This is a genomic window from Sphaerisporangium rufum (assembly GCF_016863395.1).
In the GTDB taxonomy this organism is placed as follows: domain Bacteria; phylum Actinomycetota; class Actinomycetes; order Streptosporangiales; family Streptosporangiaceae; genus Sphaerisporangium; species Sphaerisporangium rufum.
This window is the reverse complement of record NZ_BOOU01000044.1, coordinates 114,560-170,436: the sequence shown is the minus strand read 5'-3', so window position 1 is coordinate 170,436 and position 55,877 is coordinate 114,560. Positions and strand designations below refer to the sequence as shown.

Annotated in this window: 54 protein-coding genes and 2 pseudogenes (2 of these 56 running past the window's edge); 22 read left to right on the top strand and 34 right to left on the bottom strand. The window is 72.3% G+C overall.

The genetic code is table 11. From position 1 onward, the window contains the following. On the top strand, nucleotides 1-686 hold the 3' end of the coding sequence (gene xynC, locus Sru01_RS15315) for a glucuronoarabinoxylan endo-1,4-beta-xylanase XynC (protein WP_275412174.1). The gene continues 1,015 nt to the left of window position 1, outside the view; 686 of the gene's 1,701 nt are visible here — the last part of the coding sequence; its start codon lies beyond the left edge, outside the window; its stop codon occupies nucleotides 684-686. Nucleotides 687-836: 150 nt separating this feature from the next. Here xynC and Sru01_RS15305 read toward each other — a convergent pair whose 3' ends face one another. Next, nucleotides 837-1,385, bottom strand: a complete 549-nt coding sequence (locus Sru01_RS15305; protein WP_203985185.1) for a GNAT family N-acetyltransferase — start codon at nucleotides 1,383-1,385, stop codon at nucleotides 837-839. A gap of 61 nt (nucleotides 1,386-1,446) precedes the next feature. Continuing rightward, nucleotides 1,447-2,346, bottom strand: coding sequence for an alpha/beta fold hydrolase (locus tag Sru01_RS15300; protein ID WP_203985183.1), 900 nt, complete (start codon nucleotides 2,344-2,346; stop codon nucleotides 1,447-1,449). An 84-nt stretch (nucleotides 2,347-2,430) separates the two neighbouring features. Here Sru01_RS15300 and Sru01_RS15295 point away from each other — a divergent pair, with 84 nt between their 5' ends. After that, nucleotides 2,431-3,009 (top strand): CGNR zinc finger domain-containing protein, encoded by a 579-nt coding sequence (locus Sru01_RS15295; protein WP_203985182.1) that lies wholly within the window; start codon nucleotides 2,431-2,433, stop codon nucleotides 3,007-3,009. Nucleotides 3,010-3,042: 33 nt separating this feature from the next. On the opposite strand, the gene Sru01_RS15290 is transcribed toward Sru01_RS15295, so the two are convergent. From Sru01_RS15290 to Sru01_RS15240, 11 genes are all read right to left on the bottom strand, one after another. Continuing rightward, on the bottom strand, nucleotides 3,043-3,963 hold the full coding sequence (locus Sru01_RS15290; RefSeq protein ID WP_203985181.1) for an NADP-dependent oxidoreductase: 921 nt from the start codon (nucleotides 3,961-3,963) through the stop codon (nucleotides 3,043-3,045). A gap of 41 nt (nucleotides 3,964-4,004) precedes the next feature. Continuing rightward, nucleotides 4,005-4,643 (bottom strand): HD domain-containing protein, encoded by a 639-nt coding sequence (locus tag Sru01_RS15285; protein ID WP_203985180.1) that lies wholly within the window; start codon nucleotides 4,641-4,643, stop codon nucleotides 4,005-4,007. 411 nt (nucleotides 4,644-5,054) lie between these two features. Then, nucleotides 5,055-5,507, bottom strand: a complete 453-nt coding sequence (locus Sru01_RS15280; protein ID WP_239137442.1) for a peptidase inhibitor family I36 protein — start codon at nucleotides 5,505-5,507, stop codon at nucleotides 5,055-5,057. A 42-nt stretch (nucleotides 5,508-5,549) separates the two neighbouring features. Continuing rightward, nucleotides 5,550-6,452, bottom strand: coding sequence for a hypothetical protein (locus Sru01_RS15275; RefSeq protein WP_203985179.1), 903 nt, complete (start codon nucleotides 6,450-6,452; stop codon nucleotides 5,550-5,552). A 335-nt stretch (nucleotides 6,453-6,787) separates the two neighbouring features. After that, nucleotides 6,788-7,426 (bottom strand): response regulator, encoded by a 639-nt coding sequence (locus tag Sru01_RS15270; protein ID WP_203985178.1) that lies wholly within the window; start codon nucleotides 7,424-7,426, stop codon nucleotides 6,788-6,790. Continuing rightward, on the bottom strand, nucleotides 7,423-8,667 hold the full coding sequence (locus tag Sru01_RS15265; protein ID WP_203985177.1) for a sensor histidine kinase: 1,245 nt from the start codon (nucleotides 8,665-8,667) through the stop codon (nucleotides 7,423-7,425). The genes Sru01_RS15270 and Sru01_RS15265 overlap by 4 nt, the downstream gene beginning before the upstream one ends. Beyond that, nucleotides 8,625-9,473 carry an ABC transporter permease gene (locus tag Sru01_RS15260; RefSeq protein WP_203985176.1) on the bottom strand — a complete coding sequence of 283 codons (849 nt, stop codon included), beginning with the start codon at nucleotides 9,471-9,473 and terminating at the stop codon, nucleotides 8,625-8,627. The genes Sru01_RS15265 and Sru01_RS15260 overlap by 43 nt, the downstream gene beginning before the upstream one ends. After that, nucleotides 9,466-10,317, bottom strand: a complete 852-nt coding sequence (locus tag Sru01_RS15255; protein ID WP_203985174.1) for an ABC transporter ATP-binding protein — start codon at nucleotides 10,315-10,317, stop codon at nucleotides 9,466-9,468. Before Sru01_RS15255 ends, Sru01_RS15260 begins: the two co-directional genes overlap by 8 nt. Nucleotides 10,318-10,423: 106 nt before the next feature. Continuing rightward, complete coding sequence (locus Sru01_RS15250; protein WP_239137441.1) at nucleotides 10,424-11,863, bottom strand: RNB domain-containing ribonuclease; 1,440 nt, start codon at nucleotides 11,861-11,863, stop codon at nucleotides 10,424-10,426. 14 nt (nucleotides 11,864-11,877) lie between these two features. Continuing rightward, nucleotides 11,878-12,786: a 5'-3' exonuclease gene (locus Sru01_RS15245; protein ID WP_203985172.1), complete on the bottom strand. Its 909-nt coding sequence runs from the start codon at nucleotides 12,784-12,786 to the stop codon at nucleotides 11,878-11,880. A 4-nt stretch (nucleotides 12,787-12,790) separates the two neighbouring features. Beyond that, nucleotides 12,791-13,690: a PP2C family protein-serine/threonine phosphatase gene (locus tag Sru01_RS15240; RefSeq protein ID WP_203985171.1), complete on the bottom strand. Its 900-nt coding sequence runs from the start codon at nucleotides 13,688-13,690 to the stop codon at nucleotides 12,791-12,793. 187 nt (nucleotides 13,691-13,877) lie between these two features. On the opposite strand from Sru01_RS15240, the gene Sru01_RS15235 reads away from it, so the two are divergent. From Sru01_RS15235 to Sru01_RS15225, 3 genes are all read left to right on the top strand, one after another. Beyond that, nucleotides 13,878-14,993, top strand: coding sequence for a M24 family metallopeptidase (locus Sru01_RS15235; protein WP_239137440.1), 1,116 nt, complete (start codon nucleotides 13,878-13,880; stop codon nucleotides 14,991-14,993). A 34-nt stretch (nucleotides 14,994-15,027) separates the two neighbouring features. After that, nucleotides 15,028-16,188, top strand: coding sequence for an acyl-CoA dehydrogenase family protein (locus Sru01_RS15230; RefSeq protein WP_203985170.1), 1,161 nt, complete (start codon nucleotides 15,028-15,030; stop codon nucleotides 16,186-16,188). Nucleotides 16,189-16,367: 179 nt separating this feature from the next. Then, nucleotides 16,368-17,378 carry a hypothetical protein gene (locus tag Sru01_RS15225; RefSeq protein ID WP_203985169.1) on the top strand — a complete coding sequence of 337 codons (1,011 nt, stop codon included), beginning with the start codon at nucleotides 16,368-16,370 and terminating at the stop codon, nucleotides 17,376-17,378. A 41-nt stretch (nucleotides 17,379-17,419) separates the two neighbouring features. On the opposite strand, the gene Sru01_RS15220 is transcribed toward Sru01_RS15225, so the two are convergent. Continuing rightward, the gene (locus tag Sru01_RS15220) at nucleotides 17,420-18,151 is read right to left on the bottom strand and encodes a hypothetical protein (protein ID WP_203985168.1); all 732 of its coding nucleotides are present in this window, start codon (nucleotides 18,149-18,151) and stop codon (nucleotides 17,420-17,422) included. 156 nt (nucleotides 18,152-18,307) lie between these two features. Here Sru01_RS15220 and Sru01_RS15215 point away from each other — a divergent pair, with 156 nt between their 5' ends. The 6 genes from Sru01_RS15215 to Sru01_RS15190 all read left to right on the top strand — a co-directional run bounded on the left by Sru01_RS15215 (nucleotide 18,308) and on the right by Sru01_RS15190 (nucleotide 25,981). Next, nucleotides 18,308-18,985: a hypothetical protein gene (locus Sru01_RS15215; protein WP_203985167.1), complete on the top strand. Its 678-nt coding sequence runs from the start codon at nucleotides 18,308-18,310 to the stop codon at nucleotides 18,983-18,985. Between the two features lie 207 nt (nucleotides 18,986-19,192). Next, nucleotides 19,193-19,645 (top strand): Lrp/AsnC family transcriptional regulator, encoded by a 453-nt coding sequence (locus tag Sru01_RS15210; RefSeq protein ID WP_203985166.1) that lies wholly within the window; start codon nucleotides 19,193-19,195, stop codon nucleotides 19,643-19,645. 154 nt (nucleotides 19,646-19,799) lie between these two features. Next, nucleotides 19,800-22,187 carry a HelD family protein gene (locus Sru01_RS15205; protein WP_507763314.1) on the top strand — a complete coding sequence of 796 codons (2,388 nt, stop codon included), beginning with the start codon at nucleotides 19,800-19,802 and terminating at the stop codon, nucleotides 22,185-22,187. Nucleotides 22,188-22,803: 616 nt separating this feature from the next. Next, nucleotides 22,804-24,456: an apolipoprotein N-acyltransferase gene (gene lnt / locus Sru01_RS15200; protein WP_203985162.1), complete on the top strand. Its 1,653-nt coding sequence runs from the start codon at nucleotides 22,804-22,806 to the stop codon at nucleotides 24,454-24,456. Beyond that, nucleotides 24,456-25,199 carry a polyprenol monophosphomannose synthase gene (locus Sru01_RS15195; protein WP_203985160.1) on the top strand — a complete coding sequence of 248 codons (744 nt, stop codon included), beginning with the start codon at nucleotides 24,456-24,458 and terminating at the stop codon, nucleotides 25,197-25,199. The genes lnt and Sru01_RS15195 overlap by 1 nt, the downstream gene beginning before the upstream one ends. Nucleotides 25,200-25,429: 230 nt before the next feature. Next, nucleotides 25,430-25,981, top strand: a complete 552-nt coding sequence (locus tag Sru01_RS15190) for an FxsA family protein (protein ID WP_239137438.1) — start codon at nucleotides 25,430-25,432, stop codon at nucleotides 25,979-25,981. 63 nt (nucleotides 25,982-26,044) lie between these two features. Here Sru01_RS15190 and Sru01_RS15185 read toward each other — a convergent pair whose 3' ends face one another. The 3 genes from Sru01_RS15185 to Sru01_RS15175 all read right to left on the bottom strand — a co-directional run bounded on the left by Sru01_RS15185 (nucleotide 26,045) and on the right by Sru01_RS15175 (nucleotide 28,804). Continuing rightward, a complete protein-coding gene (locus tag Sru01_RS15185; RefSeq protein WP_203985157.1) occupies nucleotides 26,045-27,088 on the bottom strand; it encodes an AraC-like ligand-binding domain-containing protein in 1,044 nt (347 codons plus the stop codon). 190 nt (nucleotides 27,089-27,278) lie between these two features. Next, entirely contained in the window at nucleotides 27,279-27,938 is a 660-nt protein-coding gene (locus tag Sru01_RS15180) for a TetR/AcrR family transcriptional regulator (protein ID WP_275412173.1), read from the bottom strand. Beyond that, on the bottom strand, nucleotides 27,935-28,804 hold the full coding sequence (locus Sru01_RS15175; protein WP_203985153.1) for a class I SAM-dependent methyltransferase: 870 nt from the start codon (nucleotides 28,802-28,804) through the stop codon (nucleotides 27,935-27,937). Before Sru01_RS15175 ends, Sru01_RS15180 begins: the two co-directional genes overlap by 4 nt. Nucleotides 28,805-29,102: 298 nt before the next feature. Between Sru01_RS15175 and Sru01_RS15170 the strand changes: the two genes are divergently transcribed. Both Sru01_RS15170 and Sru01_RS15165 read left to right on the top strand, forming a co-directional pair. Then, complete coding sequence (locus Sru01_RS15170) at nucleotides 29,103-29,558, top strand: hypothetical protein (protein WP_203985151.1); 456 nt, start codon at nucleotides 29,103-29,105, stop codon at nucleotides 29,556-29,558. Between the two features lie 38 nt (nucleotides 29,559-29,596). After that, entirely contained in the window at nucleotides 29,597-30,004 is a 408-nt protein-coding gene (locus Sru01_RS15165) for a hypothetical protein (RefSeq protein ID WP_203985148.1), read from the top strand. A 163-nt stretch (nucleotides 30,005-30,167) separates the two neighbouring features. On the opposite strand, the gene tsaA is transcribed toward Sru01_RS15165, so the two are convergent. The 9 genes from tsaA to Sru01_RS15120 form a co-directional block, all read right to left on the bottom strand. Beyond that, complete coding sequence (gene tsaA, locus Sru01_RS15160; protein WP_203985146.1) at nucleotides 30,168-30,572, bottom strand: tRNA (N6-threonylcarbamoyladenosine(37)-N6)-methyltransferase TrmO; 405 nt, start codon at nucleotides 30,570-30,572, stop codon at nucleotides 30,168-30,170. A 196-nt stretch (nucleotides 30,573-30,768) separates the two neighbouring features. Further along, complete coding sequence (locus tag Sru01_RS15155; protein WP_203985145.1) at nucleotides 30,769-31,113, bottom strand: RNA polymerase-binding protein RbpA; 345 nt, start codon at nucleotides 31,111-31,113, stop codon at nucleotides 30,769-30,771. Nucleotides 31,114-31,311: 198 nt separating this feature from the next. Beyond that, a complete protein-coding gene (locus Sru01_RS15150) occupies nucleotides 31,312-32,658 on the bottom strand; it encodes an MFS transporter (RefSeq protein WP_203985144.1) in 1,347 nt (448 codons plus the stop codon). Between the two features lie 61 nt (nucleotides 32,659-32,719). Further along, nucleotides 32,720-33,526 (bottom strand): glycerophosphodiester phosphodiesterase family protein, encoded by an 807-nt coding sequence (locus Sru01_RS15145; RefSeq protein ID WP_239137437.1) that lies wholly within the window; start codon nucleotides 33,524-33,526, stop codon nucleotides 32,720-32,722. 149 nt (nucleotides 33,527-33,675) lie between these two features. Then, the gene (locus Sru01_RS15140; RefSeq protein WP_203985142.1) at nucleotides 33,676-34,272 is read right to left on the bottom strand and encodes an RNA methyltransferase; all 597 of its coding nucleotides are present in this window, start codon (nucleotides 34,270-34,272) and stop codon (nucleotides 33,676-33,678) included. After that, nucleotides 34,269-34,847 carry a class I SAM-dependent methyltransferase gene (locus Sru01_RS15135; RefSeq protein ID WP_203985288.1) on the bottom strand — a complete coding sequence of 193 codons (579 nt, stop codon included), beginning with the start codon at nucleotides 34,845-34,847 and terminating at the stop codon, nucleotides 34,269-34,271. Before Sru01_RS15135 ends, Sru01_RS15140 begins: the two co-directional genes overlap by 4 nt. A 132-nt stretch (nucleotides 34,848-34,979) precedes the next feature. Next, nucleotides 34,980-35,927: a VWA domain-containing protein gene (locus tag Sru01_RS15130; RefSeq protein WP_203985141.1), complete on the bottom strand. Its 948-nt coding sequence runs from the start codon at nucleotides 35,925-35,927 to the stop codon at nucleotides 34,980-34,982. Continuing rightward, nucleotides 35,924-36,913, bottom strand: a complete 990-nt coding sequence (locus tag Sru01_RS15125) for a DUF58 domain-containing protein (RefSeq protein WP_203985139.1) — start codon at nucleotides 36,911-36,913, stop codon at nucleotides 35,924-35,926. The genes Sru01_RS15130 and Sru01_RS15125 overlap by 4 nt, the downstream gene beginning before the upstream one ends. Next, nucleotides 36,910-37,938, bottom strand: coding sequence for an AAA family ATPase (locus Sru01_RS15120; RefSeq protein ID WP_203985137.1), 1,029 nt, complete (start codon nucleotides 37,936-37,938; stop codon nucleotides 36,910-36,912). The genes Sru01_RS15125 and Sru01_RS15120 overlap by 4 nt, the downstream gene beginning before the upstream one ends. Before the next feature lie 94 nt (nucleotides 37,939-38,032). On the opposite strand from Sru01_RS15120, the gene Sru01_RS15115 reads away from it, so the two are divergent. Both Sru01_RS15115 and Sru01_RS15110 read left to right on the top strand, forming a co-directional pair. After that, the gene (locus tag Sru01_RS15115) at nucleotides 38,033-38,791 is read left to right on the top strand and encodes a hypothetical protein (protein ID WP_239137436.1); all 759 of its coding nucleotides are present in this window, start codon (nucleotides 38,033-38,035) and stop codon (nucleotides 38,789-38,791) included. 194 nt (nucleotides 38,792-38,985) lie between these two features. After that, complete coding sequence (locus tag Sru01_RS15110; protein ID WP_203985136.1) at nucleotides 38,986-40,047, top strand: helix-turn-helix transcriptional regulator; 1,062 nt, start codon at nucleotides 38,986-38,988, stop codon at nucleotides 40,045-40,047. Between the two features lie 175 nt (nucleotides 40,048-40,222). On the opposite strand, the gene Sru01_RS15105 is transcribed toward Sru01_RS15110, so the two are convergent. Beyond that, nucleotides 40,223-40,717 (bottom strand): universal stress protein, encoded by a 495-nt coding sequence (locus Sru01_RS15105; protein ID WP_203985134.1) that lies wholly within the window; start codon nucleotides 40,715-40,717, stop codon nucleotides 40,223-40,225. A 285-nt stretch (nucleotides 40,718-41,002) separates the two neighbouring features. On the opposite strand from Sru01_RS15105, the gene Sru01_RS15100 reads away from it, so the two are divergent. Both Sru01_RS15100 and Sru01_RS15095 read left to right on the top strand, forming a co-directional pair. Further along, the gene (locus tag Sru01_RS15100) at nucleotides 41,003-41,773 is read left to right on the top strand and encodes an L-2-amino-thiazoline-4-carboxylic acid hydrolase (RefSeq protein WP_203985132.1); all 771 of its coding nucleotides are present in this window, start codon (nucleotides 41,003-41,005) and stop codon (nucleotides 41,771-41,773) included. A gap of 78 nt (nucleotides 41,774-41,851) precedes the next feature. Beyond that, on the top strand, nucleotides 41,852-42,265 hold the full coding sequence (locus Sru01_RS15095) for a hypothetical protein (protein ID WP_203985316.1): 414 nt from the start codon (nucleotides 41,852-41,854) through the stop codon (nucleotides 42,263-42,265). Here Sru01_RS15095 and Sru01_RS15090 read toward each other — a convergent pair. Then, nucleotides 42,187-42,836, bottom strand: a pseudogene (locus tag Sru01_RS15090) (IS5 family transposase); the annotation flags it as partial. The gene Sru01_RS15095 and the pseudogene Sru01_RS15090 sit on opposite strands and share 79 nt — an antisense overlap. Nucleotides 42,837-43,775: 939 nt before the next feature. After that, a pseudogene (locus tag Sru01_RS15085) lies at nucleotides 43,776-44,538 on the bottom strand (transposase family protein). Between the two features lie 201 nt (nucleotides 44,539-44,739). On the opposite strand from Sru01_RS15085, the gene Sru01_RS15080 reads away from it, so the two are divergent. From Sru01_RS15080 to Sru01_RS15070, 4 genes are all read left to right on the top strand, one after another. Beyond that, nucleotides 44,740-45,735 (top strand): LysR family transcriptional regulator, encoded by a 996-nt coding sequence (locus tag Sru01_RS15080; RefSeq protein ID WP_307812029.1) that lies wholly within the window; start codon nucleotides 44,740-44,742, stop codon nucleotides 45,733-45,735. A 495-nt stretch (nucleotides 45,736-46,230) separates the two neighbouring features. Continuing rightward, entirely contained in the window at nucleotides 46,231-47,286 is a 1,056-nt protein-coding gene (locus Sru01_RS15075; RefSeq protein WP_203985128.1) for a winged helix-turn-helix domain-containing protein, read from the top strand. A 1,039-nt stretch (nucleotides 47,287-48,325) separates the two neighbouring features. Next, nucleotides 48,326-48,448 carry a hypothetical protein gene (locus tag Sru01_RS36225; RefSeq protein ID WP_275412172.1) on the top strand — a complete coding sequence of 41 codons (123 nt, stop codon included), beginning with the start codon at nucleotides 48,326-48,328 and terminating at the stop codon, nucleotides 48,446-48,448. 267 nt (nucleotides 48,449-48,715) lie between these two features. Next, a complete protein-coding gene (locus tag Sru01_RS15070; RefSeq protein WP_203985126.1) occupies nucleotides 48,716-49,306 on the top strand; it encodes a hypothetical protein in 591 nt (196 codons plus the stop codon). A 467-nt stretch (nucleotides 49,307-49,773) separates the two neighbouring features. Here Sru01_RS15070 and Sru01_RS15065 read toward each other — a convergent pair whose 3' ends face one another. After that, nucleotides 49,774-50,691 carry a tetratricopeptide repeat protein gene (locus tag Sru01_RS15065; protein ID WP_203985124.1) on the bottom strand — a complete coding sequence of 306 codons (918 nt, stop codon included), beginning with the start codon at nucleotides 50,689-50,691 and terminating at the stop codon, nucleotides 49,774-49,776. Between the two features lie 1,400 nt (nucleotides 50,692-52,091). On the opposite strand from Sru01_RS15065, the gene Sru01_RS15060 reads away from it, so the two are divergent. Further along, nucleotides 52,092-52,301, top strand: a complete 210-nt coding sequence (locus tag Sru01_RS15060; RefSeq protein ID WP_203985123.1) for a hypothetical protein — start codon at nucleotides 52,092-52,094, stop codon at nucleotides 52,299-52,301. A 353-nt stretch (nucleotides 52,302-52,654) separates the two neighbouring features. Here the strand turns inward: Sru01_RS15060 and Sru01_RS15055 are convergent, their stop codons facing one another. The 4 genes from Sru01_RS15055 to Sru01_RS15040 all read right to left on the bottom strand — a co-directional run. Next, nucleotides 52,655-53,332, bottom strand: a complete 678-nt coding sequence (locus Sru01_RS15055; protein ID WP_203985122.1) for a DUF6461 domain-containing protein — start codon at nucleotides 53,330-53,332, stop codon at nucleotides 52,655-52,657. A 606-nt stretch (nucleotides 53,333-53,938) separates the two neighbouring features. Next, nucleotides 53,939-54,211: a hypothetical protein gene (locus Sru01_RS35630; protein WP_239137435.1), complete on the bottom strand. Its 273-nt coding sequence runs from the start codon at nucleotides 54,209-54,211 to the stop codon at nucleotides 53,939-53,941. Nucleotides 54,212-54,563: 352 nt separating this feature from the next. Continuing rightward, entirely contained in the window at nucleotides 54,564-55,103 is a 540-nt protein-coding gene (gene soxR, locus Sru01_RS15045; RefSeq protein WP_203985120.1) for a redox-sensitive transcriptional activator SoxR, read from the bottom strand. A gap of 55 nt (nucleotides 55,104-55,158) precedes the next feature. After that, on the bottom strand, nucleotides 55,159-55,877 hold the final stretch of the coding sequence (locus tag Sru01_RS15040) for an MFS transporter (protein WP_239137434.1). It continues 721 nt past the right edge of the window; only the last 719 of its 1,440 coding nucleotides appear in the window; the start codon falls outside the window, past its right edge — the gene reads right to left on this strand; it ends in the stop codon at nucleotides 55,159-55,161.

Here is a 55,877-nt window from a genome sequence, read left to right as displayed (position 1 = left end):
TCCGCCCCGGCTACGTGCGGATCGGCGCGACGGCGACCCCGGCGTCCAACGTCTTCGTCTCGGCGTACAAGAGCGGCAGCACGATCGTCATCGTCGCCATCAACAAGAACACCTCCGCGGTGAGCCAGCAGTTCACCGTGTCCAACACCACGGCCAACAGTGCCTCCTCCTGGGTGACCGACGCGAGCAGGACCGTCGCGCCGCAGGGCGCGGTCGCCGTCTCGGGCGGCTCCCTCACCGCCTCGCTGCCCGCCCGGAGCGTGACGACCTTCGTCCTCACCACCGGTTCGATGCCGTCGCCGAGCCCGACGCCGACCGTCACCCCAACGGTCACCCCGTCGCCCACTCCGACGCCCACCGGCGGCACCGGCGCGGCCCGGGTCGCCTACACGATGAACTCGTGGAACACCGGCTTCACGGCCAGTATCAGCATCACCAACACCGGGACCTCGACGATCAACGGCTGGACGCTGGCCTTCACCCTGCCCTCCGGCCAGTCGATCACCTCCGGCTGGAACGCCACCTACTCGCCGTCCAGCGGTCAGGTGAGCGCCCGCAACGTCAGCTTCAACGCCACGATCGCTCCTGGCGCCACCATCGACATCGGCTTCCAGGCCAACCACACCGGGAACACCGCCGAACCGACCGCCTTCACCCTCAACGGTGAACCCTGCACCGTGGTCTGACCGGCGGCGATCCGGTCCCTGAGCCCGACCAGGGAAGGGGAGGGGGTGCGGCCCCTCCGGCGAGGGAAGGGCCGCACCGGTTCGCGCGGCCATGCCGCGGGCGGTTCGTCGCCTCCGCCCGCGGCATGGCCGCCGGCCTCCCGCGGCCGATCAGCGGCCGCGGCCGGGCCGGTCCACCCGGTACACGTAGTGCCAACGATCGTCGATGGGGTTGTCCGGCTCCAGGTTCCCCTCGCCGGCCCGGCGCAGGCCGGCCTTCTCCAGGGCCCGCCAGGACGCCCGGTTGGCCGCCACCACCGGCACGATCACGCAGGACGCCGCCGGGTGGTCGGCCCAGGTCAGCGCGATCACCTCGGCGATCATCCGCGGGCCGAGACCGCGCCCGGTCATTCCCGGCTCGCCGATCAGGTAGTCGATGGACATCGCCCCGGCCGGCACCGCCACGATCGGCGCCAGCTCGCGCTCGTACTCCGGGTAGTCGGCGTACCGGGAGCGCTGCACCAGCCCGGCGGGCACGCCGTCCAGCAGGACCAGCAGGTCCTCCGACGGCTCCTCGCCGCGGGCCGCCGGGCCGAAGTCGCGCCGCACCGCCTCGGCGGAGGTCTCGTGGTGCCACCACCGGGCCACGTGCGGCTCGGCCAGCCACCGGGCGAGCAGCGGGAAGTCCGCCTCGGTCAGCCGGCGGAAGGTGATCGTCACAGCGCGCTCCGAAGGGCCGGATCCGGCAGGGCCCCGCCGACGCTAGCAAGGCGGCCGGGCGTCAGAAACCGGATTTCCCGCCGGCTCCGGGCCAGGTGCGGTCCAGGAACCCGGCGATCAGCGGGGCGATCGCCGGCAGCTGGTCCTCCAGCGCGAAGTGGCCGGTGTCGAACAGGTGCAGCTCGGCGTCGGGCAGGTCGCGCAGGTAGGCGCGCGCCCCCGGCTCGGGAAAGAACGGGTCGTTCCGTCCCCAGGTGATCAGCGCCGGTGGCCGGTGCGCCCGCAGCCACGCCTGCCAGCGCGGATAGCGCTCCACGTTGGCGTGGTAGTCGAACGCCAGCGAGATCTGGGCCTCCTTGCGGCCGGGCAGGTCGAGGAAGTGCTGGTCCAGCGTCCAGCCGTCCGGTGCGACGGCGTCGAGATCGCCCACCCCGGTCTCGTACTGCGTCCGGGTGCCGGCCAGGGTCATCAGCTCGCGGACGGCCTCCTCGCCGCCCGGCGTCTCCGCGCGCAGCGCGACGAAGTCCCGGGCGGCGGGGGACAGGCCCTCGGCGTAGGCGTTGCCGTTCTGCACCACCAGCCCGGCCACCCGGTCCGGCAGCCGCTCGGCCAGCCGCAGCCCGACCGGCGCGCCGAAGTCGAACAGGTACATGGTGAACCGGTCGAGCCCGAGCCGGCGGACGAACCCTTCGACGACGCCGGCCAGCGCGTCGAAGGTGTAGGCGAACCCGTCGGGCGCCCGGGTGTGCCCGAAGCCGGGATAGTCCGGGGCGACCAGCCGGTAGCGGGTGCCGAGCACGTCGATCAGCCGCCGGAACTGGTGCGACGCCGACGGGAAGCCGTGCAGCAACAGCAGGACGGGCGCGTCCGGCCGCTCGGGCGCCGACTCCCGGTAGAAGACCTGAACTCCGTCGACGTCCAGCCGGCGGTGGACGACCCGGGGGACGAGCGGAAACGTCATGACTAATGCCTCTTTTCGTTCTGATGGCATTAGTTCTAGCCCGCACCTGGCTAATGGGTCAAGTCGGGGAAGTACCATTAAGCTATGAACGATCCCGTGCCGCTGATCGGCGAGCCGGTGGCTCTGGACCTGGTCAACACCCGCCCGCACACCCCCGCCGGCCCGGTCGACCTGCTCGCCATCCCCGCCGGACTCGCCGCCTGGCTCGACCTCCAGGCGGGCCTTCAGGCCGGCCGCCTGCCGGAGCCGGCGGCCCGCCTGGTCCCGGCCGACCTGGCCGCCGTGCACGCGGTCCGTGACCACACCGCCGCCGCCCTCGACCGGGCCCGCCGCGGCGAACGACCGCCCGCCGCCGCGCTGGCCGGCCTGAACCAGGCCCAGCTGGGCGCCCCGGCGATCCACGAACTCACCTGGGACGGCGCCACGCTCACCGCCGCCCGCCGGCGCACCGGCCCGCCGGACCTGCGCCTGGCCGGCTGGCTCGCCGAGCAGGCCGCCATCTTGCTGGCCGACCCGGCCGTCACCCGGGTCCGCGCTTGCGAGGCCGCCGACTGCGTGATGCTCTTCCTGCCCGCCCACCCGCGCCGCCGCTGGTGCTCACCCGCCCGCTGCGGCAACCGCACCCGAGTGGCCCGCCACTACCACCGCCACCACCGACCCTGACCGCCTCGCCGGGATCAGGCCGGCCATCGGTGATCAGTCCTCCCTGACCCGGATGATGGTCCGGCCGGGGGTGCGCGGGCCGGGGGTGAACGCGGCGGGCGCTTCGGGGAGCGTCCGCACGGCGCCGATGATCGGCTTGAGGCGTCCGTCCCGGACCCGCTGGACGAGGTCGGCGAGCCGGGTGCGGTCCGGCTCGACGACGAAGAACACCGCCCGGCCGCTACGGGGCTGGACCTTGGGCGGCGCGGCGATGGTCACCAGGGTGCCGCCAGGACGCACGACGGCGGCGGAACGGTCGCAGACGTCGCCGCCGATCACGTCGAGCGCCACGTCGACCTCGCCGGCGTCGTCCAGCGGGTCGGCCTGCAGGTCGAGGAAGGCGTGCACGCCGAGACCGAGCGCGAGGTCCCGGTCGGCCGCCCGGCCGGTGCCGATCACCCGGGCTCCCGCGTCCCGGGCGAGCTGCGCCGCGAGCGAGCCGACGCCGCCGGCGACACCGTGGATCAGGACGGTCTGGCCGGCCGCGAGGCGGCCGTGGTCGAACAGGCCCTGCCAGGCGGTCAGCCCGGAGATCGGCAGTGCGGCGGCCACGGTGTGGTCCACGTCCGCCGGAAGCGGGGCGAGGTTGCGGGCCTCCACGGCGGTGTACTCGGCCAGGGAGCCGTCGCGGGCCCAGTCGGCAAGCCCGAACACCCGCTGGCCGACGGTGAGGCCGGTGGTTCCGTAACCCAGCGCCGCGACGACCCCCGACAGCTCGTGTCCGGGCACGCTCGGCGTCCGGTCGCGGCCGGCCCGGTCGGTCCAGGTCGCCGGCCAGTCGAGCTCGCCGGGGGTGAAGCCGGCGGCGTGCACCCGCACGATGACGTCGTTCTCGGCGGCATGGGGGTAGGGCAGGTCCGTCAGCCGCGGTCCGGCGACTCCGGCCTCGCGGTCTTGGACGGTGATGGCTCGCATGGCGGTTCCTCAGGCTCCTCGGATTCTCAGATGGTGGCCGGTCAGCTGGGCCAGGGCGAGCCGACGATGCGCTCGACCGTCGTCACGCGCGTGAAGCCGGGGATGAAGTGCTCCAGCACGTCGGAGTTCACGGTGCCGTTCGTGGTCTCGGGGCGGTTCCGGAGCCCGTCGGCGTAGGTGCGCAGGAAGTCGTTCTTGAAATCCCCGCGGGGATGGACGGCGACGATCTCCCGCAGCCGGTCGGGGTCCAGCACGTCCAGGCCGAAGCCGACCACGTCGGTCAGCACGCCGAAGTGGGTGGTCGCGATCTCCGGGGCCATCCGGCCGGGTATACCGGGGGTGGTGTGCAGCGCGATCGCGGTCCAGACGGTCTCGGCGGCGGCCGTCGAGAACCCCCGGGCGAGCAGGAACCGGCGCGCGTGGTCCGCGCCGTCGACCTCGAAGCGCTGCTCGGCCTCGGAGAACGGGGTCAGCAGACCGGTGTCGTGGAACATGGCCGCCAGGTAGAGCAACTCCGGGTCCGGTGCCACGCCGAGCCGTTGAGCGTGCAGCAGGCCGAACAGGAAGACCCGTCGGGAGTGGTGGTAGATGAGCGGGCTGGTCATCTCCTGGGCGTGCCTGGTCGCCTCGGCGGCCGCCGCCGTCTCCGGAATCGCAAGTCCCGCGATGACCTCTGGCATGACCTCCGGCTTTCGAGACGGCGCGCCGGCCGCGAATCGCGTCCGGCCTCCATCATGGTGCCCGCCGATCGGCGGGCACCACCGCCGTCGGGCGGTCGGGATTCCCAAGCCACCGCCACCGGGGGCGACCATGGGCGCCGGCGGCGATCCGGGGCTCCGCTGGGGCTCCTCCTGGTCTGCGGAGCGCGCCAGGGCGCGATCGGACAGCGGCCCTGAGGGCTGCTCATGCGTGAGCCGGGCCTGATCTTCCCCGGCCGCCGAGGTGGCGCCGCCCCACGCGAAGCGGGCCGCGGCATCCGGCCAGGGGATCACCGGCTTCCGCTCTCGGCATCGTGCGGAGCGGATGTCCTGGACCGGGTGCCGCGGCGCGCTCAGATCACGAAGTCATCGGCCTTGTCGGCCATCGACCTTCTAGCAGTTGTTCGACCAGCGGTGGCTGGCGATGTTGTTGTTCGTTGTCTGGCCCTGGCCGGCCAGGCCGTCCCAGGAATAGTAGATGCCGCTGAGATTGTTGAGGTAACGGCCGTTCCACAGGCAGATGTGGGAGCCGCCGTAATTCGTATTGTAGTAGAGATCGACGTCCTCGTACGCGCCGGCGTAGCCGCGGTTCTCCAGGGAGCTCGCCCGATTGCGCATCCACGACGTGTTGCCGGAACAATTGTCCCAATTGGAGTCGTTGCCGGCCCACCGGCACCAGGCGCCGGTCCTGTTGATGCCGTCCCACGCGTACAGATTGCCATCCGCGGCCGCCGCCGAAACGTTCTCGGCTGCCGGCGCGTCGTCGGCCTGCGCGGCACCGGGAACGGCGAGCAGAGCGAGAACGGCGATCCCTAAGGCCGTCATGGCCTTGCCACCTCTGTTCAACTTCTTCTCCTTCTATCATTGTGGGAGGGTTCCGTCGGGGTCCTACCGCGCGTCCACGATGGAACGAGCGCGTTTTAACGCTTCGAATTCCAGGAGCATCCTGGTACGGGCCTCGTTCCGGTACGCCTGCAGCAGTCGTGCGCTGTATTTCTGGTCCAGGCGCCGGGCGGTGGCGGCCAAGCCGCTACTCGCCGCGCATCCGGCCTCGGCGACCGCGGCACGGATCGATTCATCCGGCGGCGCGGTATTTCCCGGAGTGGCGTAGGAGGAGCGCGCTTCATGGGGATCCGCATAATCAAGCCCCTTTTCTCGCATGCAGGTGGACCACCTCTTGGTCGATTCGGTGAAGGCGGCATCGGCGATGACCTGCCGTTGGCCGATCCCTTTGAGCATGTCGGTCACCGTGGTGACGCGGAACCAGGTTCGCAGGTCACCGTAGAGCTCCCGCTGGGCGCGGGCGACGCAGCCATCGTCGATCCGGCCGACGATCATCCCGTTGGGGGCCTTCACTTCGATGCGTCCGGCCGATCGGCTGCCATGGAGGGCGTCGAGGGCGCTCTGGCGTCGCGCGGGTGAAAGACCATCGAAATACCGCCGGTTCGGGTCGGACGCGCGGACCTGATCGCGTCGCGCCTGGATATCTCCGCCATAGCCGTGTCGTGACGCCCACTGCACATCGTCGATGACATACGGAAAGTCGCGATCTTCCGGCGTCGGGCGCCGCGGAAAAATCCACATCTTGAAGCCGCGGGACTCCATGCAGGAACGCGTCAGCAGTTTCTCGGCGTCATGCAGCAGGTCCTTCTCCTGCTCGGTGAGCGGTCGAAGGGTGTCGATGGACGCGTGAACGGCCCGGACGGAAACCGGCTGGGCCGGCGGATAAGAGACGGTCGCCAACACGGCCCCGCCAGTGAGTATGACGATGCTCCGCAGGCGAAGTCGCATGTCGATGTCCTCCCCGGGCGCGCTGTCACGTCGTGAAACACCTGTTTCGCCCTGACCAGAACAGATCTCCATCAGCGGAGACGGATGAGGTGCTCGATTTCTCTTATCCTGCGCGCCGTCGCCGCCACCGTACAAACGGTTTTGAAGGAGATTGAAACATCAAGGTGAGAGAGATGATCCAGCGCCCGGCGCCGAATCCGTGAAAGGGTCGCTCAGGCGCCGATGATTCCGTCCCCTATCGGCCGGCGGCACTTTGAGATCATTGATGCCGAGGAATTCGCCGGCCGGATATGGTGTTTATGGGCGTGCGCCCGTCGGGGGATGGGAAGGACGGGTCAGCCGGAGTGGGGGAGCAGGCCGCGGTCCAGGGCGGTGGTGACGGCGGCGGTGCGGTCGGAGACGCCGAGCTTGCCGAAGACGCGCAGCAGGTGCGTCTTGACGGTCGCCTCGCTGATGAACAGCCGCCGGCCGATGTCGGCGTTGGTGAGCCCCCTGGCCACCAGTGCCAGCACCTCGGCCTCCCGTGGGGACAGCGATTCGGCGACCGGGGCGCGCATCCGGCTCACCAGCTTGGTGGCGACCACCGGCGACAGCACCGTCTCGCCGCGCCGGGCGGCGGCGACGGCGGCGACCAGGTCGCCGCGTGAGGTGTCCTTCAGCAGGTATCCGGCGGCGCCCGCCGCGACCGCGCGCACGATGTCCTGGTCGCCTTCGTGGGTCGTCAGCACCACCACCCGGCTGTCGGGGCGGTCGGCCAGGATGCGTTCGGTGGCGCTCACCCCGTCGCCGCCCGGCATGCGCAGGTCCATCAGGATGACGTCCGGCACCAGTTCCCGGGCGCGGACGACCGCCTCGTCACCAGAGCCCGCCTCGCCGACGACGGTGATCTCCTGGCCGGCCTCCAGCATGCCGCGCAGCCCGAACCGGACCACCGGGTGGTCGTCCACCAGCAGTACCTTGATCGTCTCGGTCATGCCGTCTCCTCGGCGGGCAGTCGCACGGTGACCAGGGTTCCGCGCCCGGGGGCGCTGTCCACCGTCACCTCGCCGCCGGCCTGCGCGGCCCGCTGCCGCATCGCGGTCAGGCCGTAGCCGCCCGCGCCGCCCGGCGGACGGTCGGCCGGGAAGCCGGTGCCGTCGTCGCGGACGTGCAGGGTCACCTCGCCGTCACCGTAGTCGATGCCGACGGCCACCGAGGCGGGCGTGGCGTGCTTGCGCACGTTGGCCAGCGCCTCCTGCGCCGATCGGACCACTACCACCTCGGTGCGCGGTCGCAGCGGCCGTGCCGCGCCGGTCACGGTGAACGTGGCCGGGACGCCGAGCTCGTCGCCGATCCGGCCGGTGATCCGGCGCAGCGCCTCGTCCAGCGGCGAGCCGTCCAGCGGCGCCGGGCGCAGCGCCTCGATCAGCGCCCGCGCCTCGGCGAGGTTCTCCCGCGCCGTCCGCGCGGCCAGCTCCAGGTGCCGGGCCGGGTCCGGCCGCGCCTCGGCGGCCTGGATCAGCATGATGATGCTGGTGAATCCCTGGGCCAGCGTGTCGTGGATCTCCCCGGCCAGCCGCTCGCGCTCGGCCAGCGCGCCGCGCTCGGCCGACAGCCGGGCCACCTCCGCCCGGCTCGCCTCCAGCTCGGTGATCAGCTCCGCCCGCTCCCGGCTCTGCGTCGTGATCCGGTCCAGCCACCCACCGAAGACCACGCAGAAGAAGACGGTGGTCGTCGCGATGGTGACCAGGTTGAAGGCCCCGCCCACGCTGCGGTCGACGAACGCGAACCGCAGCGCGCAGGGCAGGGCCAGCGCCAGCACGCCGCCGATCGCCTGGTTGCCGCGGTGCAGCGTGATGAACGCCTGGGGGCACAGGCCGAACAGCGCGAAGGTGCAGGCGGGGTCGAGCAGCACGGCCGGGGTGAACAACGCGACCAGCAGCGCGATGTAGGCGATGCCCCACCGGTAGGCGTCGCGGGCGACGGCGGGGCGGCCGACCCACGCCCAGGCCGGGATGATCGCCAGCAGCAGCCCGGCCACCAGCAGCCGGTGGGGTGCCGGCGCGTCCTCGGTCAGCACGAACGCCGCGGGCACCAGCACCGAGACGACGAGCAGGCCGTCCCAGCCGCGCCGGCTGTTCTCCCAGGCGTGCGGCCCGGCCGCCCCGGCGCCGGGCCGCTCGTCGGGCACGATCATCCGTCGTGCCGGCCCTTCCAGCGGAACGTCGCCAGGCACAGCACCAGTCCTCCGGTGACCCAGGCCGCCAGCACCAGCGCCACCCGGTCCAGCTCGTAGGAGCCGGTGACCTCCAGGGCGGCCCCCGCCTCGCCCAGGAAGACCGAGCGGAATCCCTGGCACATCCACTTCAGCGGGAAGAACGACGCCACCCGCACCAGCCAGTCCGGCAGCTGCGAGATCGGCACGAAGACGCCGGAGATGAACTGCAGCACCACGAACGGCAGGGTGACCACCACCGAGGCGCTCTTGCCCGACCGGGGCAGGCTGCTCGCGGCGACGCCCAGCAGCGCCGAACCGGTGACGCCGAGCAGCGCCACCCAGCCGAAGGTCAGCCAGCCGCCGGCCCCTTCCGGCGCGGGCAGGTCGTACAGGGTGAAGCCGATGGCCAGCAGGACGGCGGCCTGGACGACCGACGACACCAGCACCTGCCCGGCCTTGCCCAGGAAGTAAGCGCTTCGTGGCAGCGGGGTGCCGGCCAGCCGCTTGAGGGTGCCGTCGTCGCGGTCCATCGCGATGCCGATCGCCAGGCCCTGGAACGCCGTCATCACCCCGGCGCCGAGCAGCCCGGCGACGTAGACCTGCGACACGCTGATCCCGGTGCCCTCCACCTGACCAGCGAAGATCGACCCGAAGATGACCAGCAGGACGATGGGGAAGGCGAAGACGAAGATCGCCGAGTCCTTCTCCCGGAAGAACATCAGGGTCTCCACCCGGGCCCGCGCCCAGCCGAGCCGCAGCGCGGACGGCAGGCCGGGCGCGTGGGGGACCGTCGCGGCGACCGGCCCGGTCATGGTGTCACTCATCACGAACTCCCTTGATCAGGCGGAGGTAGACGTCTTCGAGGGTGGGGCGGGTGACGGTCAGCCCGGGGATCTCGCCGCCGAAGCGGGCGGCCAGCTCCACCACGGTCCGGGTGGGATCGCCGGTGGCCAGGGTCCGGGGGGCGCCGTCCTCGGTCCAGGTGATCTCGGTCATGGCGGCCGCCCGCCCGCCGAGCGTGCCGGGCGGCCCTTCGGCGACCACCCGGCCGGCGGCGATCACCGAGACCCGGTCGGCGAGGGCCTCGACCTCGTCCAGGTAGTGGGTGGTCAGCACGATGGTGGTGCCGTCGCCGGCCAAGGATCGCACCAGCGCCCAGAACCGCCGGCGCGCCTCGGGATCGAACCCGGTCGTGGGCTCGTCCAGGAACAGGATCTCCGGCCGGCCGATGATACCGAGCGCGACGTCCACCCGGCGGCGCTGCCCGCCCGACAGCCGCCGGACCCGGCTGCCCGCCTTGCCGGCCAGCCCCACCTGGGCCAGCACCTCGTCCGGGTCGCGCGGGTCGGGGTAGTAGGCGGCGAAGTGGCGTACGGTCTCGCGCACGGTGAGCTCGGCCGCGTCGCTCGCCGTCTGCAGGACGATGCCGAGCCGGGAGCGCCACCGGCGGGTCGGCCGGCCGGGGTCGGTGCCCAGCACGCTCACCTCGCCGCCGTCCCGCCGCCGGTAGCCCTCGAGGATCTCGACGGTGGTGGACTTGCCCGCGCCGTTCGGCCCGAGGATCGCGTAGACCTCACCCGGGTGGATGGACAGGTCGATCCCGCGGACGGCCCGCACCTCGCCGTAGCGCTTGGTCAGGCCGCGTACCCGCACTGCTGTCTGCGTCATGCCTCGACGATCTCGCGCCACCGCCCGGTCCCGGCACCGGCGACCGGTGGACCCGGTGTCCACCGAACGGTGGACACCGGCCGGGCACCCGACCGGCCCGGCGCCCTCAGGCGAGGGTGAAGCGGACCTCTCGGGTGGTCAGGTCGGCACAGGTGAGGCGGACCCGGACCTTCTCCCCCAGGGGGAGGTCCTCGCCGTCGCAGCGGGCGATCACCGCCGGGTCGGTGACCTGGACCACGCCGCGCGGCCGGCCCTCGTCGACGTCCACCACGACCGCGTCGAAGTCCTGCCCGACCCGGTCGCGCAGCACGAACGCCTCCACCAGGTCCACGCAGGCGCGCTCGGCGGCCGCGGCGCGGCGCCCGGCGCCCTCCATCAGCGCGGGCAGTTCGGCCAGGGCCTGCTGCACCGGTTCGGGCACCGGCACGCCCGCGGCCACCGCCAGGCAGACCTCGGTGGCGTACCGGTCGGCCAGCCGGCGCAGCGGGGCGGTCACGTGCGCGTAGGGCGCGGCGACGGCGGCGTGCCCGGCCTCGGCGGGCGGCTCGCCGTTGAAGGCGGTGTAGCCGGCGCCGCGCAGCAGCACCAGCGCCTCCTTCAGGAACGCGGCGCTGCCCGGCTGCCCGAGGTCCAGGCCGCGGACCGCCTCGCCGAACGAGGCGCCCTCCGGCCAGGAGACGCCGAGCGCGGCGGCCACCCGCCGCACCCGGGCCACCTCGCGGGCCGGCGCGGGCGGCAGGGTGCGCAGCACGCCCATCTCGGCGTCCAGCATCATGGTGGCCGCGGCGATGCCGGTGAGCTGGGAGATCTGCGCGTTCCACTCCTCGGCGGGCAGCGGGGTGCGGTATTCCAGCCGGTAGCCGTCGCCGTGCGCGACCACCTCCTGCTCGGGGGCGGGCAGGGTCACCCCGCCGCGCTCGGCCTCCAGCGCCTGGCGCAGCCGGCCGACGACCGGCAGCAGGCGCAGCGTGCCGTCGGCGGTGCCGGTGTCGACGGCCGCCTGCACGTAGTCGTAGTCCAGCCGCTCGCGGCTGCGCACCAGCGCCCGGGAGACGTCCACGCCGACGGTGCGGCCCTCGGCGTCCAGGTCGACGCACCACAGCGCGGCGGGGCGGTCGACGCCGGGCAGCAGGCTGGCCGCGCCCTCCGACAGCACCGGCGGGTGCAGCGGCACCCGGGTGTCGGGCAGGTACACCGTGGTGCCGCGCCGCCGCGCCTCGGCGTCCACCTCGTCGCCGGGCCGGACGAACGCGGCGACGTCCGCGATGGCGTACCAGACCCGAAAGCCGCTCGCCCGCTCCTCGATGCACAGCGCCTGGTCCAGGTCCATCGAGCCGGGCGGGTCGATGGTGAGCAGCGGCAGGTCGGTGCGGTCGGCGCGGCCGGCGTCGCCGTGCGCGGCCGGCGCGGCCGGCGCGGCGGCGGCCCGGCCGGCCTGAGCCAGGGTGCCGGCCGGGAAGTCCTCCGGCAGCGACAGCTCGGCGCGGACCCGCTCGAAACCCTCGGCCAGGCGCGGCGCGCCGGAGACGTGGATGCTGTGGTGCACGGTGGATCCCCTCGTCAGCCGGCCAGCGCGGCGAGCAGGCGGTTCAGCGGACCGTCCAGACCGTACCGGTCGGCCAGCGCGACCAGCGCCTCGGGGTCGCGGGCCGCCACCGGCCGGGTGATGGACACCTCGGCGGGCAGCGGCGCGTCGGCGGCGACCTTCACCACCGCCGGGGCCACCGCCAGGTAGTCGCGGGCCTTTTCGATCTTCAGCCGGCTGCCGGCCGGGAACCCGTCCACCGTGCCGCCGTCCAGCGCCGCCAGCATGGCCTCGATCGAGCCGAACCGGGTGATGAGCGCGGCGGCGGTCTTGTCGCCGACCCCCGGCACCCCGGGCAGGCCGTCGCTGGGATCTCCGCGCAGCGTGGCGAAGTCGGCGTAGGCGCGGCCGGGGATGCCGTACCGCTCGGTGACCGCGGCCTCGTCGAACACCTGCAGATTGCGAATTCCCTTTATCGTGTAAAGGACCCGGCACGGTTGATCGTCGTTCACCAGCTGGAACAGGTCCCGGTCACCGGTGACGATGTCCACCGCGCCGGACGCCCCCGCCGTATAGCTGCCGATGACGTCGTCGGCCTCGTACCCCGGCACGCCGACCCGGGCGATGCCCACCGCGTCCAGCACCCGCTCGATCACCGGGACCTGCGGGGCCAGCGTGTCGGGCACCTCTTCGGTGTCGCCGGTCGCGACCCGGTGCGCCTTGTAGGAGGGGATCGCGGCGACCCGGAACGCCGGCCGCCAGTCGGCGTCCATGCAGGCGACCAGCTCGGCGGGGGAGTACCCGCGCACCAGCGTCGCGATCATGTCGACCAGCCCGCGGACGGCGTTCACCGGCATGCCGTCGGGGGCCTTCATCGACTCGGGGACCCCGTGGTAGGCACGGAAGTACAGCGAGGGGGTGTCCAGAAGCATCAGCCCAGCCATGGGCCTATCTTTCCAGCACTCCCACCGCCAGCAGACAGGTGTCGTCCTCGGCGTCCGGCCCGGTGGCCGCCTCGACCAGCCGGGCGACCTGTTCTTCCAGCCCGTCGGCGCAGCGCAGCGCCCCCGCCGCGGCGACCGCCGCGGCCAGGCCCTCGCCGATGTCGGCGCCGCGCCGCTCCACCAGCCCGTCGGTGTACAGCAGCAGCACGTCCCCCGGGCGCAGCGCCAGCCGCCGCCGGCCGTAGCGCTGCCCGGACCCGCCGCCCAGCAGCACGCCGGGTGGCGGCGCCAGCGCGCGGGCGGCACCGCCGCGCACCAGGATCGGCGGCAGGTGCCCGGCCTGCGCCCAGACGAACTCGCCGGACTCCGGCCGCAGGTGGCCGACCACCGCGGTGGCGGTGGCGTCCTCGCCGCTCTGGCAGACCAGCTCGTTCAGCCAGCCCAGCAGCCGGTCCGGCGGCTGCCCGGTCATGCCGAGCCCCACCAGCGCGTGCCGCAGCCGGGCCATCCGGGCGACGGCCGGCGAGCCGTGCCCGGCGGCGTCGCCGACGGCCACCAGCACCCGCCCGCCGGGCAGCGGAGACGCCTCGTACCAGTCGCCGCCCAGGCTGGACCCCTGCCCGGCCGGGACGTAACGCACCGCGATGTGCACGCCGGGCAGCCGGATCGAGGTGCCCGGATCAGGCAGGATGGCGTCGCGCAGCGCCAGGGAGACGTGCCGCTCCTCGACCCACCGGCGCTGCGCCTGCATCAGCCGCCGGCGCAGGTCGGCGGCGGTTCGGTGCGCGTGCGCCAGCCGGACGCGCAACCGGGGGACGGCCTCGGCGGCCGCCCGGGGCACGCCGCGGGGGGTCACGGTGCCCGGGTCGTTCGGTGTGGGGAGGGGTGGCGGTGCGCCGCCCACGACGCCGACCATGCAGCAGCTCGCTCTCGGGAACAACCATAGTTGGACGACAGGCGGCGATCCGTGATCGCTCCTATCCGAATAGTAGCCAGCGCCGGACGCGGGCGAGCGGTGTTCGCGATGGTGGGGCTCCCGATCCCGTCCGGGGGGTACAAGTGGCCACGGACCGGTGGAATACATTGGGCCTGTGACAACGACGTCCTTCGATCTGTACCCGGTCGGCCGGGTGGCCCGGGTCCGGGAGGCGGCCGCCGCCGCCGGCCTGGACGCCCTCCTGCTGACCCCCGGCCCCGACCTGCGCTACGTCACCGGATACGACGCGCTGCCGCTTGAGCGGCTCACCTGCCTGGCGGTGCCCGCCGAAGGCGAGCCGTTCCTGGTGGTGCCCCGCCTGGAGCTGCCCGCGGCGCAGGCCTCGCCCGCCGCCCGGCTGGGCGTGGAGTTCGTCGCCTGGGACGAGACCGACGACCCCTACGCCCTGGTCGCCCGCCGGCTCGGCCCGGTCGCCACGGTCGGGCTGGCCGACCGGATGTGGGCCATGCAGTCGCTTCGCCTGCGGGCCGCGATGCCCGGCGCCGAGCAGGTGCTCGCCGGGACGGCGCTGCGCGGGCTGCGCATGCGCAAGAGCGAGGCCGAGGTCGCCGCGCTGCGCGAGGCCGGCGCCGCCATCGACGCCGTGCACGCGCAGGTGCCCGGCTTCCTCAAGGCCGGCCGCACCGAGCGCGAGGTGGGCCGCGACATCGCCGAGGCGATCGTCGCCACCGGGCACGCCACCGTCGACTTCGTGATCGTCGGCTCCGGCCCGAACGGCGCCAGCCCGCACCACGAGCTGTCCGACCGCGTCATCCAGGCCGGCGAGCCGGTGGTGGTGGACATCGGCGGGCAGATGCCGAGCGGTTACTGCTCCGACTCCACCCGCACCTACAGCGTCGGCGAGCCGCCGGCCGACTTCGCCGCGTACTACGAGGTGCTGCGCCGCGCCCAGGAGGCGGCCTGCGACGCGGTGCGCCCGGGGGTGTCCTGCGAGTCGATCGACGCCGTCGCGCGCGAGGTGATCACCGAGGCCGGGTTCGGCGACAGGTTCATCCACCGCACCGGCCACGGCATCGGCCTGGAGGCCCACGAGGAGCCCTACATCGTGGCCGGGAACGCCGAGCCGCTGGCCCCCGGGTTCGCCTTCTCCATCGAACCGGGCATCTACCTGCCCGGCCGGCACGGCGCCCGCATCGAGGACATCGTGGTGTGCGGCGAGTCCGGCGGCGAGCGGCTGAACCTGCGCCCCCGCGAGCTCGTCGTCGTATGACCCCGGCCGCCCTCCCCCCGAAAGGTGACCGCACGTGACCCCGCCGCCGGTCGAGCGCTCCCTGCCCACCCTCGAGGCCCGCGACCTGATCGACCTGGTGCGCGAGCTGGCCGCCCGGGAGGTCGCGCCGCGCGCCGCCGCCGGCGAGGCCGCCGGGACCTTCCCCCGCGAGGTGTTCGCCACGCTGGGCGACGCCGGGCTGCTCGGCCTGCCCTATCCCGAGGAGCATGGCGGCGGCGGCCAGCCGTACGAGGTGTACCTGCAGGCGGTGGAGGAGCTGGCCGGCGCCTGGCTGGCCGTCGGCCTCGGCGTGTCGGTGCACACCCTGGCCTGCTTCCCGATGGCCTCCTACGCCGACGCCGGCCGGCGGGCCGGCCTGCTGCCGGAGATGATCGGCGGCGGGCTGCTCGGCGCGTACTGCCTGTCGGAGCCGCAGTCCGGTTCGGACGCCGCCGCGCTGACCACCCGGGCCGAGCGCGACGGCGACGGGTACGTGCTGCAGGGCGTCAAGGCGTGGACCACCCATGCCGGGGAGGCCGACTTCTACACCGTGATGGCGCGCACCTCCGGTGCCGGGGCGCGCGGCATCTCCTGCTTCCACGTGCCGGCCGGCGCGCCGGGCCTGTCGTTCGGCCGGCCCGAGCGCAAGATGGGCATGCGGTCCTCGCCCACCGGCCAGGTCCGGCTGGACGGGGTGCGGCTGCCCGCCGAGGCGCTCACCGGCGCCGAGGGCGAGGGCTTCCGCATCGCCATGGCCGCGCTGGACGGCGGGCGGCTCGGCATCGCGGCCTGCGCGGTCGGCGTCGCCCAGGCCGCGCTGGACGCCGCGACGGCCTACGCCCGCGAGCGCCGCCAGTTCGGCTCGCGCGTCGTCGACTTCCAGGGCGTCGGCTTCCTGCTGGCCGACATGGCCACCCAGGTCGCCGCGGCCCGCGCCCTGTACCTGGACGCGGCCCGGCTGCGCGACGCCGGCCTCCCTTACGGGACGCGGGCGGCGATGGCCAAGCTGTTCGCCACCGACACCGCGATGAAGGCGACCACCGACGCGGTGCAGGTGTTCGGCGGCTACGGCTACGTCGAGGACTTCCCGGTGGAGCGGCTGATGCGCGAGGCCAAGGTGCTGCAGATCGTCGAGGGCACCAACCAGATCCAGCGCGTGGTCATCGGCCGCGCCCTGGCCCGCGACGGAGGCTGACGCCGTGCCGCTCCGGCACCTCCGGCGTTCCGCTGCCGCGCTCCGCCGCGCCGGTTTCCGCCACGCGTTGTAGCGCTGCGTGACGCGCTGAATGTCGTAACAGGCAGGTTTTGTCGATTATTCGGAGGGACTACGCTCTGGCGGCACCATGATCATTTAGTCGATGCGCGGGGGTGCCAATGAACGTTTACTCGCCGGCCGGCGCCGGCAAGGTGCACATCCAGACCGGGGCGGTGACCGGGCTCGCGACCCGCCTGCAGCGTGTGGAGGAGGAACTCGCCGGCACGTACGACTACGCCTCGCTCGGGTACGACCTGCTGGGCTGGGGGCTGGCGGACCGGCACGCCAAGGCGGCGTGGTGCACCGGCGGGGCGGTCGACTACGCGGTGAAGAACCTGTACGCCAGGGTCGCGTCCACCGGCTATGCCAACCACACCATCACCGAGTACATGATGCAGTGCGCGAGTGCCTACAAAGGGCAGGAGGCCGAGTTCGCCAAGCGCATCGGATGGATACGGGAGGGCAACCGGCCGATCAAGGAGGACCTCGGCGACCTGATCCCTAAGCGGGTGTGGCACGGGGTGATCCCGGAGCCGAAGTGGAACGGCAAGGACTTCGACTACCATCCCTTGCCGGCCGAGCCGCCGACCTGGGAGGACGACGGCTGGTCCCTGCTGAAGGCGGGCGGTCCGTGGTACGCGCAGACGGCGGAGAGGCTCTTTCACGATCTCGGTGGCAGCAGCCTGCCGTACGCCGCCGAGCTCACCCGCAACGCCGCCGCCAAGGTGCGGGGCCTGTCCGACGCCTACGCCGCGGCGCTGAAGGAGCTGGCGACCATCTGGCCCGACGGCCAGGACGCGGACCTGACCCGGCGGGTGCTGGAGAAGTCGCGCTCGAACCTCTACCGGATCTCCGATATCGGTAAGCGGCTGGCCGGCGAGCTCGACTTCCTCGGCGCGAACGCCGAACGCTGGCGGGAGGAGCTGCGGGGCCTGGTCTACCCTCTCGGAATCCGCTGGTTCGCCGGCGCCGGCGATGAGGTGCGGCAGTACATGGGAGGCATGACCGAAGAGCTGCACGTCTCATACAACCGGATCCGCGGCCAGTGGGCGGAGCTGGCCGCGGTGCCCATCCTCCGGTTCGGCCGCGAAGACGATGACAACGGCTGGGACCCCTACGGCTCCGACTGACCACCGTCCCGCCGGCGCCGCGCCGCCCGGCCGGGCGGCGATCAGACGCCGAGGCCGGGCAGTTCGTCGCTGGTGAAGGCCAGGCGCAGCGCGGGGATGGTGGCGTCGTCGATGAAGGCGTAGAAGTCGAAGTCCCAGAACCGGTTGCCCTTCTCGCCCGGGGTGGCGTCCTTGACGGCCAGCACGCCCGGCTCGGTGCCCCGGTGCCGGGCGTACCACTGGTCGACGAAGAAGCAGTCCGGCCCGTAGGTCTTGATGTCCTTCACATCGCCGTCGGCGCGGCCGACCACGACATAGGCGTGCCCGCTGCCCCCGGTGGTGTCCAGCAGGTTGAGCACCTCCACCTTGACGCCCTTGCCGAGCAGGTCGGGCTGGTCGGCCAGCATGCCGATGACGCAGCAGGCGAACAGCGTGCAGTTGCCGCCGAGGAGTCCCTTGTAGTTGGCCCGCCCGGCGGCCACGTACTGGTCGCGCAGCCGCCGGCGGGCCTCGGCCAGGTTGCCCGCGGTCACCGGCCCGCCGAGGCCGGCGGCGTCGCCCAGCGTGCGCAGGTGCACCTTCTTGATCTGGTCGAAGGACCGGCCGTCCGGAATGATCTCTGGAACGTTCCCGCCGCCGGCCGGCGCCGACCGCTCGGCCTGCTTGACCCCGGTCTCGATGAGCTGCGGCCAGGCGTTCCACAGCTTGGCGCCGGCCATCTTGGTGTTGGTGATGGCGGCCTGCACGGCGCTCATCCGGGTCTGCTTGGCAGTGCCGAGCGGTCCTTCACTCATGGCGACCTCCTGGTCACATATCGGAGCGAATCCCGATACTGTCGGCGCTTAGTGGAGATGGCAATACATTGGCCTGTTTCGGACGTTGACCCGGAGATGCGGCAGGTGCAAGCGGCGGGAAACCCGGCTGCAAGGCGGGCGCCCTACCGTCGGAGCGTGTCGAAGAACATCCTGGCCGGTGCCGCGCTGACGGCGGCGAGCCTACTGATCCTCACGCCCGGACCCGCGTCCGCGCGGGCCGCCTCCGCCGTCCCGGCCACCACTGTTCCGGTCGCCGCCGCGGCGTCCGGGGCCGCTCCGGCCCCGGCCACCGTGGCCAGGCGGCTGTTCCGCGCCTGGCTGCGCGCCGACCGTCCGGCGGCCGCCCGGGTGGCCACCCCCGCCGCGGTGGCGGCCCTGTTCGCCTACCAGTACCGCGCCCCCGACGAGTTCGCCGGCTGCACCGGCCGGGTCTGCCGGTTCCGGCACACCAGCGTGCGGGTGCGCGGCGGGCTGGACGGCATCCTCATGATCGTCTCTGGGGCCAAGGTCACGAAGGTGTACCGGTCGCGGGTGCTGGCCACGCCTTCGGCGGCCGCCCGCCACCTGTTCGCCGCCTGGCGGCACGGCGACCGCTACCGCGCGCTGGAGGCCGCCACCGGCCCGGCCGTCGCCACGCTGTTCCGCAACAGGTACGACCCGCGCGGCGTCGCCTACCACTTCCAGGGCTGCTCGGCCGAGCCCAAGGGGCGGGCCTGCGCCTACTCCTACGAGGGCGGCGCGCTGATCATGCACGTGCGCGGGTCGCGGTCCACGGGGTACGAGGTCGGCTCGGTCGGCGCCATCGCCGACTGAGCGCGTGTCGTCCCCGCGGCCGGGCCTGGCCCGCCCACGCCCGCCCGGCCGCGGGGACCACTGTCGCGCGGGGATCACTGGCGCGGGGTCCGCGGTCGCGGCGGCAGCCGTGGGCCCGGCCATGACACGGTCCCTGCGACCATGCCGTGACCGCTTGGTGACGACTTGGGGGACGAAAGGGGCCGCGGGCGCGCTACCGTTTGCGGAGTGGAGGAGATCGATCGCCGAATCGTCACGTTGCTGGCCGCTGACGGCCGGATGAGCTTCACCGACCTGGCCAAGGAGACCGGCCTGTCGGTGTCGGCCGTCCACCAGCGGGTGCGCCGGCTGGAGAAGCGCGGGGTGATCCGCCGCTACGCCGCGCTGGTGGACCACGACGCGGCCGGGCTGCCGCTCACCGCGTTCGTCTCGATCAAGCCGATCGACCCCTCCGCGCCCGACGACGCGCCGGAGAAGCTGGAGCACCTGTCGGCCATCGAGGCATGCCACAGCGTCGCGGGCGACGAGAGCTACATCCTCAAGGTGCGCGTCGGGTCGCCGATCGCGCTAGAGCACCTGCTGCAGCAGATCCGGGCCTCGGCGGGGGTGTCCACCCGCACCACGATCGTGCTCAGCACCCCCTACGAGCACCGCGTCCCCGACCTCGGCGAAGCGCCCTGAGCCGGAGCGCCCCTGGGCGGCCGGGGCGCCCGGCCGGCGGTTCGCGGTGTTCCGCTTTCCCGCGTGCCGGGCCGGCAGGGGATGGTGGCCGCGGCCGCTGACAACGAAAAAGCCGCCTCGGATGGGCGGCACGGTGAGCTGGCGGGGTTCTGCTATTCTATGGCCCTGTTGTCACTTTTTTCGCATAGGCCAATTTAGCCCGGAGTCTCACATTACTACCAATGCTAATGGCGAACCGCCCGGCCGTCAACCCGAGCCGGCCCGGCGCCGGGAACTGGCCCGGGAGCAGGATTACGTGGCCGGCCTGTACCGCCGGCTGGACCTGCTGCGGGTGCGCACCCAGCGGCAGCTCGACGACGTGCTGGCCCAGGGCGGCGGCGGAACCCACCAGAACCGCTCCGAGCGCGACACCTTCGCCGTCATGTACGGCGAGCGGCTGGCCCGGCTGTGGGCGGTGGAGAACGGCCTGTGCTTCGGCCGGCTGGACCTGACCTCGGAGGAACGCCCGCTGTACATCGGCCGGCTGGGGCTGTCGGACGACGACCAGGCGAGACTGCTGATCGACTGGCGGGCACCGGTCGCCCAGCCGTTCTACCGCGCCACCCCCGCCGCCCCGATGGGCGTCACCCGCCGCCGCCACCTGCAGACCCGCGGCCGCCGGGTCATCGGCGTCAACGACGACCTGTTCGACCTGGACCGGCTCACCGACGCCGACCGCGCCACCCTGAACGGCGAGGCCGCCCTGCTGGCCGCGCTGGACGAGAAGCGCACCGGCCGCATGCGCGACATCGTGGCGACCATCCAGGCCGAGCAGGACCGCATCATCCGCGGTGAGCTGTCGGGGATCCTGGTGGTACAGGGCGGTCCGGGCACCGGCAAGACCGTGGTCGCGCTGCACCGCGCCGCCTACCTGCTCTACACCCACCGCGAGCGCCTGGCCCGGCGCGGTGTGCTCATCCTGGGCCCCAACCTGACCTTCCTGCGCTACATCGAGCAGGTGCTGCCCTCGCTCGGCGAGACCGACGTGCTGCTGTCCACCGTCGCCGACCTGTACCCCGGGCTGACCGCCACCGCCCGCGAGCCCGCCGCGAGCGCGGCGGTCAAGGGCGCCGCCCGGATGGCCGAGGTGATCGCCCGGGCGGTCGCCGACCGCCAGCGCATGCCGTCCCGGACCATCGAGATCGACCTCGGCCGCCACACCCTGCGGCTGGACCAGCGGATCTGCGAGGCCGCGCGCGGCCGGGCGCTGCGCAGCCGCCGCCCGCACAACCAGGCCCGCGCGGTGTTCGTCCGGCACATCCTCACCACGCTGGCCAAGCAGGCCGCCAAGGCCCTCGGCCGCGGCATGCTGGAAGAGGACGAGCTCGCCGACCTGCGCGAGGAACTGCGCACCGAGCCGGCGGTGAAGGCGGCGCTCAACCGGCTGTGGCCCTACCTGACCCCGCAGCAGTTGCTCATCGGGCTGTTCTCCTCCCGCGAGCGGATGGCCCACGCCGGGCTCACCGCCGCCGAGCAGGACGCGCTGCTGCGCCCGCCGCCGCGCGGCGGCGCCGCCGCCGGCTATTGGACCGAGGCCGACGTGCCGCTGCTGGACGAGGCCGCCGAGCTCCTCGGCGACATCGACCCCATGGTGCTGCGCGCCGCCGCGCTGCAGGCCGAGGAGGAACTGGCCGCCGCCCGCCGCGCCGAGGCCGCCGAACGTGACGCCGAGCTGGCCTACGCCCGGGAGGTGCTCGAGCTGACCGGCATGTCGGAGATCATGGACGCCGAGCGGTTCGCCGCCCGGCACCGCGACGACGACCTGCACCTCACCACCGCCGAACGGGCGGCCGCCGACCGCACCTGGGCCTTCGGGCACATCATCGTGGACGAGGCCCAGGAACTGTCGCCGATGGCCTGGCGCATGCTGATGCGCCGCAGCCCCAACCGCTCGATGACCATCGTCGGCGACCTGGCCCAGACCGGCTCGGCGGCCGGCGCCGCCACCTGGGCCGAGATGCTGGACCCCTACGCGGCCGGACGGTGGCGGCAGGAGACGCTGACGGTCAACTACCGCACGCCCGCCGAGCTGATGGCCCTCGCCGCCGACGTGCTGCCCCTGGTCGGGCCGGGCCTGCGCGCCCCGCGTTCGGTGCGCGAGAGCGGCGAGCCGCCCTGGGCGCGCCGGGTGGACGACCTGGCCGGGCTCGCGCCGATCGTCGCCGGCCAGATCGTGCCGGACGGCCGGCTGGCGGTCATCGTGCCGGCCGCCCGGGCCGCCGAGATCGGTTCGGCGGTGGCGGCGCGGGTGCCCGGCGCGGTGGCCGGGCCGGGCGCCGACGCGCTGGAGGCCCCGGTGGCCGTCCTCACCGTCGCCGAGGCCAAAGGCCTGGAATTCGACCGCGTGGTGCTCGTGCAGCCCGGGGAGATCTTGGCGGACTCGCCCCGCGGTGCCGGCGATCTTTACGTGGCGCTGACCCGCGCCACCCGCGGGCTTGGCGTCGTGCACACCGGCGAGCTGCCCGCGGTGCTCGGCCGGTGCCGTGCCGCGCCGGGGACCTGACAAGATCGCCGGCCGGGTCCCGCCGGTGGCCGCCGCCGGGCACCCGCGCCGCGCGGCGCAGAAGCGGAGAGAGCGCCGAAAACCACGCGCCCCGGAGTGCCGACATGGGCCACATGACGGCATTGGCGCTGCTCACGTCTCCTGTCCTAGCTGCGAAAACTTGGTGTTTCCGCTGATCGGGACACGGTTGACATCTGAGCTGAGGTCGGTAGTTTGCTGGACAGTCCAGCACGGGACTGCCGGTTGGCCGTCTTCAGACATCGTCGGATTCTGCGTCATGACGGAGCACGACTCCGTCTGCTCAGCCAGGCGCAGCGCTGGCGTTCCGTCGAGTCGGGGCACCCCAGCCGGATGGGGGGTTGGACCCGGGAGGGGCCCGGAGACCCAGTAGACAACGGAACTCCGCGCTCGCCGCCGACGGGACGGATCCGGTCCGAAGGGTCGTCCGGGCCCTCTTCCGTCCCGTGCGGTAACCGCAGCGTGGTTCCTGGGTTCCGGTGACCCAGCGAGACCCAGGGATCACCATGCGAGGCGGGCCCGGCCCGACGGTTGGAGCCAGGCCCGGCGGGCGGTAGCGTTCGGTGGTCACGTCCACCGAGAAGAGGCTTCCGCCCCCGTGGCCCAGCGTACGGTTCCAGACAGCGAGCGGGCACCGGGCGTCACCGGCGCCCGGGCGCCCTGGCCTGCCCGCGCCGGGCGCGCCGCCCGGCCCGCGGCCGCGGTCGCCGGCGGTGTGCTGCTGTACCTCGCCTTCCCGCCGACCGGTCTGTGGTTCCTCACCCCGATCGGCGTCGCGCTGCTGATGCTCGCGGTGGCCGGCCTGCCCGCGCGCCGGGCCGCCCTGCTCGGCCTCCTCGGCGGCGCCGCCTTCCTGCTCCCCGGCCTGGCCTGGGTACGGCCGATCGGGACCGACGCCTGGCTGGTGCTGGTCGCGGTGGAATGCCTGTTCTTCGGGGCCATGTCCGCCGGCCTGGCCCGGGTCTGGCGGCTGCCGGGCCGGCCGCTGTGGGCCGCGGCGCTGTGGGTGGCCCAGGAGTGGATCCGCGGGCTGGTCCCGGTGGGCGGCTTCCCGTGGATGCGGGCCGCGTTCAGCCAGGGCCACTCGCCGTTCACCCCCTACGCCGCGCTCGGCGGCGCCCCGCTGGTGTCCTTCGCGGTCGCCCTGTGCGGCGCGCTGCTGGCCACGGCGGCGGTGGCCGCCGCGCGGGCGGCCCGGCGCCGCGAGCCGCTGCGGCGGGCGGCCCGGCCGGCCGCGGCGCTGGCGGCCGGGGCGCTGGCCGTTCCGCTGCTGGCCTTGGCGGTGCCCGTCCCCGGCTCGGCGGGCGCCCGCACGGTGCGGATCGGGATCGTCCAGGGCGACGTGCCCGGCACCGGCATGGGCTTCCTCGGCGACCAGCCGGCCGTGGTCCTCGGCAATCACGCCCGGGTCACCCACGAGCTGGCCCGCGCGGTGCGCGCCGGCCGGCTGCCCGCGCCGCAGCTGGTGGTCTGGCCGGAGAACGCCAGCGACATCGACCCCTACCGCAGCGCCGAGGCCCATCGGGTGATCGACGACGCCGCCGCCGACATCGGCGTCCCGGTGCTGGTCGGCGCGGTGGTGCGGGTGGGCGGCGACCACCGCGCCACCCGGGGCGTGGTGTGGGACCCGGCACGCGGCCCGGGCGCCTACTACGACAAGCAGAAGCTCGTACCCTTCGGGGAGTACGTCCCCTTCCGTGAGTTGTTCGCTCGGTTCGACCCCCGGGTCGAGCTGGTCGGCCCGGACTCGCTGCCCGGCACCCGCCCGGGCGCGCTGCGGGTCGGCCCGGTCACGGTGGGCGCGGTCGGCTGCTACGAGGTCGCCTTCGACGGGGTGGTGCGCGACACGGTCCGGGCCGGCGGCACCCCGCTGGTCGTGCAGACCAACAACGCCACCTACGCCTTCACCGGCCTGCCGGACCAGCAGCTGGCCATGTCGCAACTGCGGGCGGTCGAGCACGGCCGGGCCGTGGTCACCGCCGCCACCACCGGTGTCTCCGCCTACGTCGACCCCACCGGCCAGGTGCGCTGGCGCACCGCCGAGAAGGTCGCCGACTCCACGGTCGTCGAGGTGCCGGTCCGCACCGGCCAGACCCTCGCCACCCGGCTGGGGGCCCTGCCGGAGTGGACGCTGGTGCTCGCCGCCGCCCTCGCCTTGGCCGCGGCGTCGCGGCCGCGCCGGCCGGCGGCGCCCGCCGGTGACTCCGTTGATTCCGTCCCTCCGGCGGAATCGGAGGGAGAGGACAGGTGATGGCAGAAAGCCTGGGACGGGTACTGGTCATCGTGCCCACCTACAACGAGCGGGAGAACCTGCCGGTGACCGTCGGGCGGCTGCGCGCGGCCGTGCCGGACGCGCACATCCTGGTCGCCGACGACAACAGCCCGGACGGCACCGGCGCGATCGCCGACGAGCTGGCCGCCGCCGACGATCACGTGCACGTGCTGCACCGCGCCGGCAAGCAGGGCCTGGGCGCCGCCTACATCGCGGGGTTCCGGTGGGGGCTGGCCGAAGGGTACGACGTGCTGGTCGAGATGGACGCCGACGGCTCGCACGGCGCCGAGGACCTGCCACGGCTGCTGGAGGCGATGGGCGGCGGCGCCGACCTGGTCATCGGCTCCCGGTGGGTCCCCGGCGGCCGGCTGGTCAACTGGCCCCGATCCCGTGAGGCGCTGTCCCGCGGCGCCAACACCTACGTCCGCCTGCTGCTCGGCGTCCCGGTGCACGACGCCACCGCCGGGTTCCGCGCCTACCGCGCCGGCACCCTGGAGAAGATCGACCTGGACGACGTGCAGTCCCAGGGCTACTGCTTCCAGGTCGACCTGACCCTGCGCACGGTGCGCGCCGGGCTGCGGGTGGCCGAGGTGCCGATCACCTTCGTCGAGCGGACCGCCGGGGCCAGCAAGATGAGCCGCGCGGTCTTCGCCGAGGCGCTGTGGCGGGTCACCGTATGGGGGCTGACCGGCCTGCCCCGCCGGTTCGCCCGCCACCGCTGACGGCCCTCGCCCGCAAGATGGGTCCCCGAGGAAACCTGACCGCTCGGGGTGGCCACCGGCGGGCCGGTCGCGGCCGCTTCGGGTCGCGGGTCCGATGTCCGGGCCCGCGACCCGGGTTCCTCCCGCCTGGCGGCCCGGCCGGGGCGGGAACCGGCGGAGCTCGAACGGCGTTGTACCTGACACGGCGCCCCGCAGGCGCCGCGGAGTGCCCCTGAGGTGATGGTGGAGCCATGCTGCGCGTGCTGCTTTTCATACTCTTCCTGGTGGTTCCGGTCGCCGAGATCTGGGTGCTGATCCAGGTCGGCCAGGTGATCGGCGGCTGGCCCACCGTCGGGCTGCTGGTCGCCGACAGCCTGCTGGGCGCCTGGATCGTCCGCCGGGAGGGCCGGCGTGCCTGGCGGGCGCTGCGCGAGTCGTTCGGCTCCGGACGGGTGCCCGACCGCGAGCTGGCCGACGGCGCCATGATCGTGGCCGGCGGCGCGCTGCTGCTCACCCCCGGATTCGTCACCGACATCGCCGGGTTCTTCCTGGTGCTGCCGCCCACCCGGCCGCTGGCCCGCCGCGCGTTGGCCTGGTTCCTCGGCCGCCGGATGCGCGCGATGGCCGCGGTCTCCCCGTTGGGCGGCATGCTCTCCGGCTTCCCCGGTGCGGCCGGTCCGGCCGGCCGGACCGGCCGGGCCGGCTCGCGGGTCGTCTCCGGCGAGGTCATCGACGACGAGCCCCGCCACGGCACGCCGCGCGGCGCGGTCGACCCGGGCCACGCCCGCCGCCCGGGCGCCTGACGGGGCGCTTGACGGGGCCGCCCGCCGCGCCGGGCGGTGCCGCCCGTTCCTCGCGGGCCGGTGTCACGGCTCGGCGGCGTCAGCCGGTCCGGGTGCGCCATGGCCGCCCGCGCCCTTGCCGGCCGCCCGGAGGCGTTCGGCCGTCTCCCGGCGATGCTCGGTGGGCGCGCGCCCGTACGCGCCGCGGTAGGCGCGGGAGAACCGTGCCGGATCGGTGATTCCCCAGCCGGCGGCCACGGCGTGGATCGGGACGTCCAGCAGGGCCGGGTCCCCGAGGTCGCGGTGGCACCGCTCCAGGCGCTGCCGAAGTATCCAGCCGGCGACCGTGGGCCCTCGCTCGTCGGCGAAAAGCCGATGCAGGGTCCGGGTGGAGATGTGCAGCGCGTCCGCCACGGTCGTGGGCGTGAGTCCCGGGTCGCGGAGATTGTCGGCGATGAACCGATAGGCCGCGGCCCGACGGGCGACGTGGCGGCCGGTGGCGCGTCGTGCCGCCTCCTCCGCCGCCCCGCCGTCGGTCACCGCCGCCGCGACCAGGTCGGTCACGGCCATGCCGACATGTGCCGCCTTGGCGGCGCCCGGAGGGCCGGTGTCGCGGAGGATGCCGGACACAAGGTCGTGCAGCAGTGTGGCAACCCCGTCGGCGGGGGGCAGCGCCACCGGCCGGTCGTGGCGCGCGCCTCTTGGCGGGCGTGCCATCAGAGGCCGGGTCACCAGGGCGAAGACCCCGCGGACCAGGCCGGTCTCGTCCGGGCGGTAGCTGGCGGTGAACGGGCGCCACAGGGGGTGGATCAGCACGCCGAGCGGGCCGGCGCTGGCTTCCTCCCCCGACTGTCTCACCACGTAGTGGCCGCCGTGCGGGACGGCGATGTACAACTTCTCCGGTTCGGACCGCCGGATCAGTCGTTCGGTCCGCCGCCAGCCGAACGGGGAACAGATGACCTGGCCGACCTGCGCGGTCCCCAGATCGAGCAGGTGCAGTGACCCGTGAAAGCGGGCGGTGTCCGGCGTGGTGAGGTCGAGGGGGACCACCGACCGAGAGATCAGATCCTGCCATAACGGGAATCGTTCGGCGGGCGGAACCGGGTCGGTCTGGACGATCGTTCGCATCGGCGTTCACTCGCCGGACAGCAGGCGGCGGTAGGAGATGAGCATGGTACCCCCGGTCACCATCGAACATCGTTGAGGACATGACAGGCCGCTGGCGGGCCTCCCCGCGACGGATCGCGGAGTTCTACGACACGGCGGGTGCCGGCCTGCCGGGGCGGCCTCACCGCGAGTGGCGGCGGTGCCGGCGGGCTCAGCGGCGGGGCTCAAGGAGCCGGGCCAGCGAGCCGAGCAGCCGGCCGACCTCCGGCGGCGAGGGCCGGGGATACGCCTCCCCTGATACCAGCAGGTTGTGCACCGCCCCGGTGACCAGGAATCCGATCGCCCTCTCATCCACCGACGGGTCGATCCGGCCCAGACGCTTCTCGGCCGCGATGTACTCGGTGACGGTTCTCGGCAGCGCGTCCACGAACCCGCTGTCGTGGGCTGACTCGGCGAAACGTGCCGCCACCGGCGTCCCGGCGGCCAGCCTGATCACCTGAGCCGCCGGCCCCAGCAGCACCTCGGCGAACCGTTCGAGGTTCCCGGCCACCTCGCCGGTGCCGGCACGGGCCACGAAGTCCCCCAGATCGGCCGCCAGCCGCCGGAACTGGTGGTCCACCACGGCCGCGACGAGCGCGTCGCGGTCACGGAAGAGCTTGTACAGCAACCCGGGAGAGCATCCCGCCTCCTGGGCCAGTGCCCGCATGGTCAGCGCGTCGGCGCCGGCGCGGCGCACCAGTCGCACGGCATGGTCGATCAGCGATGCCTGCAGGGCCGCCGTCACGGCGGCCGGGCGGCGGGCCGCTCCGATGACGCCTCCATGTGATCGTCGCTCTGCAACCCGGGCGGCACGGCATGAGTGCTTGTTCATGTCGGCGCCGGTCGCCGCGCGGTGACCAGCCATTGCGCACCGGGCACGCGCACCCCGGCCGGCGTCTCGTACGGTGCCAGGGCGGTCTCCAGCCGGGTGCGCGCCTCGTCCCAGGTGAGCGTGTCGCTCCGCTCCAGCAGGTAGCGCGTGGGGCCGTGGGAGAGCAGGGTGACGGCGGACTCGGCCGCGGTCGGCCCGAACGGCATCGGCATCCGGGCGGCTTCCACCGAGATCCGCACGAAGCCGGTCTCGGTGAGGACCTCCCGCAGGCGGCCGGGCGCCGACAGGGAGAACATGGCCGGCGGGTCCCCCGGATAGCGGGCGATCACCTCCTCCGGGTGCGGCGGCAGCCCGAGCAGCGCGGCGATCGGGACCACGTACCAGGCGCAGTCCTCGGCCGGTTGCGGGCAGACGAGGGCCAGGCGCCCGCCCGGTGTCAGCGCGCGCCCGATGTTGGCGAAGGCCGCCACCGGATCGGCGAAGAACATCACTCCGTGCATGCTGATGGCGACATCGAAGGCACCCGGGTCGAATGGATGGACCTGCACGTCGGCGTGGGTGTAGGAGACGTTGCCAAGGCCGGCCGTGGCGGTGGCCCGGACGGCCTGCTCGATCTGCGGTACCGACAGGTCGACCCCGGTGACCTGCCCGGCGATGGCGTGCCGTGCCGCCAGCCGGGTGCTCTCGCCGGCCCCGCAGCCGATGTCCAGCACCCGGTCGGCCGGGCCGATGGCCGCCAGCTCGATCAAGCGCTCGAAGATCTCGCGGATCCGTCCCCGGTCGCCGCCCGCCCGGGCGGCCGCCGCCCACGCGGCGCCCTCCGCGCCGTTCCACGCCTCGAACTGGCGCTGGTTGGCGATGCTCATGACCACCTCTTGCGTGAACGATTGTTCGTGAACATGTGTTCACGATAGCGGGCCGCCGAGTGCTGTCAAGGCCGGCGGATGGTTCGGCTCGACTTTTATGAACGCATGTTCATATCATGTTCGTGAACAGATGTTCATAAAACGTCTGTGGTGGCCGCCCCGCCGTGGCCGCGCGGTCAGGCGACGGGCTCGTGCACCGTGCCGCTGTCAACGTCAACAACGCTAACCATCGATATACTTAACTGTCAACATACTAAAGTAATTGAGGTCCGGTCGGCAGGCCGGCGAAGGAGGAATCATGGGGATCGACGGTACGACGCCCGCCACCCGCGAAGTCGCCGGCCCGCGGGTGCTGGTGTGGTGCGCTGTCAACGCGCTGAACACCACCGTCCATCACCTGTACGGCGCGGAGATCTACCACACGCCCGGGCGCCATCACGCGGTCATCCTGGCGGGCGCGCTGCTGGCCGTCATCACCGTCGGTCTAGAGCTCGCCCGATTCGGCGACGGGGGCGTCGCCCGGGCCGGCCGGTGGGTCTACCACCTGGGCGCGCTGGGCGGCTTCGTGCTGGCGTTCGGCGCGTTCGAAGGGCTCTACACGCACGTGATCCGCCCCCTCCTGGACGGGGGCTACCCGCCGGGCGAGCCCTTCGACCCGCTCTTCCAGGCCACCGGCGTCCTGCACATCGTCCCCGCCGCCGTGCTGGCGGTGATACTGGCCAGGCTGCTCCGCAAGCACGGCAAAGCGGCCTGAAGCGCCCCGCCGGCGTCCCCCGCACCTCAGGAGAGATCTTGCGCACATCGTTCCATCGGGCTTCGACCCTGCTGCTGGCCGCGCACATGGTGACCGGACCGCCGGCTGTCGCGGTGTCCGGCACGGTCTCGGGCGCCGTGCCGGTAGCGGCCGGTTCGACTGGCGTGCGGACGGTCACGCCCGCCGGGTTCGTGTACCGGTCGGGCCGGAACCTCATGCTCGACGGCCGTGCCTACCGTTTCGCGGGCTTCAACGCGTTCGGCATGACCGGCTGCGCCACCGGGACTCCCTGGACGCAGGCACAGCTCGACGACTACTTCGGCGGGCCGCCGCCGGCGGCGATGACCCGTACCTGGGCGTTCGCCCACTATGGGGTCGACGAGCAGCTGCAGCAGTTCGACTGCAAGACACCGCCGCTGGCGACCCAGCAGTGGGCGATCGGCTGAGGCTTCCCGCCTCGCGGGCGGCGGGTTGACGCCCATGCGCAAGAGGTCGGCTTCCAGCGCCGATGACCGGCGTCGCGGGCGATGGGAGATTGACGCCTGGGGCCGCCGCGGCGTCCCCTGCTCGCCGTTCCCGCGGCGGCGCCCATCCCGGGCGGCCGGCCGGTCAGCGGTCCGGGGTGAGCAGCGGTTTCATGTCGATGATCGGGGTGGCGTCGAGGGCCTCGAGGTTGCGCACCCGCACCCGGGCGCCGGCCACCTCCAGCACATGCACGGTGTGCAGGCCGACCGGGTTGGGCCGGTCCGGGGCGCGGGTGGTGAACACGCCGGTGAGCGGGCGTGCCGCGTCGCCGCGCGGGTGGACGGCCAGGGTGTCGCGGTCGGCGCGATCCAGCCAGGTGAGCAGCAGCATGTCGGTGCCCGGGCGCACCCCGTCCAGCGCGGGCAGGCAGCGCTCGTCGAAGACCAGCCAGGCCTCGGGGGCGCCCTCGTCGGGCTGCCGGGGCGCCGCGGACAGGTCGGTGAGCGGCGATTCCACCCGCCCGACCGGGCGCAGGGGGTATTCGGTCATCGGTGGTCTCCAGTGTCATGCCGGCGGCCGGTCCAACCGCCAAGGGGCAGGGGGAGGGTACCGTGCCGGCCGGCCCGGAGCCCGGCACGCGCGGCCCGATGGCCGCCCGCGAGGCAGGCCAAGGGGAACGGGCATGGAAAAGGCGCCTTCGCGCCACCCTGGCGGGTGGGCGAAGGCGCCGGCCGGTCCGGTTGCGTCAGGCGCTCTTGCGGCGCTGTGCGCGCAAGATCGCCAGCCGCTCGTTCAGGACCTCCTCGAGGTCCTCGATGGTGCGGCGCTCGAGCAGCATGTCCCAGTGGGTACGCGGTGGTTTGGCCTTCTTCTGCTGGGGCTGCTCGGCGTCGACCCGCAGGGCCGTGGCACCGCAGCTGCGGCACTCCCAGGTCGCCGGAATCTCCGCCTCGGCTGAGAGGGGCACGTCGAAGCGGTGGCCCTTCGGGCAGGTGTAAGGCACCTCCTGGCGTGGGGCCAGGTCGGTGTTGCGGTCGTTCTCGTAGCTGGTGGCTCCGAGCCGGGTTCCGCGAAGTGCACGCTCGCCCATGTTTCAATGCCTCCTGAGGGCCCCGTCGGTGTGGGGTGGTCTCCACGGCTTACAACGCCTGATACCGTGGATGGATTCCCACCCTTGGGGTGATCCAATCGCGCTTTTCGCCTCCGGCCCCATGTGTCGCAAAAATGATCTCCGAATGGGTCCCGCCGCGCCCGCGATAGCCGGGGGGGCACGCGGCACGCCGGCGGGTCAGATACGGGCCGGCACCTGGTTGCCCGCCTCGCGCACCGCCCGCGGCAGGTTCGTCGCCGCGAGCAGGGCGAACCCCGCGACAAAGAAGATCACCAGTGACAGGATGGCCACCCGGTAGCTGCCGGTGAGCTGCAGCGCCAGCGTCAGGGTGAACGACCCCAGCAGCGCCGAGCCCTTGTCGCTGACCTCGAACAGGCTGAAGTACTCCGCCTCGCGGCCCGGCGGGATCACCAGCGAGTACAGCGACCGCGACAGGGCCTGGGTGCCGCCCATCACCACCGCGATCACCACGGCGATCGCGTAGAACTGCGCGGCGGCGCCCCGCTCCAGGAAGTAGGCGACGGCGACCACGGCCGTCCAGGCGACCAGGCTGACCAGCACCGTGCGCTTGGTGCCGAACCGGGCGGCCAGCGCGCCGAGCAGCAGCGCGCCGCCGAACGCGACCGCCTGCACCAGCAGGATCGCGGTGATCTGCGTCTGCTTGGACAGCCCGAGCTCCTTGTCGGCGTAGGTGGCCGAGAAGGAGATGACGGTCTGCACGCCGTCGTTGTAGATCAGGTAGGCCAGCAGGAACATCATGCTGCGCGGGTAGCGGCGCAGGCCGGCGATGGTGCGGCCCAGCTGGCGGAAGCTGCCGGTCACCGCCTGGCCCGCGGTGGTCTCGCCGTCGGTGTGCACCGGCCGGTTGCGCAGCCGCAGCAGCGGGATGACGGTGAACACCGCCCACCACACTCCGGCCGAGGCCAGGCTGATACGCACCGCCAGGCCCGACTCCACGCCGCTGCCCAGGTAGAGCGCGAGGTTGGCGGCCAGCAGCGTGAAGCCGCCCAGGTAGCCGAAACCCCACCCGCGCGAGGACACCCGGTCGCGCTCGTCGGCGGTGGCGATCTGCGGCAGGAACGAGTTGTAGACGACCATGGCGGCGCCGAAGGCCACGTTGGCGACGATGAACAGCGCGCCGCCGAGCGCGTAGGCGGCGCCGTCCACCAGGTAGAAGCCCAAGGTGGCCGCCGCCCCGAGGTAGGCGGCGACGCCGAGCAGCTCCTTCTTGCGGCCGGTGTGGTCGGCCAGCGCCCCGGTGATCGGCATGACGATGATCTGCAGGACCACCGAGATCGACACCACGGCCGAGAAGTAGGCCTCGGCGCGCAGGTCCAGGCCGAGGAAGGGGACGCGGCCGCCGGGGTCGGCGGCCCGCTCGGCCAGCGTGGTCAGGTAGGGGCCGAGGAAGACGGTGATGACGGTGGTCTGGAAGCCGGAGTTGGCGACGTCGTACCAGTACCATCCGCGTTGCTCGCGCCGGCGCGCCTTCGGCGGGTCGTCGACGGTGACAGGGGTGTTCACGAGAGGGGCTCCGGGTGAGGTGGGGGCGCGGCGGCCGGCGCCGCGGGGGACGGGGGGAGGCTCAGGCGTGGGCGGCGGGCCGGCGGGGATGCCACTGGCCGCGCGCGGCGAGCACGTCGCGCAGCCCGGAGATGTTGTCGGTCATGATGCCGTCCACGCCCAGGTCGAGCAGGTGCTCCATCTGCCGCGGATCGTCCACCGTCCACACGTGCACCTGCATGCCCAGGGCGTGCGCGGTGCGCACCAGCGCCCGGGTGGTGACCCGCATGCCGCGGAACCCGACCGGGACCTGGGCGCACGGCACGCCCTGGCGGGCCAGGCCGCCGAGCAGCCGGCCGTACCCCGACCCCAGCGCCGCGGCGGCGCGCAGCCGCGCCACGCCGCGCGGGCCGAGCGCCGAGCACACCGGGCGGCCCATCGCCATCCGCGCCCGCGCCAGCCGCACGTCGGAGAAGGAGGTCAGGCAGACGCGGTCGTGGGCGGCGGTGCGCCGCACCGCCTCGGCCAGCGGGACGATGGCCGGCGACTCCTTGACGTCGATGTTGACCCGCACGTCCGGCCAGCTGCCGAGGACGTCCTCCAGCAGCGGGATCTGCTCCACCCCGCCGATGCGGGCCCGGCGCACCTCCCGGTAGGGCAGCGCGGCGACCCGCCCGTGCCGGTCGGTCACCCGGTCCAGGGTGTGGTCGTGGAAGGCCAGCAGCACCCCGTCGGCGGTGGCGTGGGCGTCGGTCTCCAGGTAGGTGTAGCCGAGGTCGACGGCCCGCTCGAACGCGGCCATGGTGTTCTCCCGGCCCTCGGCCGCCCCGCCGCGGTGGGCGAAGGCGAGCGGGCCGGGGTGGTCCAGGAAGGGGTAGCGGCGCGGCACGTGCAGGAGTATCCCCCGTGGGAGGGCGGCGGGGCAGCCCGGCCGGTGAACATTCCGGTCACGGCCCGGCATCCGTTCGCCCGCCAGGATAGCGCGGGACCGGCCGGACGCCGCGCCGGCCGGCGCCGATCACGGCCGGCCGGCGGCCGTCACCCGCTGTGGCCGGGCCGTTCCCCGGGGAGGGCGTCGCCGGCGTCCTCAGGCCCGGCGGCGGCCCACTCCTGGCGGCGGGCCTCGGCCAGCACGATCGCGCCGGCCACCCCGACGTTGAACGAGCCGACCCGGCCGACCTGCGGGATGTACAGCACCTCGTCGGCGGCCTGCAGCACGGCGGGGGAGCAGCCGTGGTCCTCGCTGCCGAGCACCAGGCACACGTCGCGGTCCAGCCGCGCCCGGTGCAGCGGCACGGCGTCGCCGGTCAGCTCGACGGCCACCACGGTGTAGCCGTCCTGCCGGGCGGCGCGCACCGCGTCGGCGCCGGACCCGGCCTCCTCCCAGGGCACCAGCCGGTCGGTGCCAAGGGCGGTCTTCTGCACCTTGGGGTTGGTGGGCGGGGTGGCGTTGCCGGCCAGCCACAGCCGCTCGGCGCCGAACGCGGCGGCGGTGCGGAAGATCGAGCCGACGTTGTAGGGGCCGGTGACCGACTCCAGGATCACCGCCAGCCGGTGTGCGGTGCCGCGGCGCCAGGCGCGGTTCAGCCGCTTGACGTCGGTCGGGCGCAGCTGCCTGCGGGCGCCGGTGGTCATGGTGGGTGCTCCTCGGTGGGACGGTCGGGGCCGGGGGCCGGGCGGGCGGAGACGGCGAGCACGCGGTAGGCCGAGCGGGAGGCCACCCGGGTGGTGGCGAAGCCCTGGCCGGTCAGCCAGCGCTGCAGCGAGTCGGCGCCCAGGTGTTTCTGCACCACCAGGTGGGCGGTGCCGCCGGGGACGAGCCGGTCCAGCCAGCGGGTCAGCATGGCGTGCAGGGCGGGCTTGCCGATGCGGATCGCCGGGTTGGACCAGATGGCGGCGAACCGCACCTGCGGCGGCACCTCGTCGGCATGCACCGATCTTACTTTGTAAAGGCCTGCGGCCGTGGCGTTTCGCCCGCACAGCTCGACGGCCCGGCGGTTGACGTCCACCGCCCACACCGTCGCCTCCGGCGCCCGGGCGGCCATGGTCAGCGCGACCGGGCCGTACCCGCAGCCGAGGTCGAGCAGGTCCCCGCCGGCGGGCGGGGGCGGCACCGTCTCCAGCAGCACCCGGGTGCCCGGGTCGAGGCGGTCGCCGGAGAACACGCCGCTGTCGGTGGCCAGCCGGAAGTGCACGTCCGGCAGCACCATCTCGACAGTGCCGGGCCGGGCGGCGGCGCCGGGCCGTTCCTGGAAGTAGTGTCCCCCCGCGGATGTCACGGGCAACGACGTTACCAACAGCCGGACGGTGCCCCGCCCGCACCGGGCCGCCGGCCGGTACGGTCAGGGCAGCCGCGCGCCGAGCAGCAGCGCCGCGGCGGCCACGGCCAGCCCGGCGAGCAGCCCGGCCACGGTGAACCACTGGCTGATCTCCTGATGCACCACGCGGTACCCCAGCGAGCTGCCGATCTGCGCGTACACCTCGCGCAGCTCCGAACCGGACTCGGCGCTGTAGGCGCGGCCGCCGGTGCCGTCGGCCAGCGACTGCAAGGTGGCCTTGTTCACCGGCACCTGCACGTCGCGGCCGTCGATCGCCACCGTCCCGTTCGGCGTGCCGTAGGCGATCGTGGACACCGGCACCCGCCCGCCGGAGGCGGATTGGACCGCCTCGGGCACCGACCGGCCGGAGGTGTTGTCGCCGTCGGACAGCAGCACGATCGCCGCCGGCGGCGGGTCGGTCACCGCGCGCTGGTCGAAGGAGCGCACCGAGTCCAGCGAGGCGAACACCGCCTCGCCGATCGCGGTGCCCGGCCGGGTGGACAGGTTCCCGATCGCGCTGATCACCGCCAGGTGGTCGGTGGTCGGCGAGACGACCACCGCCGCCGAGCGCGCGAAGGACACCAGCCCGACGTTGAACCGCTCGGGCAGGTCACGGACGAACTGCTGGGCGGCCTGCTGGGCGGCGACCAGCCGCGAGGGCGTCACGTCGCCGGCCTCCATGGACAGCGAGATGTCCACCGCCACGATGATCGTCGCCCGATCCCTGGGCACCCGGGTGGCGTCGGCCGGCCGCGCGGCGGCCAGCACCAGCAGGCTCATCATCACCAGGAACAGCGCGGCGGGCAGGTGACGGCGCCAGCCGGGACGCTCGGGGGCGACCAGGCTGAGCAGCGCCAGGTTGGTGAACCGCACGGCGTAGCGGCGCCGGGCGAACTGGGCCGCCACGTAGGCGGCGGCCATGACGGCCAGCGCGGCGAACAGCCACAGCCAGCCGGGAGACAGAAAGATCACGCGCCGGTCCTCCTGGTCGGGTGCCGCCCGGCCAGGTGCGCGGTGCGCCGCTGCCGGAGGGTGTGCTGGGCGATGTCGCGGACCCAGTCGCGGTCGGTGCGCAGCACCAGGTGGCCGGCCCCGCAGCGCCGCAACGCCGCCGCCGTGGCCGCCCGCTGGGCGGCGGCGGCCTCGGCGTAGGCCTGCCGCACCCGGGCCGACAGGTGCACCTCCCGGGTGCGCCCGGTCTCGGGGTCGCGCAGCGCGATCAGCCCCACGTCGGGCAGCTCCAGCTCGCGCGGGTCGACGACCTCCACCGCCAGCACCTGGTGGCGGGCGGCCAGCCGGCGCATCGGCCGCTCCCAGCCGCGCTCGCCGGCCGGGTCGCCGCCGGCGCCGAGCTCCAGGAAGTCCGACACCACCACGCGCAGCCCCCGCTTGCGCCGGATGCCGGCGAACATCTCCAGCGCCTCGCCCAGCGGCACCGCGCCGGTGCCCGGCTCGGCGCGCGGCGCCGCCAGCAGGGCGTGCAGCAGCGCGTACAGCGCCGGGCGGCCGGTGCGGGCCGGGATGCGGTGCATCCGGTCACCGAGCAGGACGCAGGCGCCGAACCGGTCACCCACCCGGCCGGCCAGCAGCCCGATCGCGCCGACCGCCGCGATGGCCAGGTCGCGCTTTTCCATGTCGGCGGTGCCGAAGTCCATGCTGGGCGACAGGTCGGCCAGCGCCCAGGTCTCCAGCTCGTGGTCGGCGACCAGGTCCCGCACGTGGGCGACGGTGGTGCGCGCGGTGACCGCCCAGTCGATGCGGCGCACGTCGTCCTCGCCGGGGACGTACTCGCGGCTGTCGCCGAGCTCGCTGCCGGCGCCGGGCAGCAGGCCCTGGTGGTCGCCGTGCAGCAGCCCGTCCAGCCGGCGCAGCACGGTGAGCTCCAGCCCGCGCAGCGCGTGCTCGGGCCCCCGCCCGCCGCCGGGCGGCCGGCCGGTCTGCCCGGCGGGGCCGCTCATCGCTGCGCCTGGTTCCACACGACCAGCGGCGGCGGCACGGTGGCCAGCACCCGGCGGACCACCTCGTCGGGGTCGACCCCGTCGGCCAGCGCGTCGAAGGTGAGCATGAGCCGGTGGCCCATCACGTCGGGGGCGACGTCGCGCACGTCGTCGGGCAGCAGGTAGTCGCGGCCGCGCAGCAGCGCCAGCGCCCGCCCGGCCGACACCAGGCCGAGGGTGGCGCGCGGGCTGACCCCGATCTCGATGGTCTCCTCCAGCTCGCGCAGGCCGTACTCGGCGGGGGCGCGGGTGGCCATCACCAGCCGCACCACGTAATCGGCGACCAGCTGGTGCACCGACACCTGGTCGGCGAGCTTCTGCAGGGCCAGCAGCCGGGCCGGGTCCAGCACCGGGGAGGGCAGCGGCGGCGAGACGCTCATCCGGTGCAGGATCTCCAGCTCCTCGGCCGCGGTGGGATGGCCGACGCGCACCTTGAACAGGAAGCGGTCGCGCTGCACCTCCGGCAGCGGGTACACCCCCTCGGACTCGATGGGGTTCTGGGTGGCCAGCACCACGAACGGCCGCGGCAGCGGGTGGGTGCGCCCGGCCAGGGAGACCTGGCGTTCGGCCATCACCTCCAGCAGCGCCGACTGCACCTTGGCCGGGGCACGGTTCACCTCGTCGGCGAGCAGGAAGTTGACGAACACCGGCCCGAGCTCGACGTCGAAACTCTCGCTGGAGGGATGGTAGACGCGGGTCCCGACGATGTCGCTGGGCACCAGGTCCGGGGTGAACTGGATACGGGCGAAGCTGCCGCCCACGACGGTGGCCAGCGTGGCGGCGGCCAGCGTCTTGGCCACGCCGGGCACGCCCTCCAGCAGGCAGTGGCCGCGGGCGAGCAGCGCCACCAGCAGCCGTTCGGTCATATGGTCCTGGCCGACGATGACCTTCCGCACCTCGGCCAGCGCGTCCTGCAGCAGCCGCAGGTCAGGGTCGGCGTCGCCCTCGGGTCCTGGCAGGTCACCGCGTTCGTCCGCAACGGTCATGCGGCCATTCCATCAAACGAGCGGCGCCGTCGCACGGCGCCCTCGCCGGGTGTCGCGACCGGCGTGCCGCGGCGGTTGTGCTTTCATAGCGTGCGTGGCGACTCCGCTCCAGTACGGCGACCCGCCTCGCCTGGGCGGCTACGTCGTGCAGGCGCGGTTGCAGACCCTGCCCACCGGGTTCGTCTACCTGGCGCAGGAGGGCGACGGCCGCACGGTGTCGGTCGCGCTGCTCACCCGCGGCGCGGCGATGGACGCCGCCGCCCGCGAGCGGTTCTTGACCGCGGTGCGCCAGGCGGCGCCGGTCCGCGGCGGCGTGCGCGGCTGGGTGGCCCGGGCCCGGGGCCGTTCGGCGGCCGGTGGCGGTGGTGGTGGCGCGCCGCAGGTGGTGGCGATGCACGACGGGCCGGCCCCGTGGGTGGCGGTGCCGTACCTGCCGGGCGGGCCGGGCGCGGAGTGGTTCCTGCGGTCGGTGCTGGTGACCGGCACGCTGATCGGCCAGGCGCACGGCCCGGACTTCGTGCCGTACTGGCTGGGCGACCGGGTGCCGGCGGTGCCGCTGCCCCCGCCGCCCGCGCCGCCGCCCACCGAGACCCGCCGGGCGGTGGTGGCCGCCGCCTCGGCGCTGGCGGTGCTGCTGACCCTGACTTTGACGATCACCTGGCTGCTGCTGTTCCGCAGCGAGGAGCCGGCGTCGCCCTCGCGGCCGCCGCCGCCGACGATGTTCGTCCCCACGCCGCCGCCGGTGCCCTCGCCGCGCGACACCCTCACCACCACGCCGACGCCGTCCCCGGGCGACACCGGTGCCACCCCGCGGCCGAGCCCGCCGGACGGCGACCCCGGCGAGGACATCTGAGCCGCCGCCACACCGCCGCCACACCGCGTCATACCACCGCGCCGGACCGCCGTCGCGCCGCGTCGTGCCACCGCCGTGGCCGCCGGTGCGACCGCGGGCCGCGGGACCGCCCGCCCGGCACGCCGCCGGGCCCGGCCACGGCGCCGGAGGCCGCCGGCATGCGAGCGCGCCGCCGGTGGCGGCAGACTGGTGCCATGCGCGCGAGCCGGTTGCTGTCCCTGCTGTTGCTGCTGCAGGCGCGCGGGCAGATGACCGCCACCGAGCTGTCGCGAGAGCTGGAGGTCTCGGTGCGCACCGTCTACCGCGACGTGGAGGCGCTCTCGGCGGCCGGCGTCCCGGTCTACGCCGACCGCGGCCCGGCGGGCGGCTACCGGCTGCTGGACGGCTACCGCACCCGGCTGACCGGGCTCACCGCCGAGGAGGCCTCCTCGCTGTTCCTGGCGGCGCTGCCCGGCCCGGCCGCCGAACTCGGCCGCTCGGAGGTGGCCGCCGCGGCCGAGTTGAAGCTGCTGGCCGCACTGCCGCCCGAGCCGCGCTCGCGGGCCGCGCGGATGCGCGAGCGGTTCCTGCTGGACGTGCCGGGCTGGTACCGCGAGTCCGACGAGGTGCCGTTGCTGGCGGAGGTCGCCGACGCGGTGTGGGAGGAGCGGGAGATCCAGATGGTCTACCGCCGGTGGGGCCCGCAGGATGTGACCCGCCGGGTCCGGCCCTACGGCCTGGTGCTCAAGGGCGGCTCCTGGTACCTGGTCGCCGCGCCGGCCGGCCCGTCGACCGGCCCGTCGACGGGTCAGGCGGCCGGCTCGCCGGCCGGGCCGCCGGCCGGCCCGGCGCCGCGCACCTACCGCATCGCGCGGATCCTGTCGGCCGAGGTGCTGCCCGCCCGGTTCACCCGGCCCGAGGACTTCGACCTGGCCGCGTTCTGGCAGGAGTACGCCGCCGACTTCCGGACGCGGATGTACCCGGCGCAGGCGGTGGTGCGGCTGGCGCCGGGCGCCGAAGGCATGCTGCGGGTGACGGCGGGCACCGGGCCGGTGGAGGCGGCGCTGGCGGCTGCGGGCCCGCCGGAGCCGGACGGGTGGCGAGTGCTGCGCCTGCCCATCGAGGGGGTGCGGCACGCCCGCTGGCTGCTGCTGCGCATGGGCGCCGATCTGGAGGTGCTGGAGCCGCCGGAGCTGCGCGCCGCCGTCGCCGAGTCGGCGGCCGCCCTGGCCCGCCTGTACGGGGTGACCGCCGAACCGGGGGAGCGGCCTGGGTAGACCACTTCGGCGAGGTCCCCGGCCGCCGCAGGTGACCGCCGGCGGCACCGTGCCCGAGCCGGCACTCCTGGGCGGCAGCGGCCGGCCGGCTGTGCCGGATGACGCGGCGGTCCGACCGGGGGACCGGCGAGGGCCCGGCAGGAAAGGCGGCGGCGACCGGCGTTCCGGCGGGCGTTCAGCCGGTGGCGACGCCGGTGAGGCCGGCCGGGCGGGGCCGGACGGCGGGCTCGGGGGCGGCGCCGCAGGAGACCACCACGACCGGGCAGCGGGCGCCCATGACGCAGGCGACGACCACCGGGGTGGCAGTGACCGGGACGCCGGGTTCGGGGCGGCGGATCCCGAGCACGAGCATCTCGGCGTCCTGGCAGTGCCGCAGCAGCACCTGGGCGGGCGGGCCGTGCGCCACCACCGGTTCCAGGCAGGCCGGGTGCCCGGCGACGACGCCCCGGGCACGTTCGCGCGCGGCGGCGTACTCCTCCTCGTGCGAGCGCCAGGTGCCCATCGGCGCGTAGGAGGCCCGGTGCTGGCCCGACCACTGCCAGGCGTGCACGGGCAGGATCTGCGCGCCGCGCAGCCGGGCCTCCTCCAGGGCCCAGCGCAGCGCGGTGATGGCGGTGGGGGAGTGGCTCACGCCGACGACGATGCGCGGCCGGGTCGGGTTGTGCGTCACGGGGACCTCCTCCTTGATGAGCATCTCCCGTAGGTGGTGACGCCCTGCCAAAGCCTCCGGAAAAACGCCACTAAAAGGTACTAACCACGCGCACCGCCGGTCCGGGCTCGACGGCCCGGCGCGCCGCGTGGCATCATCGGGCCGTCCGAATCCGTTGAAGTTCGTCGGCGCCCGGTAGGTCGGTGGAGCGCGCCGGCGTGCTCGCATGGTCGCGAGCGCGCCCGGCCTGCCCGCACGCGAGCCGGGGTCCGCGCTCGGGACCGTCCCGTCCCGAAAGGACCACCGATGACCACCGGCCGATTCTCCGATTCCGCCGAAACCCCCGACTCGCCCGTATCGCCGGAGATCCCGGAGATCCCGGAGTTCGACGATCTCGGCGAGGAGTACCTCCCCGACAACGAGCGGGACATCACCGCCCTGATCGAGGCGTTCTTCGGGCAGCTGGCCGCGACGGCGCGCGAGCACGCGCTGCCTTCCGGCCTGGTGCCGGACGCCCGCCTGCGGCACGCCGCGCTGCTGGAGGCCGCCGCGCACCTGATCGTCGACGAGCCGTCCCGGCACAACCTGCGCCTCACCCTCGCCGTGCTGGCCGGATACCGGGCGCTGCTGGCGCCGCTCGGCCGCCCGGCCGCGATCGCCGCGGTCCGGGCCGCCCTGATCGAACCGCTCGGCCCCGCGGTGCGCGCGGGCACCCGGGCGATGCTCGACACCGCGCCCGATCCGTTCGCGGCGATGGTCGCGGTCTCCAAGTCCCGGGAGGAGCACGCCTTCGGCGCGGCGTTCACCTTCGCCCGCCCTGCCGACGACGACCGGCACTACCTGCTGGAGGTGCACCGGTGCTTCTACCACGACGTGCTGGCCGCCCACGGCGCGCCGGAATTGACCCCGGCGATGTGCGCCTTCGACGAGAACTGGATCGAGGCGATCGACCCCGGCCGGCATGGGCTGCGCTTCGAGCGCCGCACCACGATCGGGCTGGGCGGCACCCGCTGCCCGTTCCACTTTTCGCGCACCGCCGCAGGCGACGGTACCGCACCGAATGAATCTACAATGTAAAGGCGCCCGACCGTTATTGACCACCGAGTGCGGTCAGACCGGTTGCAACGCGGACCGGTTCGGGTGTCGGGTCCGGCGATGACGCGGGCACTGGAACGCGCCGCTGAGATCGCCGCGCTGGGGATGGGTGGGCTGGATGTGTCAGGGGTGCCGCTGCGTCGGCTGGCTGAGCTGTCGCGGTACGGGGTCGACGGCAAGGCCTCGTTGCCGCGGTGGCATAGCGACACGCGGCGGCTGGCGGCGCTGCTGTCCACGGCGGTGCATCTGACCACGCGGGCGGTCGATGACGCCCTGGACCTGTTGGACGTGCTGATCGCGACCAAGCTGCTGGCGCGGGCCGAGCGGGAGACGACCCGGGAGAAGGTCAAGACGTTGCCGCGGGTGGAGCGCGCCTCGGCCAAGCTGGCGGCCGCGGTGCCGTGCGGGGTGCCGCGGCGGGCGATGATCGGGCTGATCCCGCGTATGCGCAGGTGGCGGCGGTGGCTGGGGTAGTCGTAGCCGCGGTCGGCATACAGGCGGCGGGGTTTGCGCCGGGGTCGGCCGCGTACTCCGCGGATGGGCGGGATCTTGTCTAGCAGGGGTGCCAGCTGTGTGACGTCGTGGCGGTTGCCGCCGGTCACCGAAGCCGCCAGTGGGGTGCCGTGCGCATCGACGATCAGGTGGTGCTTGGAGCCGGGCCGGCCGCGATCGACCGGCGACGGCCCGACATGGTCCCCCCTTTGAGGGCGCGGACGTGGGAGCCGTCGATGGCGGCGGCCTCCAGGTCGAGCAGGCCCGCGGCCCGCAGTTCGCTCAGCAGCAGCTGGTGCAGGCGTGGCCAGACGCCGGCCTCGGTCCAGTCACGTAGCCGCCGCCAGCAGGTCACGCCCGAGCAGCCGATCACCGAGGCCGGGACATCGCGCCAGGCCACGCCGGTACGCAGGACGTAGATGATGCCGGCCAAGGCCATGCGGTCATCGATCGGCCGCCGCCCCGGGTGGTGTCGGCGACGGGGTGGGTGGCGTGGCAGGAGCGGGGCTATGCGTTCCCACAGATCGTCGGGAACGAGGTCGGGGGAAGACATACCGCTGATCTTCTCCGGGCGGCGCGGCTGTCACCAGCCGACACACCGTTCATTTTGAAACGAGCTGTAAAGAGCAGACCAACTAAGCACGTAAACAGGAATCACCGATAGCGACGATACGTCTGGGCGTGAACCGCTCAAGGGTAGCTGATGGGAGGGCTTTCCAGACTGAGGAAACTTTGATGCTTGCTGTTGTATCCTCTGATTCTCGCCCAGAATAGACTTCCGTGATTAGACGCTCTAACGACTGCCGATACCTTCCTGTTGCATGGCATTCTGTTGCCTTCTGCTGTCGGATAGGAAGGGTTTCCGGACCAAATGATGGTCACTATGTAATACGAGCAGCTGGATGGCACGCCGCCGACATAGGCGTCGGCTTTCATGCCGATGGAGTCCTTGGAGATGCATGGGTAGACGTTAGTCCAGCCGCCACCGGTGTATGCCGGCTCCCGACACCCCCCCGTCCGCCAGTACTGCTGTTGAGGCCGCAGCATCCGCTGCCTGCGCCATACCGGGGAGGGCAAGAAGTAGTGCCACTCCAAAGAAAGCTACTAAGGGAATCTTGAAACGTCTCATTTCTTCTCCTCGTGTGACTTGAGCTTTTGGGACGCCTATTTCCGATAGTCTTGCGTCAGCAAAAAATACGCCAGAACTTCCCACGAGTAAGCGCTATGCGCAGATTGCCTCCTCTGCCCGTGTCGACGCCATCCCCACCCAGACGCGACCCCACTCACACCTGCCCCTCGAACTCCAGCAGCCCGCCTGTCAACTCTCCAGCAACTATTCATCGGTGAAACCTCCGGCTTCGACCCCGACACCCGCGACCACCACGACGGTGGCCGGAATCCATTCGCCTCCCTCGCAGGCTGCGCAGAGAGTGTCAGCTACTTTGTCTTTCTGTTTCTGGGAGATGTTGCCTTCATCAGTAGTGAGCGTATTTCATCCCGTTTCGCGGGCCTGAAGCACGAAGATGGCTTTGACGAGATGTCCGGCGTGTAGTGGGCACCAGCGGAGTTTCCGCAGGATGCGCCAGGTCTTCAAGAGCGCATTCGCGCGTTCGCCGGGGCCGCGGAGCTTGGCGTGGGCAGAGTTGGCGGTCTTTTGTGACTGCGGCTTGTTTCTGCCCTTGTACGGAACAAGGACTCTCTGACCCGCACCGACGTAGGCCTTGTCGGCAAGGGCGATGAGTCCGGCAGCGTCCAGGCGCCGGATCACACCCCAGATCTGGGCCGCTTTGATGTCGTGGACCGCGCCGGGCAGGGAGCCCGATGTCCACAGGGGTGTACCGTCGGGTGTCGCGATGACCTGGACGTTCATGCCGTGCTTTTTGTGTTTGCCCGAGTAGTACGGCCGGTCGGCGGCGACGCGGTCGATGGGGATGATCGTGCCGTCGAGCACGACGAAGGCGTGGCCGGCGCGCTTGGCCGCGCGCAGTGCCTGCCGGAGGGGGCGCGCGGTCGGCCAGCAAGGTGACGGCCTCGTGCACGTAGCGCCAGGCGGTTGCCGTCCCCACGCCGAATCCTGCCGCGACCTCGGCGAATGTTTCACCTTTACGCAGGTGGACCAGTACCAGCAGCGCCTGCTGGGCCGGGTTGAGCCGGCGCCAGGTGGAGCCGATCGCGATCCGGTGGCGCCGGATCACGCCTGCCAGGTAGGTCAGCGTCCGATGTGACAACGGCAGCGCCGCACGGTAGAAACGCACACGAGCCCCTGGTGCAATGGTTGATCTTGGTCGACAATCCTTCTACCAGGGGTTTCTCTATGTCTCAGGTCAGATCAGCGATCCGCAACAAGGCTGTGACCTGCAAGATCCGGTTGGAATGGGCTCAGTGTGTCGTTTCGAACCGCAAGGCGCCATTTCTGCATATATGACAATGTTGACTCGTTCGATAACCTACTGGGCATGATGGCTGCTCCGTTCCCACCGCGGCACCGTCCAAATCGTGCTGCCATAAGCTCCACCCCCAAGGAGGACCTTAGTTTCGGGCCATCCAAAATTGGGATTACTCCACACCAGCTACGTCTGTTCCTCGTGACAGCTGAGGAATTACATTTCGGCAAGGCTGCATTGAGATTGTTCATGACTCAGCCAGCGCTGAGCCGCCAAATCCAGGTGTTGGAGAAGCGGCTAGGGGTGCAGCTGTTCGTGCGTGCGGGTCGTACGGTCCGACTCAGCGACGCAGGCCACGCCCTGCGGGGTGAGGCGCAGGCGGTCGTTGACGCAATGCAGTGGTTGCGCGACAAGGCGGACCAGTGGGCTCGGACTCTCACCGACCATCTGGTCGTTGGAACATTTGCCGCCGAATCGGCCATGCCTTACACCCAGCCGATCCTTCAAGATTTGCGTGCCCGGCATCCGCATCTGACCGTCGAAGTACGCACCTCGAACCTGGCCGATCAAATGACGCAGCTGCTCGAAGGCAGGGTGGACGTCGCCTTCTTGCGTCCACCGGTCCCGTCCGGCATCGAGATGCTGGAGCTGTCCAGCGAGCCTCGCGTTGCCTGCGTCTCAGCCGATAACCCCCTGACCAGTCGAAACGCCGTATCTCTTGCTGACCTCGCTGGCTATCTATTCCCCCAGCACCCGCCGCAGGTGCCGAGGCAGTGGACGAAATACTGGGCGGAAGACCCCCGCCCGGACGGGTCCGTAGTGCGGTACGGGCCGGTGTTCCACGACTTGGAAGAGCTCCTGCTCGCCATTGCCCAGGGCGAGGTGGTGGTCTTCATGCCGGAAGCGGCACGCCACTTCTACCCGCGCCCAGGCATACGCTACCTCAACGTGATCGACATATCTCCGTGCGTATCCGCACTGGCATGGCTTACCCGGCACCGTAGCCGTCCGGTCGTCCAGGCGGTACGTGAGGCGGCGGCGACATGGCTCAAGACCTCTTCCCTGTAGGTCCTGCCGATCAACGAGCGTGTGGCGAATATGAACGCGTGTTCGATGGGAACAAGCAACCTCCCGGCCTCTGAACAGCCTGCCTGGCGGGCGCGTCAAACTGCCACTGGGTGGATGATTGCTCACGATGTGTCAGGTGGCACTCCCGCTTCGGCCGGACCGTTTCTTCCCAATACCGGGTGGGAGGCTACAGCGTTTCCGTACGGACTCTTCTTTGGTGCCGCCACTGAGCAGTCATCATGCCTGACTGTCTATCGGTCGCGTCGGAATCCTCATGGCTGCAAATATGGCAACCAGGGCATATCGGCCCCATGTTGGAGCGGGCCGTCCAAGTAACCGAGGTCAGCATCTGACTCTAGTCAGATGAGGGTTCCGTGACTTCCCTGCGCCATCGACCTGAACCACGCGCGGCCCGATCTCCTTGCGACCACTCTCGCATCGCGCCGCGTCCCCATACTGTCGCCCTCCCCACCCATCGAGAGGGAAGCATCGGACATGAAGCCTTACCTCAAGGGCACGCTGAGAATTGTCTTCACCTCAGAAGATGTCGCACTTACCCGAGTGGCGCCCCTCCCCGACCTTCTGTGGGAGATGGTGGGCAGCCTGCACCGCCTGCAAACCCGCGACGGCGACAAATCCACCGCAACCTGGCGCAAGCAAGCCCACACCCGCCTCACCGAAAGCGGCCTGCTAACCTCCGTGCGCACCTTGCTTCTGCCGCTTGTTCCCCGGGGTCCGTACTTCCCTGATTTCCTCACCCCGATCGAAGCCCAACTTGGCAACGAGCGCGCCCTCCAGGCGCTTGCCGACACACCCGGCAAGCGTGTCCGGGACGAGGTGGAGCGCCTGCGCCGCAGCACTGGCCTACCCTCCGCCGCCCTGGACGATCTCGCACGCGGCAACCCGCAAACCACCCGGGAACTTGGACAACTCGCGGGCGCCTACTGCCAGGCCGTTCTCACTCCTCACTGGGCCACGATCGACCGTGTCCTCGCCGAAGAGCGTGCCCTCCGACTCCGTCACCTCCTCACCTGCGGCGGCGAACACATGCTCGCCCATCTGCCGCCGCCGATGCGCTGGCGCTCTTCCGTCCTCGAGGTCGACTACCCGGCAGGAATCACCCGCGAGATCCATCTCCGCGGACGCGGCCTGACACTGATCCCGTCCTACTTCTGCCGGGCCAACCCGGTCGCTCTGGTGGACCCGGCCCTACCTCCTGTGCTGACCTACCCCGCCCCCCGCGGGGCCGCGGAGAACGCCACAGGAGGCAATGCTTTGGCAGCACTGCTAGGCCAGACGCGAGCCGAGGTCCTCAGCTCTATCGACCGGGCACCGGGCTGCACCACCAGCGAACTGGCCGGCAGTGTGGGCATCTCGTTATCCACAGCCAGTGAGCATGCGCAAATACTCCGCCGAGCTAACCTGATCGCCAGCGTCCGACAAGCCAACCAAATGCTCCACCACACGACCCGGCTGGGTGCCGGGCTTCTCATCGGATCGCCGGATGCGGGGGCTGCGCGCTCACGGGGATGGGAGCAGGATAAGCGTTGACGTCGGTCTTTCGGTCCTCAACGAAACACCCTTGCCGAGTTATCAGAATTCGTCGATTCTGAATCAGACGTCCAGGCCGGCTGAACAAATCGCACGAAAGTATAAAAGGGGGTGTGGGAAACAAGTTGAAGCCTGGAATGGCGTATGCAATCAGATGTCAGGCAAGGCCTGACGTGCAACCAGGATCCTGCAGGCCACTGCCGATGAACCGGGAAGCGAAAGAGTAAATGAGAGGGGTGATAAATAAATCCATGTGATTGATGTGGTGAATTTACGGCTCATTGCACTATTGCTGCAACGATCTGCACATCGATTACCCTGCGTGCGGCGGAGCGGTGCGACAATTTCGATGATACTGAATAGGGGAAAGTAATGCGACGCATCAATTTACTTCTGGCAGCCGCGCTTGGTGCATCTCTCCTCACTGCCCACAGCTCGGCGCAAGCGGCACAGGCGTCCTCAGCAAGCATGATGGATGATGGCGGGTGCCGGGCGGCCTACAACGGCGGCGGCTGGACCAACGTTTATCCGTGCATCTCTAAAACCTCCGCCGGCCTTCGAGCCGATGCCTATGTCGGTGGCGCAGCACCTAGCTGCTCTTACTACATCGTAAGAATCATCTGGGGCAACTACGATACGGTGCGCGCAAGTTCGTCCAGGCAGCCGTGTAACCGATGGCACTCGGACGTGGTAACTTACTCGCTCATTTCCGGAACTCCTTACCGGTCAAAGATCCAAGCCTATAACAGCAGGAACGAGTCGATCCTCAGCCTCGAAAGCCCACCGATTAGTTATCCCTAGCACTCCAGTCGCACTTCGAGATCTCGATCCGGTCGAGGCTGGGACGTGAGGCGGCCACCGCAGTGATCATGTGGGCGTGTGGAAACCATACGATCGGCGGTGGCCGTGGCAGCCACGGTAGTGCAGTTCGACCCGCGCGTCTGGGCCGATGGATTCAAGGAACTGTTGCGCGGATGGCGGTTCCATTGTTCGGCCCTGCCCAGCCGCTCGACGACGGGCCGGAGATGATCGCGGGAGTATGGTCGACGATATCGAGGACCAAGCGATCGCGGCTCCCGGACCGCGGGTGCGGGCGGTGACGCGGACCGGCGCCGTCACCACAACCAAGCACGCTGAACTTCTGCGCGACCTGATCGCCTGAAGCTCCTCGCTGACCGGGAAGGTCATGACGCTGGAGGTGCGCGAGGACCTGCAGGGGAGCGGGCAGCTGATCGCTCGCCCACCCGCGTCGACGCTGTTCGCGTCGGTGAAATCGTCATGCCGATCGGGTCGGACGGCTGGAGCACACTGGTCGGTGGGGGAGGCCCCTTGGAGGTGGACCTGAGCTTTTGCCGCTGGCATGCTGCTCGGCTTATCGATCCGTTGATGGAGGACCCGATGCCTGCTGTGTTCGCGCCTCTCGTACCCGATGGCTTGCCCGATCCGCTGGACCGCACCGCACCGCGGCGCGGCGCGGGACGGTGACGAGCCGTCTTATTTCCGGTGGTGGCAGCACTTCACCCGAAAGGCCGACTTCGATGACCGCTGTGGAAAGGTCATCACTGAACTCGGCAGGGATGACCTGCTCACCCTGTATGCCCACGCCATCCCCACCCGGACCGCGCTGGAGCACCTGCTGCGGCTGGGGCCGCTGATCGAGGTCGGCGCGGGCGCCGGATACTGGGCCCGGCTGCTGCGCGACTTGGACGCCGACGTGCTGGCCTACGACGAGCACCCCCCGGAGCGTAACCACTGGCTGACCGGAGCAGTGCCGGGGCACCCGGCTGCGGTCGCACCGAACTGGACCACGGTGCAGACCGGGGACCACACTCTGGTGGCCCAGCATCCCGGCCGGGCGCTGTTCGTCTGCTGGCCACCGCGACCCGGAACCGAATATCTGAGCGACATTCTGCGCCGTACTGACCGGCCACGGTCGCCCTCATCACCGGGGCCCTGGGCAACGCAGGCCCCGGGGACTTCTACCCCACGCTGGCCGACGGCTGGCGGCAGAGCGAACTGATCGAGTTGCCGCACTGGTCGACGCGGGAGGACAACCTCACCATCTGGCAGCGGATTGATCCGCATCTGCGGAAGTGATGCTTTCGACGGGGTCGCCGCTTCCCAGCGGTCGGCGCGTCGAGTGGCCGCGCCGGACCGGGCCCGAACCGGCCCGCAGGTTGCCGGAGCTCTTCCCGGCCGCCGTGTCGGTCACCAGCAGCTCGGCCTCCTAGGTCACTGGCCTTCTCCCACAGCCACCTCACCCCTTTCAGCGCGGTGGGGTCTCCTCTGCTCGGCCACCTGCCGATACACCGCTCGGCTCCCTCACGATCCCCCGCCGCATCTCGCATCTCAGCGAGCTTTAGGAGTGCGAAGCCGTAACCGGCCTCCGTGCTCTCTCAGTAAGGGCGCTCAGCTGCCTCAACATTGTTCGTCTTCTCCTGTGGCATGCTCGACTGGCTCCCGCACCAGGGGAGGAGGCCGACTGTTTCACCAGGGATCGGCGATTCGGCCGTCCGCCTCCAGCCCGAACCTCACCAGGTGTGCCCCTGCCTCTTCGTCTCCGGCTCGCTGTCGCAGGCCAGCCAATTCCTTCAGCGCGAGGGGAGCTCCGGCGTCGGCGGTCAGCCGGTAAAGTCGCTCGGCTTCTCGACGGTCCCCAGCCACCTCCCGCATGTGGGCCAGTTTGTGCAGTGCGGAGGGATCTTCGGCGTCGGCGGCGATGCGGGCCAGTCGCTCGGCTTGCGCCCCATCGCCTACCTGCTCTCGCATCCGCGCCAGGGCCCACAACGCGGAGGTGTCTCCAGCATCGGCGGCCAGCTGATAGAACTGCTCGGCGCCTTGTCGGTCCCCGGCCTGCTCCCGTATCTCGGCCACGTTGCTCAGCGCGAAGGTATCTCCAGCATCGGCGGCCAGCTGATAAAGCCGCTCGGCCTCCTGATGATCCCCTGCCTCCTCCCAGTCCCCGGCCTGCGCCCGCATCTGAGCAAGGCAGTCCAGGGCGAAAGTGTCTCCGGCGTCGGCGGCACGGTGCCAAAGGATCGCTGCCTGGCGGTAGCGGCCCCGGCTGTGTGCGGCCTTAGCCAAAGCGGTTTGATCTGTGGCGCTGGCGTGGCGGGCGGCGCTCTCCCAGAATCCGGCAGGAGGGCACTTCCGACGGCGTGCATGAGCGCCATGTTGTTCGAGGTAGTCGGCCAGCTGGTAGGACGGCTCGTCCTCATGCTGCCCCGCCGCAGTCGAGGGGCCGGGCCGGTTTTTAATGCGAGTCAGCGGAGCGCGGGCGCCCCGGCAGGGCAACGGGTCGGTGAGGTAGGCGAACGCTTGCTCCAGCCAGTTGTCGGCCAGCAGGTCGTGTTGTTCGTCGCTGAGGTATCCGGCGGCGGCCTCTTCCAGAAACAGGCGCGGCAACTTCAGGCTGTGGCCCAGGCGGCGGGCGTCGATCGCCGCTTCCAGTACCGCGCGGGCTTCGACGCTCGCGGTGCGGTAGCGCTCGATCAGTGCGGGCCCACCCGCCAGATATTGGGTCAGTTGCCCGCTTCACCGCTTCGGCTGTCCGTGGATCCGCCAGCAGTCCGGCTGCGGCCGCGGTTGCGAGGTCGTCGTCGGTGAACGCCGCCGGGAGCTCCATCGCGGTCCCGGCCAGCAGCACCCGCGCTCCGGCGTGCGGGTCCGGGGCGTCCGGACGAGGGACGGCGGTCAGCTTCTCCCAGTAGGACTCCCACAAGGTGCCCAACACCAGCACCGGGCCCCGCTCTGGGCTGCGCAACAGCTCACGTAACCCGGCCGCGACCTGTTCTCCGGCCGGCTCGCCGGGGGTGGTGAGGTAGTGCTGGGTCTCATTCAGCCACACCACCGTGTACGGCTTCACCTCCTCTAAGCCGGCCAGCGTGGCCTGCGCCCACCCGGGATTGATCGGATGCCACAACCGCCACGGTGCCGGAAGGCTACGGATCGCTTCCCAGCAGGCGCGGGTCTTGCCCGTTGAGGACCCGCCGACCAGCACCACCATCCGGCTGCGTCCGCGAGCCTGTACCTCGTCCACCACGGCGGCCAGCGCCGCGTCGTGGGCGCGGGGAATGTAGGCGGGCAGCGCGCTCAGCCCGGCGGCGGCCGCCCCAGCATCGATCGCCGGATGCACCCCCAGGTCCAGCGCGATCGGATCCACCTGCCCAATCGGCCACCCCAGCCCTCCCGGCGCCGAAGCCTCTCCTGCAGCGCGCGGGTCGTCGCCAGACACCGGATTGCGGGCGGGGCGTCCGCCACGGTTGGCGTGGCGCGCCCGATGCGCTCGCGTCCGTTGCGCTTCCCACCAGCCTGGCGCCATCGGTGAGTGGCCGTAGCGGGTGGCTTTGGCCTGCAGGCAGGCGATCAGCACCTCCACCACCCGGGGTGAGGAAGGGATGCTCTTCCCGCTCAGCCAGTCGCCCAACGAGGACTTCCCGATCGTCACCGGCGGCTGCTGAGCGGCGGCCTGGCGGATCAGCTCGGCGTAGGTCGGCTCGCCAGCCTGTTCATATAGCTGTGCCAGTGCCCGGGAGAATTCCGGCTTCTCACCGGTCACAGGCGGGGCGGGGGTAGTGGCTGGCACCGAGCGGCTCCTGCAAGCGCGTGCGTGGACGTCGGACGTCCGGTGAGCGGTCCGGACCGGACGCCCACCGGAATACTCGCTTCCCCGATGTTCACAAGCCTAGAGGCCCGTCCGCACCTGGGCGGAGTGATCGCCGGAAACCGGCCGGACCGCTGCGGTTCTCCCTATCCGCCCCGGCTCGCTTACCCAGCCAGGGCCCAACCCCTTGGGAGCGTCTCACGTGAACGTCCTGACCGGCTTGCTGCCCGCCGCGACCGCGGTCGGAGCCGGAGGCCTGCTGTACGGCCTCACCATCACCGCCTTAGCCGCCGCGTCGGTGTTCGCCCGCACCCCGGCCCGCCGCCGCGACGCCCGCGCCACCCTCACCCTGCTGCTGCGCCGCTCACCCGCCGACCCCGCTTCCTCTACTGCGGCGAAGATAGAGGCATGACGGCATCCGGGCCACGCTCGCGCGCAGATCCGCGCCCACCTCGTCGGTGAGCTCAACGCGGCACTTCGCCACTCAGGCATGTACGGCGGGGAGATCGCACTGCGGCTGCTGCTTGACCTCCTGGCCTACGCCCCGGCCACCGGCCGCGCCCGGCCTAGCCGCCGACGACACCGAATGGCGCACCTACCTCCAGCAGCACACCCCCAACGGCTGGCTGCTGCACGCCGACCCTCTGCTGGAGACCTTGGCCGGCGGCAACACGGACGGTCACCATCGAGCCCCACGGAGCCGACAACTCGCGACAGTTGAATAGACGAGAGACCAGTTCCCCGGAAAGTACGCCGTTCGCCGTATCAGAGTGCCTCACGCTGAAGATCCTTCTGCGGCAGATCGGCGATCGTACCCACCAGGAGTGGTCCGTTCAGCAGGTCGGCGGTGAACGTCACGCCGGTGAGGCGGGCCGCCATCGCGAACATCCACGCGAGGCCGTGCTCGGACAGGTCGTCGTACCGCTGGTCCCACTCCTCGTCCGAGCCCTCCTTCAAAGGCAGACCGAACTCGCGCATGAGGACGGCGAGCCGGTCCGTGTCGGCACCGGAGCGATGCTCGGGAGCGGTCGGGTCGAAAGCTGTGATCACCATACCGTCGGCGGCGTAGTGGAAGTAGTCGCAGGCGTAGTCATGCCGTAAGACGGACACCACGTCGGTGCCGGCCGACAGCCGCGACAGCGTCGGGGTGCCCGTCCCCGACCAGCCGCACAGCTCCACCGCCGCGCACCCATCGCCGGTTGCGACCACTCCGACATGACCACCTCCGTCACCGCCGCCGGTCACCATCGTGAAGTCGGAGACCGCCAGCCCCAGCTCGGCGAAGCTCATCTCCGTGCTCGTGCGGGCGCCGAACCGCCGCAGCACCTCGGCCGGGTCGAGCCCGCGCAGCAAGGTCACGCAGTAGATCTCGCCGAGTAGGTTGCCCCGATCGCCATACGGTGGTTGCAGCCAGCGAAACGGCGTCAGCCCCTCGATTGTCATGTCGCGATCTTGGCAGGCCCTACCGACATACTCGGTCCCACTTCACCCCTCCGCGCGCGCACCGGCTGTTCGAGAGTCGACCTGTTGCCGCCGGAATCACGGAAAGTCACTACCGCGGCCCACGGCATCGAGAACTCGCGATAGTTGAATAGGTGACTCCACCAGTACCAACCCCCGATCATGACCACGATGGGCGCAGTGGTGCCGGGCCTGGTGCCGGCCGCCGCGAGCCTGAGCTCGCTGACCCGGTACACCGGCGCGATCCTCGGGCCGCTGCTGGCTGGCGCGCTGATCCCTATGGTGGGGCTGGCCACCCTGTACCTGGCGGACGCGGTCGCGTTGCTGGCCGTCGTCGGGGCGGTGGCCCGGCTGCCGGCGCTGCCGCCGCGCCCGTCCACCGGGCGGCTCGTTCGGGGCGGGGTGGCCGTCCGCCTGTTGTCGGGGGTGCGGTACCTGGCCGGCGAGCGGCTGCTGGTGGCGGTGCTGGCGGTGGACCTGGCGGCGATGGTGTTCGGCATGCCGGTGGCGCTGTTCCCCGAGCTGGCCCGCCACGCCTTCGGCGGCCCCCCCGGGCGGCGGCCTGGAACTGGGCCTGCTGTACGCCGCCTATCCGGCCGGCGTGGTGCTGGCCGGCCTGCTGTCGGGCACGTTCACCCGGGCCGCCCGGCACGGCGCGCTGATGGCGGCCGCCGCCGCCGGGTGGGGGATCACCGTGGTGGCGCTCGGGCTGGCCACCCGCCTGTGGGCGGCGCTGGCGGCGCTGGCGCTGGGCGGCGCGCTCAACTGCGTGCTGAGCACCTTCCGCAACGCAATCACCCAGGCGCACACCGACGACGCGCTGCGCGGCCGGATCCAGGGCGCGTTGAGCATCGTGCTCATCGGAGGCCCGCAGCTGGCCGGCCTGCTGCACGGTGCGGCCGCGGCGGGGTACGGGCCGCGGGTCGTGATCTGCGCCGGCGGGCTGCTGACCGTGCTGGCGGTGGCGGCGATCGTGCGGACGTCCCCCGAGCTGCGGCACCACGCCGCCGGGCCGCCGCCCGGCGGGTGTCCGGCCGCTGACCGCGGCCCCGTGGGCCCCGCCCGATCCTTGGGTGCTCCGGCCGGGCCGGGACGCCGGCGGCGGGACCGCGCCGCCGTCCGCTCCCGGCGCGGGGGCCCTGTTCCGGTCGCCCTGTCCTGCCGGCCGCCTCGCGGGTGCCCGGCCGGAATCCAGGCAGAGTTCAGGCAGGGTTCAGGCGCAGCAGCCGGCGTCCGGCACCGGGACGGGCCGCTCGCCGCCCTGGCCGGGCCCGGCGGCGCCGGCCTTCGCCGCGGAGGGCGGGTCGGGGAGGCGGCGGGCGCCGGGACCCTGCTCGCCGAGGGCGTCCTTGGGGTTGGCCAGGCCGCAGCGGTCCAGCGACAGGCAGCCGCAGCCGATGCAGTCGTCCAGGTCATCGCGCAGCCGTTCCAGCTGGCGGATCCGGCCCTGCAGGTCCTCGCGCCAGTGCTGGGAGACCCGCGCCCAGTCCTGCCGGGTGGGGGTGCGCCCTTCGGGGAGCAGGCCGAGCACGGTGCGAATGGTGGCCAGCGGGATGCCGACCCGCTGGGAGACCCGGACGAACGCCACCCGGCGCAGCGTGTCGCGGGTGTAGCGGCGCTGGTTGCCGGGGGTGCGCCGGCTGGTGATCAGCCCTTCGCGCTCGTAGAAGCGCAGCGCGGAAGGGGGTACTCCGCTGCGCTCGGACAGCTCGCCGACGGTCAGTTCGGTGGCCTTCCACGACAGTCGCGTCATGCCGCCAGGCTAGCGCATAGCTCAACAATGGTTGAAGTTCGCTGGCCGCCGGGGTTCACCGGCCGGACGCTCGCGCCTCGGCCGGTGAACCCCGGCGGAGGGAGCCGCCGCCGTCGGCGGGGGATGCCCTTGAGGTGGAGACCGGCCTGGCGGGCAGCAGTAGCGCGGGCAGCGTCCCTAGAGCGGCGAGCGCGGCCATGGCAGGCAGCGCGAACCGGGTGGCCGCGCCGGAGGGGGTGACCGGCATCAGGCCGGCGGCGATCGCGATCCCGAGGGTGGGCCCGATGTTCATGGCGGTCTGCTTGAGCCCGCCGACGATCCCTGCGTGTCCGGCCGGCGCGTCCCCGACGACCGTCCCGGTGGCCGTGACCATCACCGTGGCGAAGCCGAGCCCGAGCAGGGCGAAGGCCGTGATGGACCCGGCTGTCGCGCTCCACGCTCCGGTCTGGTCGAGCGAGGTCAGGCCGAGGATGCCCAGGACGACCGGCACCAAGCCGGCAACGGCGGTACGGCGCGGCCCGTACCGGCGCAGTGCCGCGTCCGCCAACGGCGCGCCGAGGACCATCAGGATGGTCAGCGGGATGACACGCAGGCCCGCGGCGAGCGGGTCGAGGCGCAGCAGATCCTGCAGCAGGAATGTCGCGACGAACAGGGCGCCGAACATGCCGCCGCTGGTGAGCAGGAGGATCGCCATCGCGGCCGTCACCGGCCTCGACCGGGCCACCGCCGCCGGCACGATCGGGTAGGCGGTCCGGCGTTCCCAGGCGAGCAGGA

Coding starts and splice junctions, on each gene's coding strand:
- Sru01_RS15290 (WP_203985181.1), bottom strand. CDS start 3,963: ATGCGAGCCATCACCGTCCAAGACCGCGAGGCCGGAGTCGCCGGACCG.
- soxR (WP_203985120.1), bottom strand. CDS start 55,103: ATGACGCGACTGTCGTGGAAGGCCACCGAACTGACCGTCGGCGAGCTG.
- Sru01_RS36225 (WP_275412172.1), top strand. CDS start 48,326: ATGGTCGACGATATCGAGGACCAAGCGATCGCGGCTCCCGGACCGCGG.
- Sru01_RS15120 (WP_203985137.1), bottom strand. CDS start 37,938: ATGACCGTTGCGGACGAACGCGGTGACCTGCCAGGACCCGAGGGCGAC.
- Sru01_RS15175 (WP_203985153.1), bottom strand. CDS start 28,804: ATGAGCATCGCCAACCAGCGCCAGTTCGAGGCGTGGAACGGCGCGGAG.
- Sru01_RS15125 (WP_203985139.1), bottom strand. CDS start 36,913: ATGAGCGGCCCCGCCGGGCAGACCGGCCGGCCGCCCGGCGGCGGGCGG.
- Sru01_RS15190 (WP_239137438.1), top strand. CDS start 25,430: ATGCTGCGCGTGCTGCTTTTCATACTCTTCCTGGTGGTTCCGGTCGCC.
- Sru01_RS15245 (WP_203985172.1), bottom strand. CDS start 12,786: ATGGCTGGGCTGATGCTTCTGGACACCCCCTCGCTGTACTTCCGTGCC.
- Sru01_RS15195 (WP_203985160.1), top strand. CDS start 24,456: ATGGCAGAAAGCCTGGGACGGGTACTGGTCATCGTGCCCACCTACAAC.
- Sru01_RS15275 (WP_203985179.1), bottom strand. CDS start 6,452: ATGCGACTTCGCCTGCGGAGCATCGTCATACTCACTGGCGGGGCCGTG.
- Sru01_RS15260 (WP_203985176.1), bottom strand. CDS start 9,473: ATGAGTGACACCATGACCGGGCCGGTCGCCGCGACGGTCCCCCACGCG.
- Sru01_RS15220 (WP_203985168.1), bottom strand. CDS start 18,151: ATGAGTGAAGGACCGCTCGGCACTGCCAAGCAGACCCGGATGAGCGCC.
- Sru01_RS15185 (WP_203985157.1), bottom strand. CDS start 27,088: ATGCGAACGATCGTCCAGACCGACCCGGTTCCGCCCGCCGAACGATTC.
- Sru01_RS15180 (WP_275412173.1), bottom strand. CDS start 27,938: ATGAACAAGCACTCATGCCGTGCCGCCCGGGTTGCAGAGCGACGATCA.
- Sru01_RS35630 (WP_239137435.1), bottom strand. CDS start 54,211: ATGAGCACGATGCTCAACGCGCCCTGGATCCGGCCGCGCAGCGCGTCG.
- Sru01_RS15270 (WP_203985178.1), bottom strand. CDS start 7,426: ATGACCGAGACGATCAAGGTACTGCTGGTGGACGACCACCCGGTGGTC.
- Sru01_RS15255 (WP_203985174.1), bottom strand. CDS start 10,317: ATGACGCAGACAGCAGTGCGGGTACGCGGCCTGACCAAGCGCTACGGC.
- Sru01_RS15300 (WP_203985183.1), bottom strand. CDS start 2,346: ATGACGTTTCCGCTCGTCCCCCGGGTCGTCCACCGCCGGCTGGACGTC.
- Sru01_RS15055 (WP_203985122.1), bottom strand. CDS start 53,332: ATGACAATCGAGGGGCTGACGCCGTTTCGCTGGCTGCAACCACCGTAT.
- Sru01_RS15100 (WP_203985132.1), top strand. CDS start 41,003: ATGACCACCGGCCGATTCTCCGATTCCGCCGAAACCCCCGACTCGCCC.
- Sru01_RS15155 (WP_203985145.1), bottom strand. CDS start 31,113: ATGGGCGAGCGTGCACTTCGCGGAACCCGGCTCGGAGCCACCAGCTAC.
- Sru01_RS15095 (WP_203985316.1), top strand. CDS start 41,852: ATGACGCGGGCACTGGAACGCGCCGCTGAGATCGCCGCGCTGGGGATG.
- Sru01_RS15225 (WP_203985169.1), top strand. CDS start 16,368: ATGAACGTTTACTCGCCGGCCGGCGCCGGCAAGGTGCACATCCAGACC.
- Sru01_RS15075 (WP_203985128.1), top strand. CDS start 46,231: ATGAAGCCTTACCTCAAGGGCACGCTGAGAATTGTCTTCACCTCAGAA.
- Sru01_RS15170 (WP_203985151.1), top strand. CDS start 29,103: ATGGGGATCGACGGTACGACGCCCGCCACCCGCGAAGTCGCCGGCCCG.
- Sru01_RS15080 (WP_307812029.1), top strand. CDS start 44,740: ATGATGGCTGCTCCGTTCCCACCGCGGCACCGTCCAAATCGTGCTGCC.
- tsaA (WP_203985146.1), bottom strand. CDS start 30,572: ATGACCGAATACCCCCTGCGCCCGGTCGGGCGGGTGGAATCGCCGCTC.
- Sru01_RS15110 (WP_203985136.1), top strand. CDS start 38,986: ATGCGCGCGAGCCGGTTGCTGTCCCTGCTGTTGCTGCTGCAGGCGCGC.
- Sru01_RS15285 (WP_203985180.1), bottom strand. CDS start 4,643: ATGCCAGAGGTCATCGCGGGACTTGCGATTCCGGAGACGGCGGCGGCC.
- Sru01_RS15295 (WP_203985182.1), top strand. CDS start 2,431: ATGAACGATCCCGTGCCGCTGATCGGCGAGCCGGTGGCTCTGGACCTG.
- Sru01_RS15140 (WP_203985142.1), bottom strand. CDS start 34,272: ATGACCACCGGCGCCCGCAGGCAGCTGCGCCCGACCGACGTCAAGCGG.
- Sru01_RS15135 (WP_203985288.1), bottom strand. CDS start 34,847: ATGGTGCTGCCGGACGTGCACTTCCGGCTGGCCACCGACAGCGGCGTG.
- Sru01_RS15070 (WP_203985126.1), top strand. CDS start 48,716: ATGGCTTGCCCGATCCGCTGGACCGCACCGCACCGCGGCGCGGCGCGG.